Origin of the sequence: Tessaracoccus antarcticus (assembly GCF_003688855.1) — a bacterium.
In the GTDB taxonomy this organism is placed as follows: Bacteria; Actinomycetota; Actinomycetes; order Propionibacteriales; family Propionibacteriaceae; genus Arachnia; species Arachnia antarctica.
This window is the reverse complement of the sequence record NZ_REFW01000003.1, coordinates 285,865-341,804: the sequence shown is the minus strand read 5'-3', so window position 1 is coordinate 341,804 and position 55,940 is coordinate 285,865. Positions and strand designations below refer to the sequence as shown.

At 66.8% G+C, this 55,940-nt stretch carries 53 protein-coding genes and 2 tRNA genes (2 of these 55 only partly in view); 39 read left to right on the top strand and 16 right to left on the bottom strand.

All coding sequences use genetic code 11. From position 1 onward, the window contains the following. From EAX62_RS12820 to EAX62_RS12810, 3 genes are all read right to left on the bottom strand, one after another. A protein-coding gene (locus EAX62_RS12820; protein ID WP_121902091.1) for a glycoside hydrolase family 28 protein crosses the window boundary here: on the bottom strand, nt 1-984 show its 5' portion. 384 nt of this gene lie to the left of the window's left edge; only the first 984 of its 1,368 coding nucleotides appear in the window; it begins with the start codon at nt 982-984; the stop codon falls past the left edge of the window. Beyond that, entirely contained in the window at nt 981-2,012 is a 1,032-nt protein-coding gene (locus EAX62_RS12815; protein WP_199711281.1) for a glycoside hydrolase family 113, read from the bottom strand. The genes EAX62_RS12820 and EAX62_RS12815 overlap by 4 nt, the downstream gene beginning before the upstream one ends. Before the next feature lie 167 nt (nt 2,013-2,179). Then, nucleotides 2,180-3,436, bottom strand: coding sequence for an ROK family transcriptional regulator (locus EAX62_RS12810; RefSeq protein WP_121902090.1), 1,257 nt, complete (start codon nt 3,434-3,436; stop codon nt 2,180-2,182). A gap of 221 nt (nt 3,437-3,657) precedes the next feature. Here EAX62_RS12810 and EAX62_RS12805 point away from each other — a divergent pair, with 221 nt between their 5' ends. From EAX62_RS12805 to EAX62_RS12740, 13 genes are all read left to right on the top strand, one after another. Beyond that, nucleotides 3,658-4,968 carry an ABC transporter substrate-binding protein gene (locus EAX62_RS12805; protein ID WP_121902089.1) on the top strand — a complete coding sequence of 437 codons (1,311 nt, stop codon included), beginning with the start codon at nt 3,658-3,660 and terminating at the stop codon, nt 4,966-4,968. A 364-nt stretch (nt 4,969-5,332) separates the two neighbouring features. After that, nucleotides 5,333-6,187: a carbohydrate ABC transporter permease gene (locus tag EAX62_RS12800; RefSeq protein WP_233557941.1), complete on the top strand. Its 855-nt coding sequence runs from the start codon at nt 5,333-5,335 to the stop codon at nt 6,185-6,187. Further along, nucleotides 6,184-7,005 (top strand): carbohydrate ABC transporter permease, encoded by an 822-nt coding sequence (locus EAX62_RS12795; RefSeq protein WP_121902087.1) that lies wholly within the window; start codon nt 6,184-6,186, stop codon nt 7,003-7,005. Before EAX62_RS12800 ends, EAX62_RS12795 begins: the two co-directional genes overlap by 4 nt. 34 nt (nt 7,006-7,039) lie before the next feature. Next, nucleotides 7,040-9,559 carry a glycoside hydrolase family 2 protein gene (locus EAX62_RS12790; RefSeq protein WP_121902086.1) on the top strand — a complete coding sequence of 840 codons (2,520 nt, stop codon included), beginning with the start codon at nt 7,040-7,042 and terminating at the stop codon, nt 9,557-9,559. After that, nucleotides 9,556-12,045: a glycoside hydrolase family 2 protein gene (locus tag EAX62_RS12785; RefSeq protein ID WP_121902085.1), complete on the top strand. Its 2,490-nt coding sequence runs from the start codon at nt 9,556-9,558 to the stop codon at nt 12,043-12,045. Before EAX62_RS12790 ends, EAX62_RS12785 begins: the two co-directional genes overlap by 4 nt. Further along, nucleotides 12,042-14,522 (top strand): glycoside hydrolase family 31 protein, encoded by a 2,481-nt coding sequence (locus EAX62_RS12780; protein WP_199711280.1) that lies wholly within the window; start codon nt 12,042-12,044, stop codon nt 14,520-14,522. Before EAX62_RS12785 ends, EAX62_RS12780 begins: the two co-directional genes overlap by 4 nt. A gap of 13 nt (nt 14,523-14,535) precedes the next feature. Continuing rightward, nucleotides 14,536-15,429 (top strand): LacI family DNA-binding transcriptional regulator, encoded by an 894-nt coding sequence (locus tag EAX62_RS12775; RefSeq protein WP_121902175.1) that lies wholly within the window; start codon nt 14,536-14,538, stop codon nt 15,427-15,429. After that, on the top strand, nt 15,426-16,670 hold the full coding sequence (locus EAX62_RS12770) for an AGE family epimerase/isomerase (protein WP_233557940.1): 1,245 nt from the start codon (nt 15,426-15,428) through the stop codon (nt 16,668-16,670). The genes EAX62_RS12775 and EAX62_RS12770 overlap by 4 nt, the downstream gene beginning before the upstream one ends. 611 nt (nt 16,671-17,281) lie before the next feature. After that, the gene (locus EAX62_RS12760) at nt 17,282-17,755 is read left to right on the top strand and encodes a DUF3592 domain-containing protein (RefSeq protein ID WP_121902083.1); all 474 of its coding nucleotides are present in this window, start codon (nt 17,282-17,284) and stop codon (nt 17,753-17,755) included. A 73-nt stretch (nt 17,756-17,828) separates the two neighbouring features. Continuing rightward, nucleotides 17,829-18,053: a hypothetical protein gene (locus EAX62_RS12755; protein WP_147454104.1), complete on the top strand. Its 225-nt coding sequence runs from the start codon at nt 17,829-17,831 to the stop codon at nt 18,051-18,053. 112 nt (nt 18,054-18,165) lie between these two features. Further along, nucleotides 18,166-18,690 (top strand): NfeD family protein, encoded by a 525-nt coding sequence (locus tag EAX62_RS12750; protein ID WP_121902081.1) that lies wholly within the window; start codon nt 18,166-18,168, stop codon nt 18,688-18,690. Between the two features lie 35 nt (nt 18,691-18,725). Further along, nucleotides 18,726-20,249: a flotillin family protein gene (locus EAX62_RS12745; RefSeq protein WP_121902080.1), complete on the top strand. Its 1,524-nt coding sequence runs from the start codon at nt 18,726-18,728 to the stop codon at nt 20,247-20,249. Between the two features lie 149 nt (nt 20,250-20,398). Continuing rightward, nucleotides 20,399-21,553, top strand: a complete 1,155-nt coding sequence (locus EAX62_RS12740; protein WP_121902079.1) for a N(5)-(carboxyethyl)ornithine synthase — start codon at nt 20,399-20,401, stop codon at nt 21,551-21,553. 128 nt (nt 21,554-21,681) lie between these two features. On the opposite strand, the gene EAX62_RS12735 is transcribed toward EAX62_RS12740, so the two are convergent. After that, a complete protein-coding gene (locus EAX62_RS12735; protein ID WP_121902078.1) occupies nt 21,682-22,743 on the bottom strand; it encodes a 3-isopropylmalate dehydrogenase in 1,062 nt (353 codons plus the stop codon). Nucleotides 22,744-22,859: 116 nt separating this feature from the next. On the opposite strand from EAX62_RS12735, the gene cimA reads away from it, so the two are divergent. The 3 genes from cimA to EAX62_RS12720 are packed head-to-tail and all read left to right on the top strand — an operon-like array spanning nt 22,860 to nt 26,233. After that, nucleotides 22,860-24,446 carry a citramalate synthase gene (gene cimA / locus EAX62_RS12730; protein WP_121902077.1) on the top strand — a complete coding sequence of 529 codons (1,587 nt, stop codon included), beginning with the start codon at nt 22,860-22,862 and terminating at the stop codon, nt 24,444-24,446. A gap of 57 nt (nt 24,447-24,503) precedes the next feature. Continuing rightward, complete coding sequence (locus EAX62_RS12725; RefSeq protein WP_121902076.1) at nt 24,504-25,310, top strand: fumarylacetoacetate hydrolase family protein; 807 nt, start codon at nt 24,504-24,506, stop codon at nt 25,308-25,310. Continuing rightward, the gene (locus tag EAX62_RS12720) at nt 25,307-26,233 is read left to right on the top strand and encodes a CPBP family intramembrane glutamic endopeptidase (protein ID WP_147454103.1); all 927 of its coding nucleotides are present in this window, start codon (nt 25,307-25,309) and stop codon (nt 26,231-26,233) included. Before EAX62_RS12725 ends, EAX62_RS12720 begins: the two co-directional genes overlap by 4 nt. 206 nt (nt 26,234-26,439) lie before the next feature. On the opposite strand, the gene EAX62_RS12715 is transcribed toward EAX62_RS12720, so the two are convergent. Continuing rightward, nucleotides 26,440-26,904: a hypothetical protein gene (locus EAX62_RS12715; protein WP_121902074.1), complete on the bottom strand. Its 465-nt coding sequence runs from the start codon at nt 26,902-26,904 to the stop codon at nt 26,440-26,442. 432 nt (nt 26,905-27,336) lie between these two features. Between EAX62_RS12715 and EAX62_RS12710 the strand changes: the two genes are divergently transcribed. Beyond that, nucleotides 27,337-27,408 (top strand) — tRNA-Gln (locus tag EAX62_RS12710). Nucleotides 27,409-27,456: 48 nt separating this feature from the next. Next, a tRNA-Glu gene (locus tag EAX62_RS12705) sits at nt 27,457-27,532 on the top strand. 56 nt (nt 27,533-27,588) lie between these two features. On the opposite strand, the gene EAX62_RS12700 is transcribed toward EAX62_RS12705, so the two are convergent. Both EAX62_RS12700 and EAX62_RS12695 read right to left on the bottom strand, forming a co-directional pair. Beyond that, nucleotides 27,589-28,473: an NAD(+)/NADH kinase gene (locus tag EAX62_RS12700; protein ID WP_121902073.1), complete on the bottom strand. Its 885-nt coding sequence runs from the start codon at nt 28,471-28,473 to the stop codon at nt 27,589-27,591. Then, entirely contained in the window at nt 28,473-29,483 is a 1,011-nt protein-coding gene (locus EAX62_RS12695) for an SPFH domain-containing protein (RefSeq protein ID WP_121902072.1), read from the bottom strand. The genes EAX62_RS12700 and EAX62_RS12695 overlap by 1 nt, the downstream gene beginning before the upstream one ends. Before the next feature lie 90 nt (nt 29,484-29,573). Between EAX62_RS12695 and EAX62_RS12690 the strand changes: the two genes are divergently transcribed. Then, complete coding sequence (locus tag EAX62_RS12690) at nt 29,574-30,251, top strand: NUDIX hydrolase (protein WP_121902071.1); 678 nt, start codon at nt 29,574-29,576, stop codon at nt 30,249-30,251. A 16-nt stretch (nt 30,252-30,267) separates the two neighbouring features. Here EAX62_RS12690 and EAX62_RS12685 read toward each other — a convergent pair whose 3' ends face one another. Then, entirely contained in the window at nt 30,268-30,993 is a 726-nt protein-coding gene (locus EAX62_RS12685) for an IclR family transcriptional regulator (RefSeq protein WP_121902070.1), read from the bottom strand. Nucleotides 30,994-31,093: 100 nt separating this feature from the next. Here EAX62_RS12685 and leuC point away from each other — a divergent pair, with 100 nt between their 5' ends. The 3 genes from leuC to EAX62_RS12670 all read left to right on the top strand — a co-directional run bounded on the left by leuC (nt 31,094) and on the right by EAX62_RS12670 (nt 33,850). After that, nucleotides 31,094-32,500 carry a 3-isopropylmalate dehydratase large subunit gene (gene leuC / locus EAX62_RS12680; protein ID WP_121902069.1) on the top strand — a complete coding sequence of 469 codons (1,407 nt, stop codon included), beginning with the start codon at nt 31,094-31,096 and terminating at the stop codon, nt 32,498-32,500. Nucleotides 32,501-32,504: 4 nt separating this feature from the next. Continuing rightward, nucleotides 32,505-33,110, top strand: coding sequence for a 3-isopropylmalate dehydratase small subunit (gene leuD / locus EAX62_RS12675; protein ID WP_121902068.1), 606 nt, complete (start codon nt 32,505-32,507; stop codon nt 33,108-33,110). A 182-nt stretch (nt 33,111-33,292) separates the two neighbouring features. Further along, complete coding sequence (locus EAX62_RS12670; protein WP_121902067.1) at nt 33,293-33,850, top strand: hypothetical protein; 558 nt, start codon at nt 33,293-33,295, stop codon at nt 33,848-33,850. Here the strand turns inward: EAX62_RS12670 and EAX62_RS12665 are convergent. From EAX62_RS12665 to EAX62_RS12655, 3 genes are read right to left on the bottom strand one after another with little or no spacing between them, the layout of a single operon-like run. Then, on the bottom strand, nt 33,805-34,401 hold the full coding sequence (locus tag EAX62_RS12665) for a maleylpyruvate isomerase family mycothiol-dependent enzyme (protein ID WP_121902066.1): 597 nt from the start codon (nt 34,399-34,401) through the stop codon (nt 33,805-33,807). The genes EAX62_RS12670 and EAX62_RS12665 overlap by 46 nt on opposite strands. Nucleotides 34,402-34,411: 10 nt before the next feature. Then, on the bottom strand, nt 34,412-35,638 hold the full coding sequence (locus tag EAX62_RS12660) for an ABC transporter permease (RefSeq protein WP_121902065.1): 1,227 nt from the start codon (nt 35,636-35,638) through the stop codon (nt 34,412-34,414). A 2-nt stretch (nt 35,639-35,640) separates the two neighbouring features. Beyond that, entirely contained in the window at nt 35,641-36,516 is an 876-nt protein-coding gene (locus EAX62_RS12655) for an ABC transporter ATP-binding protein (protein WP_121902064.1), read from the bottom strand. A 380-nt stretch (nt 36,517-36,896) separates the two neighbouring features. Here EAX62_RS12655 and EAX62_RS12650 point away from each other — a divergent pair, with 380 nt between their 5' ends. Continuing rightward, entirely contained in the window at nt 36,897-37,613 is a 717-nt protein-coding gene (locus EAX62_RS12650; RefSeq protein WP_199711279.1) for a polysaccharide deacetylase family protein, read from the top strand. Nucleotides 37,614-37,623: 10 nt separating this feature from the next. Here the strand turns inward: EAX62_RS12650 and EAX62_RS12645 are convergent, their stop codons facing one another. Next, the gene (locus EAX62_RS12645) at nt 37,624-38,547 is read right to left on the bottom strand and encodes a ketopantoate reductase family protein (RefSeq protein ID WP_121902063.1); all 924 of its coding nucleotides are present in this window, start codon (nt 38,545-38,547) and stop codon (nt 37,624-37,626) included. Between the two features lie 223 nt (nt 38,548-38,770). Here EAX62_RS12645 and EAX62_RS12640 point away from each other — a divergent pair, with 223 nt between their 5' ends. From EAX62_RS12640 to EAX62_RS12630, 3 genes are read left to right on the top strand one after another with little or no spacing between them, the layout of a single operon-like run. Next, complete coding sequence (locus tag EAX62_RS12640) at nt 38,771-39,355, top strand: dihydrofolate reductase family protein (RefSeq protein ID WP_121902062.1); 585 nt, start codon at nt 38,771-38,773, stop codon at nt 39,353-39,355. 10 nt (nt 39,356-39,365) lie between these two features. After that, complete coding sequence (locus EAX62_RS12635; RefSeq protein WP_121902061.1) at nt 39,366-39,695, top strand: YciI family protein; 330 nt, start codon at nt 39,366-39,368, stop codon at nt 39,693-39,695. After that, nucleotides 39,692-40,888 (top strand): RNA polymerase sigma factor, encoded by a 1,197-nt coding sequence (locus EAX62_RS12630; protein WP_121902060.1) that lies wholly within the window; start codon nt 39,692-39,694, stop codon nt 40,886-40,888. The genes EAX62_RS12635 and EAX62_RS12630 overlap by 4 nt, the downstream gene beginning before the upstream one ends. A 39-nt stretch (nt 40,889-40,927) precedes the next feature. On the opposite strand, the gene EAX62_RS12625 is transcribed toward EAX62_RS12630, so the two are convergent. After that, nucleotides 40,928-41,602, bottom strand: coding sequence for a response regulator transcription factor (locus tag EAX62_RS12625; protein WP_233557939.1), 675 nt, complete (start codon nt 41,600-41,602; stop codon nt 40,928-40,930). After that, entirely contained in the window at nt 41,581-42,804 is a 1,224-nt protein-coding gene (locus EAX62_RS12620; protein ID WP_121902059.1) for a sensor histidine kinase, read from the bottom strand. The genes EAX62_RS12625 and EAX62_RS12620 overlap by 22 nt, the downstream gene beginning before the upstream one ends. Before the next feature lie 131 nt (nt 42,805-42,935). Here EAX62_RS12620 and EAX62_RS12615 point away from each other — a divergent pair, with 131 nt between their 5' ends. Next, nucleotides 42,936-44,006: a CPBP family intramembrane glutamic endopeptidase gene (locus EAX62_RS12615; RefSeq protein ID WP_158600672.1), complete on the top strand. Its 1,071-nt coding sequence runs from the start codon at nt 42,936-42,938 to the stop codon at nt 44,004-44,006. Here the strand turns inward: EAX62_RS12615 and EAX62_RS12610 are convergent. Next, a complete protein-coding gene (locus EAX62_RS12610; RefSeq protein WP_121902057.1) occupies nt 43,927-44,274 on the bottom strand; it encodes a hypothetical protein in 348 nt (115 codons plus the stop codon). The two genes, EAX62_RS12615 and EAX62_RS12610, sit on opposite strands and share 80 nt — an antisense overlap. A 112-nt stretch (nt 44,275-44,386) precedes the next feature. On the opposite strand from EAX62_RS12610, the gene EAX62_RS12605 reads away from it, so the two are divergent. The 11 genes from EAX62_RS12605 to EAX62_RS12555 all read left to right on the top strand — a co-directional run bounded on the left by EAX62_RS12605 (nt 44,387) and on the right by EAX62_RS12555 (nt 55,006). Next, nucleotides 44,387-44,743 (top strand): PadR family transcriptional regulator, encoded by a 357-nt coding sequence (locus EAX62_RS12605; protein WP_121902171.1) that lies wholly within the window; start codon nt 44,387-44,389, stop codon nt 44,741-44,743. Continuing rightward, nucleotides 44,740-45,408, top strand: coding sequence for a hypothetical protein (locus EAX62_RS12600; RefSeq protein ID WP_121902056.1), 669 nt, complete (start codon nt 44,740-44,742; stop codon nt 45,406-45,408). The genes EAX62_RS12605 and EAX62_RS12600 overlap by 4 nt, the downstream gene beginning before the upstream one ends. Before the next feature lie 172 nt (nt 45,409-45,580). Beyond that, nucleotides 45,581-46,450 (top strand): lysylphosphatidylglycerol synthase domain-containing protein, encoded by an 870-nt coding sequence (locus EAX62_RS12595; RefSeq protein ID WP_121902055.1) that lies wholly within the window; start codon nt 45,581-45,583, stop codon nt 46,448-46,450. A gap of 17 nt (nt 46,451-46,467) precedes the next feature. After that, nucleotides 46,468-47,265, top strand: a complete 798-nt coding sequence (locus EAX62_RS12590) for a lysophospholipid acyltransferase family protein (protein ID WP_121902054.1) — start codon at nt 46,468-46,470, stop codon at nt 47,263-47,265. A 63-nt stretch (nt 47,266-47,328) separates the two neighbouring features. Next, complete coding sequence (locus tag EAX62_RS12585) at nt 47,329-48,462, top strand: D-alanine--D-alanine ligase family protein (RefSeq protein ID WP_121902053.1); 1,134 nt, start codon at nt 47,329-47,331, stop codon at nt 48,460-48,462. A gap of 20 nt (nt 48,463-48,482) precedes the next feature. After that, nucleotides 48,483-49,391 (top strand): thiamine-phosphate kinase, encoded by a 909-nt coding sequence (locus EAX62_RS12580; RefSeq protein ID WP_233557938.1) that lies wholly within the window; start codon nt 48,483-48,485, stop codon nt 49,389-49,391. A 62-nt stretch (nt 49,392-49,453) separates the two neighbouring features. Then, a complete protein-coding gene (locus tag EAX62_RS12575) occupies nt 49,454-52,054 on the top strand; it encodes an FtsK/SpoIIIE family DNA translocase (RefSeq protein ID WP_121902051.1) in 2,601 nt (866 codons plus the stop codon). Nucleotides 52,055-52,093: 39 nt separating this feature from the next. After that, nucleotides 52,094-53,500: a 30S ribosomal protein S12 methylthiotransferase RimO gene (rimO, locus tag EAX62_RS12570; RefSeq protein WP_121902170.1), complete on the top strand. Its 1,407-nt coding sequence runs from the start codon at nt 52,094-52,096 to the stop codon at nt 53,498-53,500. Then, nucleotides 53,497-54,090 (top strand): CDP-diacylglycerol--glycerol-3-phosphate 3-phosphatidyltransferase, encoded by a 594-nt coding sequence (pgsA, locus tag EAX62_RS12565; protein WP_121902050.1) that lies wholly within the window; start codon nt 53,497-53,499, stop codon nt 54,088-54,090. Before rimO ends, pgsA begins: the two co-directional genes overlap by 4 nt. 54 nt (nt 54,091-54,144) lie before the next feature. After that, on the top strand, nt 54,145-54,630 hold the full coding sequence (locus EAX62_RS12560; RefSeq protein ID WP_121902049.1) for a CinA family protein: 486 nt from the start codon (nt 54,145-54,147) through the stop codon (nt 54,628-54,630). A gap of 91 nt (nt 54,631-54,721) precedes the next feature. Further along, nucleotides 54,722-55,006, top strand: coding sequence for a helix-turn-helix domain-containing protein (locus EAX62_RS12555; RefSeq protein WP_233557937.1), 285 nt, complete (start codon nt 54,722-54,724; stop codon nt 55,004-55,006). 7 nt (nt 55,007-55,013) lie between these two features. Here the strand turns inward: EAX62_RS12555 and EAX62_RS12550 are convergent, their stop codons facing one another. Continuing rightward, nucleotides 55,014-55,778 carry a DeoR/GlpR family DNA-binding transcription regulator gene (locus EAX62_RS12550; RefSeq protein WP_121902168.1) on the bottom strand — a complete coding sequence of 255 codons (765 nt, stop codon included), beginning with the start codon at nt 55,776-55,778 and terminating at the stop codon, nt 55,014-55,016. A 159-nt stretch (nt 55,779-55,937) separates the two neighbouring features. Between EAX62_RS12550 and EAX62_RS12545 the strand changes: the two genes are divergently transcribed. Continuing rightward, nucleotides 55,938-55,940: the 5' portion of a DUF3046 domain-containing protein gene (locus EAX62_RS12545; protein WP_199711278.1), read on the top strand. The gene runs 192 nt beyond the window's last position; the window shows 3 of its 195 coding nt (coding positions 1-3); its start codon is at nt 55,938-55,940; its stop codon lies beyond the right edge, outside the window.

Here is a 55,940-nt window from a genome sequence, read left to right as displayed (position 1 = left end):
GTTCCGGAAACGGATGTTGCGCACCGTGCCGCTGGCCGCCCTGAACGGGGCCACCGACACGTGGATGGGCTCGCCCTGACCCCACCAGACGCGGTCGAAGAACCGGGTTTCGACCACGATGTCGCTGAACAGGACGTTGCTGACGTCGGTGCCATCCACCATCTGGACGGTGATGCCGCGGTTGGTGCCGGAGATCACGCAGGAACTGAACACCACTTTGCGGATGGGTGACGCCGTCTCGGAGCCGATGCACAGGGCACTGGAGGTGCTGACGATCGTGCAGTTGGTCACCACCACGTCCTCGCAGTTGCCGTACCGGGTGGATTCCCGGCACGTCTTGAGGCAGATGCCGTCGTCGCCCGTCACGATGTCGCAGCCGCTGATGTTGACCCGCTGGCAGGAGTCGATGTCGATGCCGTCAGAGTTCGGCAGCAACGTGTCGTTGCGGATGCTGATGTCGTGGATCTGCACACCCCGGCAGCCGGAGGCCCGGACGGTCCAGTAGGCGCCGTCGCGGATGACCACGTCGCGGATGACGACGCGCTCGCAGTCGATGAGGTAGATCGTGTAGGGACGCACCTTCTCCATCTCATAGGAGTGGCCGTTGTCCTTGATGACGAAGTGCCGGCCGCCGCCGTCGATGGTGCCCCCACCCGTGATGGAGACGTTCTTCTCGCCCTTTGCGGTGATCAGCATGGTGCTGAGGTCGGTGTCCTGCCCCGGCAGTCCCGCCAGCCCCGAGGTCTGGCGCCGCAGCGTGTAGGCCTCGTCGTGGGGGCTGGCGGCCAGTGTCGCGCCCGACTCGATGTGGAGGTCGACGAAGGACCGCAGCAGGATGGTGCCGCTGAGGTAGGTCCTGCCGGCGGGGAGGGTCACCCGCCCGCCACCGTTGTCGGCGCAGGCGTCGATGGCGCGCTGAATGGCCGGTGCATCGTCGGTGACACCGTCTCCGGTGGCTCCGTAGTGCGTGATGTCGAAGATCATGACGCGTCGTCCTGGATGGTCAGCAGTCGTGGGGACGGTGCCGCCGGCCCGGGCGATAGGAACGGGGTGAGCATCCGGGTGTAGTGGGCGGCCACCACAGTGGCGCCCTCCTTGCCGTAGAGGGCGTAGTCGTCGTTGAGCGGAGCCTCGTCGATCGGGTACAGGTCGGGCTGCCAGTCCCACAGCATGAAGCCGCCGACCCAGGGGCGACGAGCGCAGGCGGTGAACATCTCGTCGAGCCAGGAGGCCTGGGCCTTCTCGCTCGGTGCTCCCTGCAGCGTCCAGTCGTTGGGACGCGCGGGCGAACCCTCCCGGCTGGGGCACCCGGTCTCCATGAACAGGAACGGCTTGCCATGGTGGCGCACCACCGCCTCGATGCGGTCGAGGTGTTCGTCCCAGGTGCCGGTGGGGTAGTACCCGCTGGAGGAGATGACGTCGACGGCGTCCCACCAGGTCACCCGACCCTCCTGGTACTTGTCGCAGTTGTAGGTGATCAGTCCGTCATAGACGGCGCGGACGTCGTCGATGAGGGAACGCCAGTGCGCATCCTGCGCATCGGCCCTCACCATCTCGCACCCGATGCAGAGCATCTCGGCGTCGAGTTCGGCCGCCAGGTGCGCGTGGTGGAGGATGAAGTCGCGGTAGCTGGCGAACCACTGCGACCATGTCGGCTCGCCGGGTACGTCCACGTCGAAGAAACCGATGTGGGCGCGCCAGGTGCCGTCGGCCACGTTGACCACAGGCTTGAGGCAGACCTTCAGCGCCAACGTGCGTGCCATGGCGGCGGCTGCGCGGATCTCGTCGTCAGTGACAGTCGGCTCATCGCGGAACGGGATTTCCGTGGACTGTGCGGTGGCCTGAACGGCGGCGAACGCCAGGGTAACCCAGTTCACGTTGAGTTCGGCCATCGCGGTCATCGACTGCCGGGCGGCCACGGTGTCCCAGGTGCCTCGTTCACCCACCCATCCCCACGTCATCCCACCCACGGGCGCGTCCCAGCCCTCTGCTCTGATGATTGGTGTTGTCATGGTGTGATTCCCTTCTCAGATGGTGTGACAAGGTGGTGCACCTCGTCTCATTTCACGATGTGTTGCGGGCAGGGCAGCCATCTCGTTCCCATGCGCGGGCGCGCCGATCACCGCGTCGATGCGGGTTTCTCGTCGTCCCCGGGCGCAAGCGGGGAGCAGTGGGTGGGTCAGTGAATGGCGTGAGCAGGGAGGCGCAGAACCCTCGACGATGTGGGTGAACGCAGTGCGCGCGTGGACGAGGCGCGGGGCGCCAGCTCGCTCTGCAGGACCAGTGCGGCGCCACCGATGGCAGCGGCCTCGGCTGCGTGCAGGGAGATGTCCACCTCGATGGGGTGCGTGGTTCGCGCGAAGAAGGAACGATCCAGCTGATCACGGATGGCGGGCACGTACAGTGACCCGGCCTGGGCGAACGCGGGACCCGTCAGCACGATCCTGTCGAGGTCCATGAGGTTGGCCAGCGCCTGGGCGGCCAGCGCCACGTAGCGGGCGGACCGGTGGAGGATCTCCTTGGCCCGGTCGTCGTCGGCGAGGGCGAGCCGTGTGAGGGCGGCGAAGTCCTTGTCGTGTCCGGTGCCGGGCAGGTCGACACCCGCTGCCCTGGCCTGCGCCACGACCACCTCGGGGCCGGCCAGTGCCTCCACGCAGCCGCGTCCGCCGCACCAACACTGGGGACCGTCAAGCTCGACGCAGATGTGGCCCACTTCTCCGGTGTTGCTGCTGGCGCCACGATAGAGATCGCCGCGGACCATGAGTCCCGAGCCCAGGCCCACCCCCATGTAGAGCGCAGCGAAGCAGGTGCTGCTGCCACGGGTCCCGGCCCAGTATTCGCCCACGGCAGCCGCGGTCGCGTCGTTCTCGAGCATGACGGGGAGGCCGGTGGCGCGCTGGAGGGCCTCCGCCAACGGGAAATCTGTCCAGGCGTTCATGGTGGGGCGAGTCAGCGCCATGCCGACCGAGCCCGTGAGCGGGCCCGGGGAGACCACCCCCAGCCCCACGATCAGATCCGGCTCCACGCCCACGGATTCGATGAGGGCGGTGAGGTCGAGGGAGATGCGCTCCACCACGCGGGAGGGATCCCCCGTCTCGGCACCGGTGTGGCGCCAACGGCCCACCACTGCGCCGCCGAGGTTCGAGAGTACGTATGTGATGCCCGACTGCTCAAGGTGCACGCCGATGGCGAAGCGCGCGTCAGGGTCCAGTTCCAGCAGCACGGCCGGCTTGCCCCCCGTCGACTCGGCGCGGCCGGCCTCCACCACCATGCCCTCGTCGATGAGCTTCCGGACCACGATGGACACCGTGGCGCCCGTCAGGCCAGTTCGACGGGCGAGGTCCACGCGGCTGATCCTGCCCGCACCCCTGATGACGTCGAGGAGTGCCGCCTGTGTGGACAGGTGCGAGACCCTTGGTCCTACGGCAGTGCTCATTTTTCCTCCAGAGTCCCGTGGGATCGCCACATGGTAACAGTTTGGCAACGGTCACTGAGTTGGGTGCGTCGCGCTCTTGACTTACTTTAGTCGATGATCTAAGAATGTTCCAGAGGGCAAATCGTCCGTGGTGGACGATGCATCCTTCCACAAGGCAGCCAACGACGGATGCCCCGCACACCGCATCACGACACATTCATATTCGCTGAGAGGAAACACAGATGTCCCACTCACCACGCATACGGCTCGCTGCCGTAGCTGCATCGGTCGCCCTGCTGGCCATGGCCGGCTGTTCAGGCGGAGACGCCACCCCGGAGCCCGGCTCTTCCACCACGGGCGCGGAGACCCCGTCGGGAGAGATTCTCGTCCTCACGAACCGCACCGACATCGTCGACACGACCTTCCAGGACTACAAGAAGACCTTCGAGGCGAAGTACCCCGACGTCAAGGTCAAGTTCGAGGCCCTCACCGACTACGAGGGCGAGGTGAAGACCCGCATGAACACCAAGGAGTACGGCGACGTCCTCCTCATCCCCAGCACGGTGCAGCAGGCGGACTACCCCGACTTCTTCGAGCCGCTCGGCACCACCGACGAGCTCGGGAAGACGTACCGCTTCATCAACGAGGCGGCCGTCGACGGCACCGTCTACGGCATCGCCACGTTCGGCAACGCCAATGGCATGGTCTACAACAAGGACGTCTTCAAGGCTGCGGGGATCACGGAGATGCCCAAGACCAGCGAGGAGTTCATGGCAGACCTCCAGGCCGTCAAGGACAAGACCGACGCCATCCCGTTGTACACCAACTACAAGGACGGCTGGCCTCTGGGTTGGCCCCAGAGCCTCATGGGCTCGGTGTCCGGCGATGCCGAAGCGCTCGTGAAGATGGCCGATGACAAGTCCCCCTGGGATGACGGCAAGGAGAAGGCCACCCTCGACTCCATGCTGTTCGACGTCGTCAAGGCGGGTCTCACCGAGCAGGATCCCACCACCACCAACTGGGAGAACTCCAAGAACCTGATCGGTACGGGCAAGATCGCGGTCATGCCGCTGGGCACGTGGGCGCTGGCACAGATGCAGGAAGCGGCCACGAAGGCGGGCGCGGATCCGAAGTCGATCGGTTACATGCCTCCCCCCGTCCAGGTGGATGGCACGTTCGTCTCGCCCATCGGGGGGGACTTCAAGATGGCCATCAACATCAACTCCGAGCACAAGGCTGCGGCCAGGGCGTGGATCGACTGGATGGGCAACGAGTCGGGCTACAGCGACGAGGTCGGGGGACTCTCCCCGCTCATCGATCACCCGGCTCCGACGGCGCTGAAGGAGTTCGAGGCCACTGGGGTCAAGTACCTCGAGATGACGCCGGCACCCAAGCTGTCCACGGTGGACAACAAGGCCGAGATCGGCCTCAGCAGCCCCGACTACTACCGGGAGCTCGTTGACGCCGCCCGCGGCGCCTCCGGCAAGTCCAAGGAGGACATCTTCAAGTCCCTCAACGAGAAGTGGGGCGCAGCCGTCGAATCCGTCGGCTGAGCAGGACCTGCGGTGGTACGGGCCCCATCCGGGCCCGTGCCACCCATGGTGGGGCCCCTTAACCACTGCGAGCCTGCAGGGGCGCGCACGGCAAGGAGCCCACAGATGTCACATGGCGCGGGTCAACGCGATGACCCCCGCCCCGGGGGCGACGGCGGCAGTGACGCCATCGTTGCCACCCCCACACATTCCACCTCGGTCAGCGCAAAGACGTGGCGACCGTGCGACCTCATCAAAGGAGTGAATGATGAGCAGTGATACCGCAACCGGTGAAGAAATAGTCCTGTCCACAGCTGATCGACCGGCGCCACGCCCACGGAAGCGGCGATCGGCCACGTCCACCGCCCCAGCGCGCGGATGGCCAGTGACCCCATGGATCTTCCTGCTCGTCCCGCTGGCGTTGTTGATCACCTTCGGCTACGTCCCGGTCGCCAACATGTTCTGGTACTCGGTGACCGACTGGAACGGCGTCAGCAAGGTGAAGAATTTTGTCGGGATGGACAACTACGTCGAGTTCTTCACACGGCCGGAGTTGTTCGGTGTGTTCCGCGTCAGCCTGTACTACCTGGCTGCCTCGATCATCCAGATGTCGTTGGCGTTGTACTTCGCCACCATCTTGTCCTTCAGCACCAGGTTCAAGAACCTGTTCAAGGGAATTCTTTTCTTCCCCTACCTGATCAACGGCGTCGCCATTTCATTCATCTTCCTGTTCTTCTTCCAGCCGGCAGGAACGCTCGACAGCGTGTTGGGACTCCTCGGTATCTCGCAGGATTCCCTCCCGTTGTGGCTCGGTGACCCCGCCATCATCAACTTCTCCCTGGCCGGAACGTCCGTGTGGCGCTACACAGGTCTGAACTTCGTCCTGTTCCTCGGTGCAATCCAGTCCATTCCCGGGCAGATCTATGAGGCCGCCGACCTGGACGGTGCCAGCCGCTGGAACCAGTTCCGCTACATCATTGCGCCCAGCATCAAACCCATCATCAGCCTCTCGTTCATCCTGGCGGTGTCCGGAAGCCTCTCGGTGTTCGAGATCCCCTTCATCATGACCGACGGCGCCAACGGTTCGGCGACCTTCGTCATCCAGACGGTCAAGACGGCCTTCAACAACAACAAGGTGGGTCTCGCCTCGGCCATGGCAGTCGTGCTGCTGGTCATCGTGCTCGTGGTGACGTGGATCCAGCGAATGCTGGTCCCTGACGAAAAGGTGGATATCGCATGACACGGGTCCTGGTTGTCATCGGCAAGTACGCCTCCCTGGTGCTCGCCTGCCTCTTCACGCTCGTCCCGCTGGTCGTGCTGCTCTTCACAGGGCTCAAGAGCACCGCTGAATATGCCACCAGCGGAGTCCTCGACCCGCCCAAGAACCCGACGTTGGCCAACTTTGTGCGGGCATTCACCGAAGCCAAGATGGCCAGCGCCTTCCTCAACACCACCATCATCCTCGCGGTGTCCGTGGTCGGCACCATTCTGCTGGGAACCATGGCCGCCTATGCACTGGACCGGTTCGAGTTCCGCTTCAAGAAGACGGTGTTCCTGCTGTTCCTCCTGGCCACGCTCATTCCCGGCGTCACCACCCAGGTGGCGACATTCCAGGTGGTCAACGCCTTCGGCCTCTACAACACGCGACTGGCGCCCATCATCCTGTTCATGGGTACCGACATCATCTCGATCTACATCTTCATCCAGTTCATGCGGTCCATCCCGGTGTCACTGGACGAGGCCGCCACCGTCGACGGGGCCAACCACTGGACGATCTACTCGAAAATAATCCTGCCGCTTCTCACACCTGCCATCGCCACCGTCGTCATCATCAAGGGCATCGGCATCTACAACGAGTTCTACATCCCGTTCCTGTACATGCCCTCGCGTGATCTTGGCGTGATTTCCACGTCGCTGCAGCGCTTCAAAGGTCCCATGGGAACCCAGTGGGAAGTGCTGTCCGCCGGAGCGTTGATCGTCATCATTCCGACCCTCATTGTCTTCCTGGCGCTGCAGAAGTACATCTACAACGGCCTGTCGGCCGGCGCCGTCAAATAACACACCTCGTCATCATTCCAAGGAGCAATCCATCATGAAGCGTCTCTCCCTCCACGACGGTTGGACCCTGAGCGCCACCGGCGGCCCCGTCCCGGAGTCCGTCGCAGCCGGCCCAGTGCCCGCACACGTCCCGGGCACCGCCCACACGGACCTGCTGACCGCGGGTCTCATCAGCGATCCCTACCTCGACGCCAACGAGACGGATCTGGTGTGGGCGCACCGGGCGTCGTGGAGCTACACGACGAATGTGCGCATCGCGCCGCCAGCGGAGGGAGAACGCGTTGACCTCGTCTGCGAGGGTCTGGACACCATCGCCGAGATCACGCTCGGGGACACGGTGGTGGGCAGCACCCGGAACCAGCACCGCACCCACCGCTTCAACATCACGGAGGCGGCGTCGGCGCTCGGGGGAGAAGCGTCGCCGTTGACCGTGGCGTTCCGCTCGGCCCTGGAGGCGGCGGAGGAGGAGGCGGCGCGGATCGGTGGCCGTCCCGGAGCCTACGACCACCCCGTGAACATGGTGCGCAAGATGGCGTGCAGCTTCGGCTGGGACTGGGGGCCCGACCTGCAGACAGCCGGCATCTGGCGTCCCATCGGCCTCGAGCGCTGGAGGACTGCCCGCATCCGGGCAGTCCGCCCGCTCGTCACCATCGATGGCGACGGCACCGCCCACGTGGCCGTACATGTCGACGTCGAACGCTCAGGCCTCGAGGAGGCATCCGACGTGGCGGTGACAACCCGGCTCGGGGACACCGAGGTGACCGGGGTCGTCATCGCGGCGGAGACGTCGATGGTTCTCGAGATTGCCGTGGAGGATCCCCAGCTGTGGTGGCCCAGGGGCTACGGTGCTCAGCCGTTGCACGACCTGACCGTGGAGCTGGGCGCAGCGGGGGAGCTGGACTCCTGGCATCGTCGCATAGGGCTCCGCACGGTCGCGTTGGACACCTCCGACGACGAGGTGGGAACGGCATTCACCATCGTCATCAATGGCGTGCCCGTGTTCGTAAAGGGTGCGAACTGGATACCCGACGACCACCTCCTGACGCGCATCACCCGCGACCGTCTGGCCCGCCGTATCGACCAGGCGGCCGGCGCCAACCTCAACCTTCTGCGGGTATGGGGCGGCGGCATCTACGAGAGCGAGGACTTCTACGAGCTGTGCGACGAGCGCGGACTGCTGGTGTGGCAGGACTTCCTGCTGGCGTGCTTCGCCTATCCGGAGGAGGAACCCCACCGCAGCGAGTTCGAGGCCGAGGCGCGTGAACACGTCACCCGCCTGACCGCTCACCCCTCGCTGGTGCTGTGGAATGGCGGCAACGAGAACATCTGGGGCCATGAGGACTGGGGCTGGAAGGAACCGCTGGAGGGGCGCACGTGGGGAAGTCACTACTACTACGACCTCTTCCCCGGGATCGTCTCCGAGCTGGCACCCACAACGCCCTATTCCGCTGGGAGCCCCTTCTCGCCGGGCAGGACGCCCGAGGAGGTGCACCCCAACGACCCGGACCACGGCACACACCACCAGTGGGAGGTGTGGAACCGCATCGACTACACGCGGTACCGCGACGACATCCCCCGCTTCTGCTCCGAGTTCGGGTTTCAGGGACCGGCGACGTGGGCAACGATCGAACGCGCCATCCGCAATCCCGACGGTTCGCTCCCATCGAAGGAGGACGACGTCTGGCTCGTCCACCAGAAGGCCGAGGACGGCAACGGCAAGCTCGACAGGGGACTGGCTCCCCACATCGGCGTCCCCGAGGACTTCACGGACTGGCACTGGGCCACGCAGCTGAACCAGGCCCGCGCAGTGGCACATGCCATTACGCACTACCGGTCGTGGTGGCCGCGCTCAGCCGGTTCCATCGTCTGGCAGCTCAACGACTGCTGGCCCGTGACCTCCTGGGCCGCCGTGGACGGCGACGAGCGACCGAAGCCTCTGTGGTGGTCGCTGCGTGCCGCCTACGCCGACCGACTCCTCACGGTCCAGCCCCGTGGCGAGGGTGAGGATCGGCGCGACGTGCTCGCCGTGGTCAACGACACCGGCGAGACATGGAGAGGCACCGTTGCAGCACGACGTGAACGCCTGGACGGGGGTGTCCTGGCCTCGGCGGAACTGTCGGTGAACGTGGCGCCACGCTCGGTCACACTCGTGGACATCCCCGACAACCTGCGACTGCCCGACGACCCGGCCGAGGAGACCCTCGTGGCGGAACTCGACGGGGAACGCACGGTGCACTGCTTCGTGGAGGACATCCACCTCCACCTGGATCCCTCACCGCTCGAGGTGAAGGTGGAGGCCGTCGACGGGGGGTACCTCGTCCATGTTCGCGCCCGATCGCTCGCGAAGGACGTGGCCGTCTTCGCGGATCGCCTGGACGCGCGCGCTGAAGTGGATGACTGCCTCGTGACGATCCCCGCCGGGTCCACGGCCACCATTCGTGTGCGCACGGACGTGCCGGGACTCGAGGAACACCTCGCCTCCAGCCCCGTCCTGCGCACCGCCAACGACCTGTCCGGCACACGGGCCAACACCTTTGAAGGACACACTGCATGACCCACCTCACCCTGCACGACGGCTGGACGCTCACCCTGGCAGGGGACCTCGTCCCGGCCGGCCTGGATGCTCCGGTGCCCGCAACCGTTCCCGGCGTTGTCCACACCGACCTCATGGCTGCGGGCCTCATCCCCGACCCCTACCTCGGCACGAATGAGGAGTCCGTGCAGTGGATCGCCGAGGCGGACGCCACTTACCGCACGGTCTTCGACTGGGTCGACACCGGCGACGACAGGGTTGACCTCGTGGCCGAGGGACTCGACACCGTTGCCACCATCACCCTGAACGGGACGGAGGTTGCGAGGACCCGCAACCAGCACCGGTCCTACCGCTTCGACGTCCGGGCTCTCCTCAAGCCGACGGGGAACCAGTTGGAGATTGGCTTCGACGCACCACTGCGGGCCGCCCGGGAGGCGCAGGAGCGCATGGGCGCCAAGCCGCTGGTCGGCGAGGCCCTGCCCTACAACGCGCTACGCAAGATGGCCTGCAACTTCGGTTGGGACTGGGGGCCGACACTCACCACCTCGGGCATCTGGCGTCCCATCGGCCTGCACGCCTGGTCCAGCGCTCGGATCGCCGGGGTGGTTCCCCGTGTCCTCGTGGACGGTGCGGGTGATGGCATCCTCGACGTTCACGTCGAGGTGGAACATGCAACCGGCTCGGGTCTGCACCTTGCCCTGCGTGTCCTTGCACCCGACGGGGCCGTCGTGGCAAGCGGGGACCCCGTCGCCCTGGAGGGCGGGTCCGTGGCGCTGCACGCCGCCGTCGCCCAGCCGGAGCTGTGGTGGCCCCGCGGGCACGGCGAGCAGCCCCTGTACCGCACGGAGGTGCGCCTCCTGGACGATGGGCGCGAGATCGACTCATGGCACCGGGACGTGGGGTTCCGCACCGTCGAACTGCGGATGGAAGCCGACCGGTTCGGCACCGGCTTCGAGTTCCGCATCAACGGGGAAGCCGTCTGGGTGCGGGGGGCGAACTGGATCCCCGCCGACTGCTTCCCGTCCCGCCTCACACGAGACGACTACGCCCGCGGTGTCAGTGACGTCGTCGACGGCGGCATGAACATGATCCGCGTGTGGGGCGGGGGGCTCTTCGAGAGCGACGACCTGTACGACGCCTGCGACCGAGAAGGCATCCTGGTGTGGCAGGATTTCCTGTTTGCCTGCGCCATGTACTCCGAGGAGCCAGAGCTGTGGGACGAGGTGGAGGCGGAGGCACGTGAGAACGTGGCACGTCTGGCATCGCATCCGTCGCTGGTGGTGTGGAACGGCAGCAACGAAAACATCGAGGGCTACCACAACTGGGGTTTCAAGGAACGTCTGGAACCCGGCGAGGCCTGGGGGCGTGGCTACTACGAGGACTTGTTGCCGCGCGTGCTGGCGGAGGTGGACCCCACTCGCCCCTATATCCCCTCAAGCCCCTGGAACCCGACCAACGACGCCCTGCCCACCGATCCGGACCACGGGCCTGTCCACAGCTGGAAGGTGTGGTTCACGAAGGACTACCTCACGTACCGCGACGCCATCCCGCGTTTCGTGGCCGAATTCGGGTTCCAGGCACCCGCAGCGTTCTCCACCCTCGTCCCGGCCGTTCAGGACGAGGTGCTGGCACCGGAGGCGCCGGGGATGGCCGTGCACCAGAAGTCCATCGACGGCAACCACAAGCTGAGCCTGGGCTGGACGGGCCATCTGCCGGAACCCGCCACCTTCGACGACTGGTACTTCACCACGCAGCTCGCGCAGGTGCGGGCCATCACTACCGGTGTGTCGCACTGGCGCTCGCACGCGCCCCGCAATTCGGGCTACATCATCTGGCAGCTCAACGACTGCTGGCCCGCCATCAGCTGGGCGCTGGTCGACCACCTCGGGAAGCGCAAGCCCCTGTGGTTTGCGCTGCGCAGACTCAACGCTCCGCGTGTTCTCCTGCTGCAGCCGCGCGGTGACCGGGTCGCGCTGATCGTCAGCAACGACACCGACGCCTCATGGGAGGAATCGATCACGGTGCGCCGGTTGTCGGTCGACGGCTCCGAACTCGCGGTACACACCGTCGACATCAACCTTGACCGCCGCTGCAGCGCCACCATCGAACTCGCGGAATCCGTCACCCGGCCGGGTGACCCCACTCGGGAGTTCGTCGTGGCTGGTGGCACGGACGGTTCAGTGGACCGCGCGTGGTGGTGGTTCGCGGAGGACGTGGACACCCACTTCCCTGCACCGCTGCTCCGCAGTGAGGTGTCGCGAACCGGAGACGGGTATGTCGTCACCGTCACCGCCGACACGCTCGTGAAAGAGGTGGCGTTGTTCCCCGACCGGCTGAGCCCCGACGCGGTCGTGGATGACCTGTTGGTGACCCTGTTGCCGGGTGAGAGCCACACCTTCCGCGTCACCACCACCGCAGACCTTGACGCCATCGCGCTGGTGCAGGCACCCGTGTTGCGGAGCACCAGTGAGCTGTGCGCCAACAGCCGCCCACAGGAGAACCAGTGAACATCCTCGAATCGCTTGTACAACCCGATGGCGTCGTCCTCAAGACATCGACCGGCCAGCTGAAAGTCCAGGCCGTGGGGGAGCGGGTGATGCGAGTGGTGCTCACGGGGAAGGAGGAGTTCCCGGAGGACGACAGCCTCATGCTGGTGGCTGACCTCGTCCGCACAGCACCGCAGCTCACCCAGACCGACGGCGTCGTCACGCTCTCGACGTCAAGGTTGCAGTTGCACATTGACAAGGTCGGCGGCGCCTTCACCTGGAGGGACGCCGACGGTGGCCTCCTCGTGCGGGAACCGCGCGACGGTGCTGCCACGAAGGAACTCAGCGTCGTCGACGTCCTGCACACGGTGCTGGATGATGACGCCGAGATCACGACGGTGCGGGGCGCGGACGGGGAGCGCTCGGTTGTGAGGGGAACCCACACGGTCGTCGACCGGCAGGCGTACGCCACCAAGGTGCGGCTGGAGTTCTCCGACGGTGAGGTCATCCATGGGCTGGGCCAGCATGAGGACGGCGTCTTCAACCACCGCGGGCACCACCAGTACCTCTACCAGCAGAACATGAAGATCGTGGCGCCCATGCTGGTCTCCAGCCGTGGCTGGGGGATGCTGTGGGACAGCCAGTCGCTGATGGCGTTCCACGACGACCAGCACGGCACCCACATGTGGACCGCAGTCGACGACGCGCTGGACTTCCTCATGATTGTGGGTCCCGAAATCGACGACATCGTGGGCGAGGTCCGACGCCTCACTGGGCAGGCGCCCATGCTGCCCCGCTGGGCAATGGGCTACGTCCAGTCGAAGGACAGATACAGCTCGTCCGAGGAACTGCTGGAGGTGACCCGCGAGTTCCGCCGCCGCAACCTACCGCTGGACTGCATCGTGCAGGACTGGCAGACCTGGCCGGAGGGGCAGTGGGGACAGAAGTGTTTCGACGAGGACCGCTACCCGGACCCCGCCGCACTCGTGGGTGAGCTCCACGATCTGGATGTGAAGCTGATGGTGTCCATCTGGCCCAACATGCACGGTGACGGGGAGAACCGGCGCGACTTCGACGAGCACCATCAACTCCTCGGGGACGGCTCCACGTACGACGCCTTCAACCCGGAGGCCCGGCGTCGCTACTGGGAGCAGACCCGGGACGGCTACGCGCAGTTCGGCGTCGACGCCTACTGGGCCGACTGCACTGAACCCTTCGAGGCGGACTGGAAGGGCGCCGTCGAACCCGAGCCGTGGCAGCGCCTCGAGATCAACACCCGGGAGCTCAACCGCTACATCGACCCGGAGCAGATGAACGCCTACTCACTGCTGCATTCACGGGGACTCTACGAGGGGCATCGCGCCGATGTGCCCGACAAGCGTGCCCTGCTGCTGACACGCTCCGGCTTCGTGGGGCAGCAGCGCTACTCCGCCATCACATGGTCGGGTGACCACTCCGCCACGTGGCTGACACTGCGTCGCCAGATCGCCGACGGACTCAACCTGTGCATCACTGGCACGCCCTACTGGACATTCGACATCGGGGCCTACTTCGTCACCCCTGCACCCAATCCGCTGTGGTTCTGGCGTGGGCACTTCCCCGAGGGGGTCGATGACCTCGGCTACCGGGAGCTGTACGTCCGCTGGTTGCAGATGGGTGCCTTCATCCCGCTGTTCCGGTCCCACGGTCGGTGCACACCGCGGGAGCCGTGGCGTTTCGGGGACGTGGGCGACATCTGGTACGACACGATCGCCGCCTTTCTGAGACTTCGGACGCGACTTCTGCCCTACCTCTACTCGCTGACGGGATGGACCACGCAGCGTGGCTACACCCCGATGCGCGCGCTGGTGTTCGACTTCCGTCATGACCCCGTGGCGCTGGGCGTGGACGACCAGTTCATGCTGGGCCCCGCACTGCTCGTGTGCCCCGTCACCCACCCCATCCACCACGGGCCCGGCTCGGAGCCGCTCGTCGATGCCCCCGCGAGCCGATCCGTGTACCTGCCCGCCGGTGCCGACTGGTACGACTTCTGGACCGGCGAACGGCACGTCGGCGGACAGCGGATCCAGGCTGAGGCACCGCTGGAGAGGATCCCGCTGTTCGTCCGTTCCGGCACGGTGCTGCCGCTGGGCCCGGAGACGAGCCACATGGAGGAGGACCCGCACGGCGCGCTGGAGGTGCGCGTCTACCCGGGGGCGGACGGTTCCTTCGACCTGTACGAGGACGACGGCGACGGCTACGCCTACGAGCGGGGCGAGTTCGCCACCACGACCCTGGCCTGGGACGACGCCACCTCCACGCTACGGGTTGCGCAACGGGAGGGCACCTTTCCCGGGCAGGCCCCCACGCGCAGGATCAGCGTCGTCCGGGTGGGCGAGGGCGTCGGGGTGGGTGGCGGTGTCGCCGAGGCCGCTGGCACCCTCCACTGGCGGGGAGACTGCATGGAGATGCAGGCGCCGGTACGGGCAACGGACCCCCCACCGGCGAGCCGTCGATAAGGTGTCGGGTGTGATGTCCACCTCCGCCGCCGTCGGCCTTGTCCTGGCGCGTCCCCCACGTCTGCTGGGGCACGAGCCCTTCTTCGGCGAGCTCATCGCCGGTATCGAGGAGATCCTTGGCGCGGAGGACCAATCACTCCTGCTGCACGTCGTGCCCGACCACGCGGCGGAGATCGCCGCCTACCACCGGTGGACGGCCGGGAACATGGTGGACGCCGTGGTGGTGGTGAACATGATCGAGAACGATCCCCGCATCGCCGTCCTGCAGGAATTGGGCATGCCCGCCGTCGTGGTGGGTGGTCCGAGCACCGGCATGCCGTTCACCAACATCTGGATCGACGACGCGCAGGGGATGCGCGACGCCGTGGCCTACCTCGCGGGCCTCGGACACAGGACGCTTGCCCGCGTGAGCGGCCCCCATGTGCTGGCGCACACCAGAGCGCGCAGCGACGCCTTCTCTGAAGAGTGCAGGAGCAGGTCTCTTGAGGGCACCATCCTCGAGGGCGACTACACCGAGGAGAAGGGACGGCACGCAGCACGCTCGCTGCTGGGCCGCCCCGACGCGCCCACGGCCATCATCTTCGACAACGACATCATGGCCCTGGCGGCGCTGTCCGTTGCGGGGGAGATGGGTGTCCGGGTCCCGGAGCAGTTGTCGCTCCTGGCCTGGGATGACTCGGCCATGTGCCGCCTCGCCAACCCCGCCCTGTCCGCCATGGTCATCGACGTCCACGGCATGGGCCAGTTGGTGGGGACCTGCGTCCTCAACACTTTGGCAGGGGGGCCGGTCCGGGCCCATGCGGCACCGCTGCCCCGTCTCACGGCACGCGGCTCCACGGGGAGCCCCATCCTCGAATCCTCCGCGCCTGCATCAGCGAACGACCCGACCCCAGAGGTGACGCCGTGATCGCCGGAAGCACTGACCACCGCGCAGCCCAGCGCGCCGACCTGCTCCGCTTCGCCCAGGGTTCAGCCTGCCAGGGCGGATTCGGCTACCTCGACGACGCCGGCAGACTGGACCCGTCCGAGCCGATGCCGCTGTACGTGGCATGCCGGATGACGCACGTCTTCAGCTTGGGCTTGCTCGCAGGCGAACCCCCCGCCGAGGGCGGACCGGACCGCACTGAGCTGGCGCGGTTGGCGCAGCACGGTGTCCAAGCACTTTCGCAGGGGCCGCTGCACGATGCCCGCTCCGGTGGCTGGTTCGCCGCCATGGAGCCCGGTGGCAGTCCGGAGGGCGCCAAGGCGGCCTACGCGCATGCCTTTGTGGTGCTGGCAGCCACCAGTGCCCTGGCCGCGGGAGTGCCCGGCGCGCAGCTTCTGCTGGACATGGCCCTGGACGTGATGGAGTCGCACTTCTGGGACGAGGAAACAGGCACCGTCGTGGAGCAGTGGGACAGCGCGTGGACAACGCTGGACGACTATCGGGGCGTCAACGCCAACATGCACACGGTCGAGGCCTTCCTGGCGGCCGGTGACGTGACGGGTGACTCCACGTGGCACACGCGGGCCGGCCGGATCGCCGAGCGCGTCGTCGCGCTGGCCCGAGGGAACCAGTGGCGGATCCCGGAGCACTTCACTGCAGACTGGAGGTCCCTGCTGGATTACAACCGCGAGATGCCCGCGGACGCATTCCGGCCCTTCGGTGCCACTGTGGGCCACGGCATGGAGTGGGCGCGACTCCTCATCGCCGTCGACGAGACACTGGGGGAGGACGCGCCGGAAGGGCTCGTCGAGGCGGCCGTCGCGCTCAACGACAGGGCCATCGCCGACGGTTGGGCAGCCGACGGGGAAGACGGCTTCATCTACACCACAGACTGGGACGGCACCCCCGTGGTGCGCGCCCGGATGCACTGGGTGGTGGCGGAGGCCATCTGCACCGCCACGGTCCTGCACCGCCTCACCGGCGAACAGCGCTACGCCACTGACCTGCAGCGATGGTGGGACTACGCCGACACCTTCCTCATCGATCACGCCCTGGGCTCCTGGCACCACGAGCTGGACCCGGAGAACAGGCCCGCATCCGGGACCTGGTCAGGCAAGCCGGATGTCTACCACGCCTACCAGGCGGCACTCATGGCCGACGTGCCCACCACCCCGTCGTTCGCGACAGCTCTGGCGGCGGGCCGAGAACAACCGACGTCATGACGGCGCACACCCGCACGGGGCAACGCTGACGCATCTCGATTCCTCGGCGGCGGTCCCTGTGCGCCGTCCCGGGCCGTGATCACGATGTGATGCGGTTTGTGGGATCACGGTGTGTCAGTGGCGCCGGAACACTGGTCGGTATGGACGTTGTTGGGGATCTCGGCTCACCCGGTCGTCGCCCGGGCCCGGCTGGACGGAGCGGTCTCGGCGGAGCGGGCCCGATCTTCCGCACCATCTTGTCCCAACCGGATAGGAACCTGGTCCTGGCGCAGTGGGACAAAGCCCGAGACGAGCTCGCCGCCCGCTACCCGACGGCCCCAGCCTTGATGGATGCCGCGAAAGCTGAGGTGGCGATGCAGACGTCGCATACGCTGGGCCTGTACCCGCCGACCCCAGCAATCGCCACCCAGAATTACCCTGCACTGTCCGTGGTCATGGGTGGAGCACCGTGAGCGGAATCAAAATCATGATGGAGGTTCAGCAATTCGACACAGTACTCGCAGGGGCTGGAAGTATGAGCGACCCTCGCTTTGTGAGCTCGACCCCACGTTTCGCGTCACGGTGGTGAGGCCAGCCCCTCATCGTGGCGACCACGGTCTTCGGGGTGAGGAATGTTCACGCTGATCGCTCTTCTCGCCGTTGTCGCTTCCGTTGCAACGGGTTCCCTCGTACTGGCGCGAGGGCGTCGTAGTCGCGACAGCGCTCAGGACTTTGTCCGCACCGGCATCCACACCCAGGCTCGGGTGCTTGAGTTGCGCGACCACGAGTGGGATCTGGCTCGACGCGGATCGCTGACCGACCAACGAGCATGGTTTCCCTACGTCGAGTTCAACCTGCCAGATGGACGATCCATCCGCGGCGAATCCATGACTGGTGCCCGTCCTGCCCCTGCCCGGGTGGGTGAGTTGGTGTCGGTGGTGTACGACCCGGCGTCTCCGGAGCGGTTGATGGTTATGCAGGGTCTTGCCAAGCCAGGGATCGCCGGCGCCTTCAGTGGGGTGCTGGGCTTCTTCATGGTCGGGTTCGGCATCGTCATCTTCGGATTCTGGGTGCTACTCAAGCTCGTCCTGAAAGTTCCCTTCTGAGACAAGCTTTTGTGCCGGTGGGGCCACGTGCCTGTCGAATGGGGTGCTGCTGTGTCCGCATCACCATCGCCTCGTGGAGCCGGATCCCGGTGTGTCGGAGCGGGTGCAGTGGCAGATCCTCATGGATCCGGACACGGGCCTGCCCTGGTTCACGCCGCCGCGCCAGGTCGACCCGGAGCGCAGGCCACGGTTGCATCACCGTTTCGTGCGTGGGGGGACGAGTCAGCCGACACCGACCCGCGTCCGGGAGTGCGCCACGCCGGCTGACCTCCAGTCCTCAGCGAAGTGGCACGGCTGACGTCGTGGCCAGGCACGTGAACCTGTGCAAGCACGCTCGACGGATCCCACCCGTTTTCGTGGCCCGTCCGCGACCCCGCTACCATCGATGGAGTAGTGGAAGGCAGGTCGGCGTGACGTTCTTCGTAATCATCGGAGTCATCGGACTCCTGACCGTCCTGCTGTCGATCCTTCTCGGAGACATCCTCGAGGGCATCTTCAACCTCGACGCGCTCGGCGGTGACCTGTTCTCCATCGCTGGCCTCGCTGCCTTTTTGGGGGCCTTTGGTTTCGGTGGGGTGATCTCACTGGCCGTCGTCGACGTCACTTGGGTTGCCGTCGCCGTCGGCATTGTGGCTGGCATCGCCGCCGCCTCGGGAGCCACCGCGCTCACCCGGTGGCTGAAGCGCAGTGAGTCCACCTCCACCTTCAGCTCGCACTCCATGGTGGGGTCCACCGCGAGGGTGATCACCGATATTCCCGCCGGAGGTTTCGGAGAGGTGCGCATCCTCGGGGCAGGCCAGTCGCGCAAGCGCGCCGCCCGCAGCGCCCTCCCCATCCTGGCGGGCACCGAGGTGTGGGTCTCCGGCATCGTGTCGCCCACGGCCGTCGAGGTCACACCCACCCATGCATTGCCCGAGTCCCCCGAGGACCTCTGAATCTTGCCCCCCATCGTCGAAACAGGAAGTCAGCCATGTTTGATTTGCCACCGCTCCTAGTGGGGATTGGCGGAGCTGTACTGCTCGTCATCCTCCTCATCTGGCTCATCGCCAGCCGCTACAAGGTCTCCCGCCCCAATGAGGCCTACATCATCACCGGCCAGAAGGGGAAGGCCGTCACCAACCCGGAGACCGGTCAGATCTCCACTGACCTGAGTGCGCAGAAGGTCATCATGGGCGGCGGCGTGTTCGTCGTGCCGTTCATCCAACGCCTCCACATCCTGGACCTGTCCAGCCGTCGCATCATGGTGCAGATCCGTGGCGCCGTCTCCGGGCAGGGCGTCAAGCTCAACCTCGACGGTGTCGCCATCGTGAAGGTGGGTGGCAACGAGGACTCCATTCGCGCCGCCGCGCAGCGCTTCCTCACACAGCAGGACGAGGTGGAGACCTTCACGCAGGAGACCCTCGCCGGTTCCCTGCGCTCCATCGTCGGTTCGCTGTCCGTGGAACAGATCATCCGTGACCGCGCCGCCTTCGCGCAGCGCGTGGCCGACGAGGCCGAATCCTCCCTCACCGGTCAGGGCCTTGTCCTCGACACGTTCCAGATCCAGGACATCAGCGACGACGGCAGCTACCTGTCCGACCTGGGGCGTCCGGAGTCGGCGAAGCTGAACCGCACCGCCGCCGTGGCCGAGGCCCTGGCACGCCGGGAGGCGGAGCAGGCACGCCTGGCCGCCGAGCAGGAGATCGCCATCGCCCAGCGTTCGCTGGTGCTGAAGGAAGCCGAGATCAAGGCGGAGACCGACGCCGCACGTGCGCAGGCAGCCGCCGCCGGTCCGTTGGCGCAGGCCGACCGCGACCAGGCCATCCTCGCCGAGCAGGAGAAGGTTGCCGTGCGTCAGGCAGCCCTGAAGGATCGTCAGCTCGACACCGAGGTCCGCAAGCCGGCCGACGCACGTCGGTACCAGGCAGAGACCGAGGCGCAGGGTCGTCGTAACTCGGAGATCTTCGAGGCGGAGGCACGCAAGGCGTCCTCCATCGCAGACGCCGAGGCCGAGGCCGAGAAGGCACGCCTCACCGGTGTCGGTGAGCAGTCCCGACGCTCCGCGCTCGCAGAGGCCGAGGCCATCGAGGGTGCCAAGCGCGGTGAGGCCGAGAAGGCCCGTCGTATCGCTGAAGCTGACGCCGTGCGTGCCGAGGGTGAGGCGCAGGCTGCCGCCGTTGCCGCCATCGGTGCCGCCGAGGCCGAGGCCATGAACAAGCGCGCAGCAGCGTTCAAGAACTACAACGACGCTGCTGTCCTGCAGATGCTCATCGAGGTTCTGCCACAGGTGGCGGAGAAGGTGGCTGCCCCCATGGGCAACATCGACAAGCTCACCATCGTCTCCACCGACGGCGCGTCCGCGCTGCCGCGGGCGGTCAACGACAACGTGGTGCAGACGGTCGAGATGATCAAGAACACCACGGGCATCGACCTCATGGAGATCATCTCCAGCAGGTCGTCCAAGGCCACGAGCAGCGACACGGTGAGGGGCACCGTCGTCAACGACGACGAGTGACCTGACCCAACAACATCGGCGAGGCCCCGGACCACGGTCCGGGGCCTCGCTGTGTGTGCACGCCTTCCGGGGTGGGCATGCGGCCCCCTGGACGAGAGCGGTGCCGTGGGTGGGCAATACTGGGGGACATCCGGCACATGGAGGTGGGGATGGACAGGCTGACTCTCGGCGTTCTGGGAACATCGAGCAAGAAGAATGAGTTGCGGCTGGCAATCCACCCGGAGCATTTCAAGAACATCGACGAGGACCTGCGGGAACGGATGGTCCTGGAGCGGGGATACGGGCTGCGGTTCGGGGTCTCGGATGAACACCTGTCCTCCTACGTCGGCGCCATTTCGTCGAAGGAGGAGATCTTCGCGAGCGCAGATATCATCCTGCAACCGAAACCGATCCTTGCGGACCTGCAGTCGATGCGGACCGGGCAGGTCCTGTGGGGTTGGCCGCACGCTGTGCAGGATGCGGAACTCACGCAGGTCGCCATCGACAAGGGGCTCACCCTCATCGCGTGGGAGGCCATGAACCACTGGAACAGCGATGGCGAGTTCCAGATGCATGTCTTCGCCCGCAACAACGAACTTGCCGGGTACTGCTCCGTGTTGCACGCCCTGATCCTCAGGGGGTCCACAGGGCACTACGGCCAGCGTCTGCGTGCGGTGGTCATCGGGTTCGGCAGCACAGCACGCGGGGCCGTCACGGCGCTGCAGTCGCTCGGAATCTCCGAGGTGATCGTCCTGACCTCACGGGTGGTGACGGCGGTGGCCGATCCCATGTCCGGAATGGTTCTGGAGCGGATGGAACGCTCAACGGGGGATTCGGGCCGCACCGTGGTGCGATCGATGACCGGAACAGTCGACACCCACGAGGTACTCGCAGGGTTCGACGTCGTCGTGAACTGTGTCCTGCAGGATCCGAACAACCCCATGATGTTCGTCACCCACGAGGACCTGCCGCAGTTCACCCCGGGAACACTGCTGGTGGACGTGTCCTGCGACGAGGGCATGGGTTTCGAGTTCGCCCGGCCCACGTCGTTCACCGATCCCACCTTCACAGTCGGCGATGGTGTCACCTACTACGGCGTCGACCACAGTCCTACGTACCTGTGGAACAGCGCCACGTGGGACATCAGCGAGGCGCTCATTCCCCACCTGCGCAGCGTGATGAGCGGGGACTGGGACGCGAATCCGACCATTGCGCGCGCCATCGAGATCCGCGATGGAGTCGTGCAGAACCCGAGCATCCTGTCGTTCCAGGACCGGTCTCGGCAGCACCCGCACCCTCGCCTCGCGGAAGGGAATCACCACTGAGGGCTCCAAGGATCCTGAGCAGCCCCGGGACAAAGGAGCAAACCAGTTTGTTTCCTGATTTGCCCCGCGGGGAAGAAGCTGGGCGTGCCGAAGGACCTCAGGGCCGTTCAACACATCGTGGATCGGTGTCAGGCCAGCCGGGCGGCTATGCGGTCGCCGACCTCGGTGGTGCGGACCGGGCCGGCGGCGCGTTCAGTGATGTCGGCGGCGACGGCGGCGTCGATGCGGCTGGCCTGTTCGGGCATGCCGAGGTGGGACAGCAGCAGGGCCATCGAGGAGATGGCCGCTGTGGGATCGGCGATGCCCTGCCCGGCGATGTCGGGGGCCGAGCCGTGGACCGGCTCGAACATTGACGGGAACTCGCCGCTGGGATTGATGTTGGCGCTGGCCGCCAGGCCGATGCCACCGGTGACGGCGGCGGCAAGGTCGGTGATGATGTCGCCGAACAGGTTGTCGGTGACGATGACGTCGAACTGGGCGGGGTTGACCACCATGGCGATCATGGCAGCGTCGATGTGCAGGTAGGTGCGCTCGACGTCCGGGTACTCGGCGCCCACCTCGTTGAAGACGCGGTTCCAGAGCGTTCCGGCATTCACCAGCACGTTGTGCTTGTGCAGCAGGGTCAGCTTGCCGCGGCGGGCACCTGCGCGGATGAAGGCGTCGCGGACGACGCGCTCCACGCCGTAGGCGGTGTTGACGGACACCTCGGTGGCAAGTTCGTGCGGGGTGCCGACGCGCACGGCGCCGCCGTTGCCGCAGTACAGACCCTCGGTTCCCTCGCGGACGACGACGAAGTCGATGTCACCCTGTGAGACAACAGCCTCCGACAGGGGAGTGGAGACACCCGGGTAGAGACGGGAGGGGCGCAGGTTCACGGCATGGTCGAAAGCGAAGCGCAGCTTCAACAGCAGGCCACGCTCCAGGAGTCCGCTGGGGATGGCCTTGGAACCCGGTGCCGCACCGACGGCGCCCAGGACGATGGCGTCGACACCCTTGAGTTCCTGCAGGACGGTGTCCGGCAGCACCTCGCCCGTGCGCTGCCAGCGCTCGGCGCCGAGGTCGTAGTGCGTGTAGGCGAAGGTGCCCTCGCCGACGGTGGCCTCCAGCACCTTCAACGCTTCAGCGGTCACCTCGGGGCCAATGCCGTCGCCGCCGATGACTGCCAGGGTCTTGCCGGGTTGTGTCGTCATGGACGCAAACCCTAGGCCACAGCGGCGGATCGTCTCACCATGTGGTGGACGCCGTCCCACCACGCGAGACAGCCGGGGTAGCTTTGTCCGCGACCTCGAGCCGCTGGAGAAGATCAATGACCGCCATACCCACGTGCCCCGAAGAGTTCCACATCTTCGACACCAGCCTGCGCGACGGCGCGCAGCAGGAGGGACTGCGCCTGACCGTCGCCGACAAACTGAAGATTGCCGTCTACCTCGACGAGCTCGGCGTCACCTTCATCGAGGGTGGCTGGCCCGGCGCCAGCCCCAGCGACACGCAGTTCTTCGCGGAGGCGGCGCAGGTCCTGGACCTGAGGACCTCCAAGCTGGTGGCGTTCGGCGCCACCCGCAGGCCCGGTGGGTCCGCCTCCACGGACGTCCTCACCCGGGCACTGGTGGACGCCGGCACCGACTACGTGTGCATCGTCGCCAAGAGCCACGACGAACATGTCATCCGGGCCCTGCGCACGACGCTCGAGGAGAACCTCGAGATGATCCGCGACACGGTCACGTTCCTGATCAACGAGGGCAAGCACGTCTTCGTGGACTGCGAGCACTTCTTCGACGGCTACCGCGCAAACCCTGCGTACGCCCTGTCGGTGGTGCGTACAGCTTCCGAGGCCGGCGCCGAGGTGGTGGTGCTGTGTGACACCAACGGTGGCATGCTCCCCAGCTGGATGGGCGACATCGTCAGCGCCGCGGCCCAGACGGGGGCCAACCTCGGTGTGCACTGCCACAACGACACCGCCTGCGCCGTCGCCAACACCATGGCGGCCGTCGAGGCGGGGGTGATGCACGTGCAGGGCACGTTCAACGGCTACGGCGAGCGGACCGGCAACGCCGACCTGTCCGCACTGATCCCCAACCTGCAGCTCAAGTTCGGGTGGGAGTTGCTGCCTCCTGAACGCCTCTCGGAGATCACCAGGGTGGCGCATGCCATCGCCCTGGTGGCTCACCAGCCGCTGCTGGGGCGCCAGCCCTACGTCGGTCAGTCGAGCTTCGCGCACAAGGCGGGCCTGCACGCCAGTGCCATCAAGGTGGACCCCAACCTCTACCAGCACATCGACCCCGCCCTGGTGGGCAACGACCTGCGGATGCTGATCTCCGACATGGCGGGACGCGCCAACATCCAGATCAAGGGTGAACAGTTGGGCATTGACCTCAGCGACCGCGAACTGGCCGCCCGCATCACCGACAAGGTGAAGGCGAAGGAGGCCGAGGGCTACAGCTACGAGTCCAGCGATGCCAGCTTCGAAATGTTGCTGCGCCAGGAACTGGGCATCCTCGACTACCCCATCCAGGTGCACTCCTGGCGGGTCCTGTCCGAGGAGCGCGACGGCGACACCATCACGGAGGCCACCGTGAAACTCACCGCCAAGGGCGAACGCCAGATGGTGGTGGGGGAGGGCAACGGCCCCGTCAACGCTCTCGACATGGCGCTGCGCAAGGCGGTGGCCACTGCCTATCCCGAGGTGGCCGAGTTCGAGCTCACCGATTACCGCGTCCGGATCCTCGACGAGGGCCACGGCACGGACGCCACCGTGCGGACCCTCATCGACACTTCGTGGCGGGGGGAGACCTGGACCACCGTCGGGGTTGGCACCAACGTCATCGAGGCCTCGTGGGAGGCACTGCTGGACGCCATCGTCTACGGCATCTTCACCCACATCGCTTCCGACTGAGACCGGGCCGTTTGTCGTGGCGGGGCTGGGAGGCCCCACCCCGGTAGGCTGCGGGGCATGCGCATTGCACGTTTCGCCGCCGCCGGCAAGGACCCGGCCTACGGCATCATCGAACTCGCCGTCGACGCCGGGGAGCACCCCGACACCATCGCGGTCCTCAGTAACGACCCCCTCGCGGGCGTCCCGGTCAACTACACCGGGGAGCGCCACCACCTGAAGGATGTGCGCCTCCTGGCGCCCGTGATCCCGCGCAGCAAGATTGTCGCCGTGGGACGCAACTACGAGGACCACGCTGCCGAAATGGGCAACGAGGTCCCCGTCGGGGCTCCATTGCTGTTCCTGAAGCCCAACACCAGCGTCATCGGCCCCAACGAGGCCATCGTGGTGCCCGAGGGCGTCACCAACCTCAACTTCGAGGGCGAGCTCGCCATCATCATCGGACGCATCTGCAAGCAGGTGCCGCCGGAGCGCGTCCCCGAGGTGATCTTCGGCTACACCATCGCCAATGACGTCACCCAACGGGACTGGCAGGCCAGTGACAACCAGTGGACGCGCGCCAAAGGGTCCGACACGTTCTGCCCTCTCGGCCCATGGATCAACACGCACCTCAGCATCGAGGAGGCCTCGAAGCTGTCCATCCGGACCAGTGTGAGCGGCGACCTCCGCCAGGACGGCAACACCTCCAACATGGTGCGTGGCATCGTCGAGCTGGTCAGCTTCATCTCCTCCTTCACCACCCTGCTCCCGGGCGACGTCATCCTCACGGGCACCCCCTCGGGCGTCGGGGACATGCGCGACGGTGACACGGTGGACATCGAGATCGACGGACTGGGAACTCTCAGCAACCCCATCACGGCAGCGTGAGACCTCCCACCCCCACCCGGTCCGCCCCGCCACCGGACCTGACGTATCCGACGTCGCTGCAGGGGCCCGGGCAGGACCCGGCCCGACTGGGCTTCGGGGCCGTGCTCGCCGTGTCGGCGTTCGTTCTCGTCGTCCCCCTGGCCGCGCAGGCGTTCCTGGGGCTGGCCTGGCTGGTGTTCGGCCAGGGGCGAGCGTTCGGGCAGTACTCCGCGTCCGCGTCGGCCTACGACCTCCCCGAGGGCGTTGCCGCCACGCATCTCGCCCTGTCGACGCTCCTGTTGATCGCGTGGCTGCTCCACCGGTACGTGCACGGACGCGACGCTGAGTGGCTCGTGTCCGTGCAACCCGGGTGGCGCATGCGCTACCTGGTGGTCTGTCTGGGCCTTGCCGCCGTGGTGCTCAATGCGGCGCTGTGGGCGTCGTTCGTGCTGGGGGCTCCCGACTTCGGCCCCCCGCAGCCGGGTTGGCTCACGTTCCTGCTGGTCCTGCTCATCACCTCCCCGCTGCAGGCTGTGGCCGAGGAGGTCTTCTTCAGGGGATACCTTCTGCAGGCCATAGGGTCGGCCTCGGGCCGCGCCTGGGTGGGGATCGTTGCAACAGCCCTCCTGTTCGCCTTCTTCCACGGCTCACAGAGCCCGGCCCTTTTCGCCCACCGTTTCGTGTTCGGGCTACTGGCGGGATGGTTGGTGTTGCGCACCGGAGGGTTGGAGGCGGGCATCGCCGCACACATCATCAACAACCTGTTCGCCTTCGGCTACGCGTTGTTCACCGGTGGCCTGGCCGCCACCAAGGCAGTCTCCGAGATCACCTGGGCCAAGGCGGCCTTCGACATTGCGGGCTTTGCCCTGTTCGCGCTCGTCGCCGTGTGGATGGGTCGCAAATTCAACCTCGCCACCACCACACCACAGCTAGCGCAAAAGTGACCACACCAAAGCTCTCGACGAAGGTCAGAGGCCCGATTGATGCCCGCAGTGTGTGCTTACCTGTTCCGCAGCGAGCGCTCAAGCCTCAGTAGGGTGGAGCGACGAGTCAGCGTGCAACTGAGGCGAATCCTCAGCTGCACTGGCAATGGCCTGGAACAAAGCAGCCATGACCATGGCATCGAACGGTTACCCGGCTGTGCATCGGATCAACTACTGGTCTCCCAGTAGTACCAACCCTCTGAAGCTGCTGGAAACTTGATGGTTCCCGTGGCTTTGGTGGAGGTGTTGCACTTAGCATCGATGTAGTATTTCTTCCAGTTCACCGTCCGACCCCAACTCACGTACTGCGCGTTGCCATACTTGCCCTTGGTGATGGCATGGGAGTAGTTGTTCGTCACTGTTGACGAATTGGTCAGTGTCAACGACGCACTCACTTCGATTTTGGCCTTGGCGAGAACGGCACCCACTTCGGTGGAGGCGCCAGCGGTCACTTGGTAGCTTGCGCTGCCGGAATAGTCCTTCGTGACCGACATTGTGCCGCCGGGACCGTTCTTGAAAGTGGGTATGTTCTTGAACGGAATCCGCACCGCCGATGAGGAAGTGATCGAGTAGTAGGTTCCCATGTCGGAGCAGGCCGCCTGCGCGGTCGGTGTCGTCAGCGCCAAACTCATGGGTAGCGTCACTACGAGCGCGCCCAACGTCCGCGCAATCCTATTAACCATTATTGTGTCCTCCCGGTGGGTTGGTGTATAGGGAGCGTAGTGGACCGAGGTGAATCATGCGTCGATGACAAAAAGTTGCGCTGCTCGTGCGTGAACGGACCCCCAATCGCCCTCGGCCCACACTGCCGTCGCCTTGATCGAGCCGGGGTGAAGGCGCTCAGCCCTGACGTTGACCTCGGGTGGGTCTGATCATCTTCGAGAGGAGGCTTCCCTCCGACGTGGTCTCGCCGGGGTTGTGCCCCAGGTTCTCGTCACCCTCCGTCCGGGAGTGCCGTGTAGGTCATGGTTGTAGGCACGTGCATTCAGTGGATGGCACCCAATTTGTGCGCCGTCAAAGGGGTCGTGTAGAGTCACTTCTCGTGCCCGATACCTCGGACACGAAGGGGTATAGGGTAATTGGCAGCCCGACTGATTCTGGTTCAGTTAGTCTAGGTTCGAGTCCTAGTACCCCTGCGAAATGCGACAACATCCTCGGATGTGTGACCGTTTCATCCATCGCCTGGCCCCGTTGTGTAGCGGCCTAGCACACCGCCCTCTCAAGGCGGCAGCGCGGGTTCGAATCCCGTCGGGGCTACCAGGTAGAACACCCCGCGACCTTCACAGGTCGCGGGGTGTTTTCGTGATTTCCCGGGCTCAGCAAACCGTCTTCAGTGTGCCCTCGGCAACGTCGACGGTGAGACCCTGACCCCAGGCCAGTGTGAGGCGGTCGGCCTCCATGCCATCCCCGAACGCGACGAGGGTGTCGGACTCGATGACCAGCCGCAGCCTGCTGCCGGTGATGATGCCGTGAGTCATGGATGTGCCAGTGGAGGCGGAGGGCCAGGCTTCGCGCACGAACCACGCCAGGGTCGCGTCGGCGGGGGAGGGCAGTGACAGCTCGGGCGCCTGCGCCTGCTGCAGTGAGGCACACCAACCGGTGGCCCCGGTCCCGCTGCCGATGATGATGCCGGAGGACGACTGCCGCTCCACGCTCTCGGCCACGTGCAGCGTGTAGCGCGAGGACTGATGGGTGGGCTGCCCGACGTAGATCTCGTTGAGTGCCGTCAGGCTCTGGCCGTCGTCGGAGGTGGCGCGCACCATCGTCCGCTCCAGTGTTTGCGCGGTGCCGGCGACGACACCTTTCAGCAATCCCCTGAGCGCGTGCGGCCGGTGCGGCACAAGCACTCCGGCGGTGCCATCGGACAGCGGATCGATCCCGATAACGGGCTGGTCGTCGACATACTTGGCAAGGTTGGCCACCAGTCCGTCCTGTCCGACCACGACGATGATGTCCTCGGGCCGGAACACGAACCTCGACAGGTCACCTCGTTCCACCTCCGCGCGTGCCCACTCGCCGGGGATGCCGGAGCTGACGACGGTCAGAGCCTCCCGTGTGCGGCCGTGACGGTTCTCGACCGCACCCAGGTCCCGCCCGCGGGTGGTGAGGAAGAACTCGGCCTGGCCGCGGGTGCCGTGACGTGCGATGAGCTCGTCGTACTCGGTGTGCCGATGGACCACCACGACGCGGGGGGTGGGCATCAGCCTGCCCGGCCCGTAGCCGAGCCCAGGCGGCTGAGCAGGCCCGTGACCATGTCGGGGGTGACCACGAGTTGCTCGACTGCGGGCAGGTTGCCGGCCAGTTCGCGCAACGCCAGGGCCAGGAGGAGATCGTGCGAGGCCCCGTCGTAGGCGGCAAGCCTGGCGCGTTCGGTGTCGGCAGCAGCCTGGCCCAGGATCCTCTCGGCATCGGCCTGGGCGGCCGACAGTGCTGTGGTGCGCGCGGCCTCCGCTGCCGCGGCGATGGCGTCGGCAGCGGCGGCGTCCTCGGCGCTCCGCTGGGCATTGGCACCCTTCTGGGCGATCAGTTGCTGCTGGCGCCGGGCCAGTTCGATCTGGTTGGCCAGTTCGTTCTCCCCGATGGCGGCCTCGCGTTCGACGGCCCGGGCGCGGCGTTCGTAGGTGGCCTTGTCCGCCTCCTGTTGGATCGCCTCACGGGCGGGGGTCTGCAGAGCCCGTTCGACGTCGGAGTCGGGCCTCAACATGCTGAAGCGGACCCCCACCACTTCGATCCCCACGGAGAGCAGTCGATCGTCGGTGGACAGGTGCTCCGTGACCGTGCGGCCCAGTTCGGCCGGGTCGGCGGTCAGGGTTCCCACCAGGTCCAGTGTCGCGAGCGCGGACTTCACTGCGCTGGCCGTGGCTCCATGGATGGTGGCACCCACCCGCTCGAGGGGGCGTTCCAGCCATGCGCCGGTGGCAAGATCGATGGAGAAGTCGATGCGGGTGGCGGAGACCTCGGGGCGTGCGAAGCGGTAGGTCACGGTCCCCGGGACTGCGACCTCCTGCAGGTCGGTGGTGCGCACCCGCACCAGCACCTCCTGCTCCCGGTCGTCCACGGGTACCTCACTGATGGCGGCGATCAGTGGCCGGAACCAGAAGGAGGCCCCCAGTGCGCTGTGTGCCACCACCCCTGCGGCGAGGTGGTGCACGTGCGTGGTGCCCGACGAGCGCAGGTGCCGCAGGAGCGGGAACGTTGTGATGGTGGCCATGGGGCCCTCCTTCATCTGGTTGTCGTATGTATGACGATAACCAGGGAGGGGGTACTCGTCAAGTTGACGACAACGGGTTAGTGTGGGGGGATGCCCTACATGCAGGTGGCCCTGGCCGTGGACCTCGTGGTGCTCACCATTCGGGAGCATCGCCTCTGTGTTCTGCTGGTGGAGCGCGGCATCGAGCCGTATGAAGGCCTCGCGGCCCTGCCCGGCGGATTCGTCCTTCCCGGTGAGGACCTGGCCGATGCCGCGTACCGCGAACTGGCGGAGGAGACGGGGATCGGGGACGGCATCCACCTGGAGCAGCTCGCTACCTATGGTGCACCCGGCAGGGATCCGCGAGGACGGACCGTCTCCGTGGCCTGGCTGGCTCTGGCCCCACAGATGGCAGAGCCCGTGGCCGGTAGCGATGCCTCCGGTGCCCACTGGATTCCCGTCGACGACGTCAACGGGGAAGCATTGGCGTTCGACCACGGTCTCATCCTGAAGGACGGGGTGGAGCGGGCCCGGGCAAAGCTGGAGTACACCCCGCTGGGCGCCGCCTTCTGCCCGCCGGAGTTCACCGTGGCCCACCTGCGGGCCGTCTACGAGGCCGTGTGGGGGCACCCGCTGGACCCTCGCAACTTTCATCGCAAGGTCACCCGCGCCCCCGGCTTCCTGTGCCCCACCGGTCGTGTGACCACCACGGCCGACGGCGGACGCCCCGCGCAACTCTTCACCCGCGGGGACATGGATGTCCTCAACCCGCCGATCGTCCGGGGGTGACGGGCTCAGGGTGTTGTCAGGCCGGACTGCCCGATCGTCGCAGTACCTCGCTGAGGCGCTCCGCGGCAGCCATGACGGCGGGGGCGTGAAGCCGGCCCGGCTGGCGGGTGAGACGCTCGATGGGGCCCGAGACGGACACGGCCGCCAGGATCCGGCCGGAGGGTGCCAGCACGGGGGCCGACACGGATGCGACGCCGGGCTCACGCTCACCCACGGACTGGGCCCAGCCGCGTCGCCGGACGGTCTGCAGGCCGGCGGCCGTGAAGGCGGCCGTCTCGAGGAGTTTGGGGAGACGGTCCGGCTCCTCCCACGCCATGAGGACCTGTGCGGCTGAGCCGGCGCTCATGGGGAGCTGAGCACCCACGGGCACCGTGTCCCGCAGACCGGAGGGGCGCTCCACCGCAGCGGAGCAGACGCGCACGTCGCCCTGCCGACGGAACAGCTGTGCGGACTCGCCCGTGATGTCGCGCAGGCGCGTCAGGATGGGGGCAGCCGTCGCGATGAGTGGGTCCTCACTGGCGGAGTCCGCCAGTTCCAGCAGGCGCGGGCCCAGCACGAACCGGCCCTGCAGATCGCGCCCCACGAAGCGGTGGTGTTCGAGGGCCACGGCCAGGCGGTGCGCCGTCGGTCGGGCAAGGCCCGTGGCTGTCACGAGGCCTGCAAGGGTCAAGGGGTGCTGTTCGAGAGCTGACAGGACCGCTGCGGCCTTGTCGAGCACTCCCACGCCACTGGTTTCGTCCATATGGCGAGATTATCATCTCGCATGCTGGACACGCAAGAGGCGATTGAGCGCAACGGGGTTAGCGTGAAGACCAGACAAACCACTTTAGGGGTGAAGACACATGGGGAAGACCCTCGCTGAGAAGGTCTGGGACGCACACGTGGTGCGCACTGCCGAAGGGGAGCCGGACCTGCTCTACATCGACCTGCACCTGGTGCATGAGGTCACGAGTCCGCAGGCCTTCGAGGGCCTCAGGTTGAACGGCCGCCCGGTGCGCCGCCCTGACCTCACGCTCGCCACTGAGGACCACAACACCCCGACGCTGAACATCGACCGGCCCATTGCCGACCCGGTGTCGCGCATCCAGGTGGACACGCTCCGCAAGAACGCCGCCGACTTCGGCGTGCGCATCCACTCGCTGGGTGACCGCGACCAGGGCGTCGTCCACATCATCGGCCCGCAACTGGGCGTCACCCAGCCTGGCATGACGATCGTGTGCGGCGACTCCCACACCTCCACGCACGGCGCCTTCGGCGCCATCGCTTTCGGCATCGGTACCAGTGAGGTGGAGCACGTGCTCGCCACGCAGACGCTGCCCCAGCACAAGCCGAAGATGATGGCCGTCAACATCAACGGCGAGCTGCCCGAGGGTGTCACGGCCAAAGACGCTGTCCTCACGCTCATCGCCCAGGTCGGCACCGGTGGGGGGCAGGGCTACATCGTGGAGTACCGCGGCACCACCATCGAGTCCCTCTCCATGGAGGGCCGCATGACGATCTGCAACATGTCGATCGAGTGGGGCGCCAAGGCCGGCATGATGGCGCCCGACCAGAAGACCTTCGACTACCTGAAGGGGCGCCCGCACGCGCCCGAGGGTGAGGAGTGGGACGCCGCCGTCGAGTACTGGAGCACGTTGGTCTCCGATGACGACGCCCACTTCGACGTCGAGGTGGACCTTGACGCCACCCAGATGACCCCCTTCGTCACGTGGGGCACCAACCCCGCCCACGGCGTCCCGCTGGGTGGCGTGGTCCCCGCGCCCAGCGACTTCTCCTCCGACGTGGAGCAGGCCACCGCGGCCCGCGCCCTGGAGTACATGGCGCTGACGCCCGGAACCCCGATGCGCGACATCACGGTCGACACGGTCTTCCTGGGCTCCTGCACCAACGGGCGCATCGAGGACCTCCGGCTGGCCGCATCCGTCATCGAGGGCAAGCACATCGCGGACACGCTGCGCATGCTGGTGGTCCCGGGCTCCGCCCGAGTCCGGCTGCAGGCCGAAATCGAGGGTCTGGACAAGGTCTTCCTCGACGCCGGCGCCGAATGGCGTGCGGCCGGCTGCTCCATGTGTCTCGGTATGAACCCGGACCAGTTGAAGCCCGGCGAGCGTGCAGCATCCACGTCCAACCGCAACTTTGAGGGTCGCCAGGGCAAGGGTGGCCGCACCCACCTGGTCTCGCCCGCCGTCGCTGCCGCCACGGCACTGACCGGCCACCTGAGCGCCCCCGCCGACCTGATTGGAGCCTGAGTCCATGGAAGCCTTCACCACGCACACCGGCATCGGCGTGCCCCTGCGTCGCTCGAACGTCGACACCGACCAGATCATCCCCGCCGTCTACCTGAAGCGGATCACGCGCACCGGGTTCGAGGACGGGCTGTTCTCGGCCTGGCGCAACGACCCCGAGTTCGTCCTCAACCGCGAGCCGTACAACCGCGGCAGCATCCTCATCCCGGGCCCCGACTTCGGCACCGGCTCCTCCCGGGAGCACGCGGTGTGGGCGCTGCAGAACTACGGGTTCAAGGTGGTCATCGGCACACGGTTCGGCGACATCTTCCGCTCCAACTCCGGCAAGGCGGGCCTGCTCGTGGCCGTCGTCGAGCCCGACGTGGTGGATGCGCTGTGGGAGTCCGTTGAGAACGACCCCGAGAACCAGCTGCGGGTGGACCTCGAGTCCCGCACCATCACGGTGGGGGACACCACGTACCCCTTCGAGATCGACGAGCACACCCGTCACCGCCTGCTGAACGGGCTGGACGACATCTCCTCCACATTGCAGCACGCAGGCGACATCGACGCCTTCGAGCTGACGCGACCCGATTTCAAGCCGAAGACGCTCCCGGTCCGCACCGCCGACTGAGCCAGCTTTCCAGGCCACGAGGAAGCCCCGTCACCCAAGGTGGCGGGGCTTCGTCGCGGCATGTGATGCTTGCGTCGAGTCGGCTCCTGACCTGATCAGCGGCGGCCATGCGTGGGCGGGACTACCATGAATGTTTCTCCCTGATACTGCGATCAACGCCGTGCTGGCCACTGGGGGTGGGCATGAAGGTATTCGTGGCCGGCGGCACGGGGGCCGTCGGTGTCCCGCTCGTCCGGCGACTGCTCGCCCATGGGGACGCGGTCACCGGTTTGACCAGGTCCCACACCGGCGCCGAACTCCTGCGCGGACTCGGCGCCGAGGCGGTGCATGCTCACGTACCGACCGCTCCCTGGTGGGCCCGTTGCGAGGTTCTTGGGCCGTGGTCCCTCTGCACCAGCAGGGCATTCTGGGAGGGTTTCGCTCCCGCCGCCCTCAACCCCCGTGGCGACGAGGGCCGCCTTCGCACCGTGTTCTGCGTGGAGGGCGACTGGCAGCGCGCCGAGGCCACCGTCAGCCAGAGCGGCACCACCGGGTGGATCGAGGTGGTGGGGGAGGGCGACCTGGATGCCGCGGCCACGCAGGTGTGCCGGTTCCTGTCCCTCGATGTCGATGCACGCGGATGGCCGGAGGTGGGGCGCAGGGTCGATGCGGAAATCACGCAACGCTACGGGCCGGCTGACCTCGCCACCTTGTGTCAGCGCGGTGTGACCACCACGTCGGCTGCGTCGCAGCGGCCGTAGATCCACAGGATGATCTCCGACGGCAACCCGGTCACCTGCGCAGTGACAGCACCGCGGCCGAGGGTGAACGGGTCTCGGCCCGGGGCAGCCACCGAGACGGTGTCGCGGCCCCGCAGCCACAACTGTCGCCCGGCCCTCCGGGCGCGGAGCCACAGCGCGTCCTCGGTTTCCGCCGTCTGGGCGCGGCGGGGGAGATCGTTGGCGCGTCGGACGTCCTGTGTGTGGATGTAGTACTCCCCGAGGGCGTGGCCGTGTGCAACCCACCTGTCCAGCGGCATGCACGGGAGGGATCCCCCTTGCTGCCGCAACTCGGCGATGAGGTGCTCGTAGTCCCACCGCCGCCTGACCTGCTCGGCTCGTCGCCGGGTCGCGTCGGCGAATGCGGGGATGGCGACGCCGGGCCAGCTCAGGGGGTCGCGCTTGAGGGCCCAGAGGTGCACGGCCAGGTCGTGGGCATCCCACTCCTGACACAACGTCGGGGCGGTCGCAGCGACGGACGCCAGTGCGTCGCAGAGCACGTTGCGGTGGTGGTCGCGGAGACGGGTGCTCATGCGTGCGACCCTACGGTGTGGCGCGCCGATGGAAGACGTCGCGCAGGTTGACCTTCCGCGAGTACTCGATGGATCCGTACTGGAAGATTTTCACGGCGATGCGAAGAACGACCGCAGAAATCCCGAACAGCATCACGATGATGATGATGGCCTGCCAGAGCGGCAACGTTCCGAACGCATTGCGCAGCAGTGCGGTGATGGGAGCGGAGTAGGGGAAGTAGCTGAATATCTGCACGATGACGGCGCCCGGGTCGCTGATGATCAGGCTGATGATGTAGAAGGGGATGAAGATCAGGAGCATCATCGCCCCGAAAACAGGTCCGGCGTCCTTCGCGGTGGGCATCGCCGCACCCAACGCCACGAGGGTGGTGGTGAAGAGCGCAAATCCGCCGATCAGGACCAAAGTGCCCACAATCATGGTCTGCGGATCAAAAACCAGGGCGGAAAGATCCAGGTCCGGAAGGCTGAGTTGATTGCGGAAGAAGACGTGCGCGAGTACGACGGGTACGGCGAACACGAGCATCTGGACGATGCCGATGATGAAGAGGGAGATCACTTTCCCAAGAATCAGGCTGGTGGGTCTGATGGTGGTGAGGATCATTTCGGTGACCCTGTTCTCCTTCTCCTCCAAAGTGGAGTTCAGCATCTGCCCGCCGAGCAGAAGGATGACCACGTAGAAGATGACCACGAACAACATGGCGGGAATGACAGCGTTCATGCCGCCGGCGACCGCGCCGTCCTTGAAGGTTGTCGTGTCGATGGTGATATTGCCCTGAATGATCCCGGTCAACTGCGGGGCATTGACTTTCGCCAGAGCGCTCTGCTGCAGTATCGACTCGGCCACGGAGGCGTACTGCCCGTTCGCGAAGAGGCCCTTGTCCACTCCGTAGACCTTGATCGTGTCCGTGGCAGGGTCTTTCGGGTAGAGGAAGAATGCAGCCACCGTCGCATCCTTGACCGCCGCTATCCCTGCGGCGGGATCGGAGATTTCCTTCCCACCCAAACGCTTCACCATGGCTGGCTCCACGAGTCCCGAAGCATCGGTGTAGTCAAACGAGAACTGGGCATCCTTCTGCGCGCCCTCGGTCTCGTCCGTCGCGGTGTTGGAGAGGAACACCAGGAGGAACACGACAATCAGGAGGACCGGAACCAGCAGAGTCGCGACCCAGAAGCGACGTTTGCTGAGGGTGCGGACCACCTCGAACCTGATCACCGTGCCGAGATTGTGCTGAGCCATGACTACTCCGCCCTCGCCGCTTCGTCGCCGTAGACTTCCAGGAAGATCTCGTCCAGGGACTTGCGCTGCGGGGTGAAGGCCCGTACCACGAGGCCAGCGGCCACCAGTTCCTGCAGCACTCGTGCCGGGTCTGTCACGGGGTCAATCTCCAACGTCGCGTGCCCGCCCTGATCGTGTGCGATCGTGTACGACGCGGACGCCGGCACCGCGCCGTCGTGATCGACGTGGATGATCGTGCCACCGAATGACTCCTGCACTTCCCTCACCGTCCCGTATGCCCGTGACACACCGTCCTTGAGGAGAATCACCCGGTCGCACAGGCGCTCGACCTCCTCCATCTGGTGGGTGACCATCATCACGGTGGCGCCAGCCTTCTTGGTCTCGTCGATGATCTGCATCACCAACCGCCGATTGACGGGGTCAAAGCCCTTCGTCGGCTCGTCCAGAATCAGCAGTTCAGGGTCGTTCATGATCGTGACCCCCAACTGGATCTTCTGCTGCTGACCCCCGGAGAGTTTGTCGAGCCGTGCCTTCTCCTTGTCTGCGAGGTCCACCCGCTGCAGAAACTTGAGCGACCAGGATTTCGCCTGTTGTCGGCCCAGTCCCTTCAGGGTGCCGAAGTAGGTCATCACGTCGATCACGGACTCCTTCTTGTAGAGTCCGCGCTCCTCCGGTAGATACCCGAGTCGATCACCTTTGGCTGGGCGGAACGGGCGCCCATCGATGTGGAGGATTCCCGAGGTTGGCTGGTAGATACCGAGCAATGCCCTGATCGTGGTGGTTTTGCCCGAGCCATTGCTGCCCAGGAACCCAAATGTTTCACCGCGCGCGACATCGAACGACAGCTCTTTGATTACCGTTGTGGGACCAAAATCCATCCGAAAATGATCCACGTGCACAAGCGCTTGTGCGGTCGAAATGCTCACCTGGACAAGAGTACGCCCACATATCCGACGCAGATATTCACGTCGCGTGCTCCGGTCCTCGGGATGCGTTGGCGCCCGTGAAGAGCACAGGTCGTGGAGCGACCCGGGGTGATGCTGGTCCACTTGTCGAAAGAGGTTGCGCAGAGCATCCTGCCGGATCCGGCAGCCGTGGAGTGGCCTGCATCGGCCAGCACCTTGAACGTGGAGAGAATCGCTTGGGTCCCACGGAACTCGTCCCCATTCGACTGGGCCCCTTCGGGAAGGGGTGTCCCGCCGTGTCCGCACGGCGCACTGGAGACCAGTGCACGGTCGTGGGTGCGAGACTAGTGATCATGAGTCGTCGGGTTCGGTTGATCAGCGGGTGGGTGGCCATCGCGCTCGGTGTTGCACTGCTGCTAGGCGTGGGCGTGTACAAGCTGAGCAACTCCCGCCGGATCCAGGTGGTCGGGGAGCTCATCCAACGGGTGGCGACCACTGACAAGGTGGTCGCACTGACCTTCGACGACGGGCCGACGCCGGGTGACACCGAGGCCGTCCTGCAGACACTTGCCGAGCGGAAGGTGATGGCGACGTTCTTCCTCTGCGGCGCCTCCATGCATGACCACCCGGCGCAAACGAAGGAGATCGTCGCTGCCGGTCACCAGGTGGGCAACCACTCGTGGTCGCATCGCCGGATGTGGTTCATGACGCCGACCGAGGTGCGACGGGAACTGGATGACACTGACGAGATGATCAGGGACAGCGGATACCAGGGGCGGATCGACTTCCGACCCCCGTACGGCAAGAAATTGTTGGTCCTCCCGTGGATTCTCCGGGAGCGGGGCACGCGCACGATCACCTGGGACGTGTCGCCCGAGGACTTCTCCGGCGTGGAACAGACCCCGGAACAGCTGCGGGACATCGTCCTGGACACTGTCCGGCCGGGATCGATCATTCTCCTGCACCCCATGAACGGCCGCACCAGGACCCAAGAGGCGACGGCGCTCATCATTGACTCTCTCACGCAGGAGGGCTACCGGTTCGTCACGGTGGCCGAGCTGACGAACTGACGGCGGTGCCTCAGGACATGTCACCCGCCCAGGGTGTGAGCAGTGGGGTCAGGGTGGGTGTGCGGTCGGGGTCCCCCACTCGGGCGAGCACGTCGCTGCAGAGGTCGGCGAACTCGTCGTCGCGGCTTGCCCGGACGTGCGGTGCGATCGCAACGGTCCCGACGGGCCCACGCAGTGCGCGACGCCAGTAGGCAGCAGCGAACCAGCGGGGCATGCGGGAGAACAGCACGCGCAGTGCCTTCGGGGTGACGGTGGTGCCCGAGGACGAAAGTGAGACGAACCCCTCGCGGACGGACTGGACGACGCCCAGCAACCGGGCATGGTTTGCCGCGAGCGTTGGCGCATCACCGCCGCTGTTGAGGATCCCGGCACCCAGGCACGCCACGAAGACCTCGTGCGTGGCGAGCCAGCCCGGCATGTCGGGCTCCATGGCCGTGCGCATGCCGGTGGAGGCGATCGCGGACCGCAGGACTATGGCCCGCTCAGCGGTGGCATCGATGGTGGTGGGTTGTGCGGCGACGTCCACGTACTCCACCGACCCGTCCGCAGAGACGAGCCCGCCGACACCGGGGAAGGCAAACACCGTGCGGTTGCTGCCGAGGACCCGGCGCACCCGATCGGCGTGAGGGCCGAGGTGTTGGAGGAATGCGACTGTCGGGCTGTCGTTGGCCCGCAGGAGGTCGAGGATGGCGTCGAGTTGGGTGGTGCGCACGGCCACGACCGTCAGGTCGAAGGCCCCGCCGGCATCCTCGGCACCGACGATTCTCGGGTGCGTGTGGAGGGTTCTGCCACCGGCACGCACCGTCACACCGTCCGCCTCGAACGCTGACCGCCGTGCGCCACGGGCCAGGAGGCTGACGTCGTGCCCCGCCTCCGCGAACCGCGCGGCGTAGACCGCTCCGATGACACCCGCTCCGACGACGAGGACTCTCATCGCGTCAGCGTAGCGACCGCTGCCATCGGCGCCACTGGCGTGCCCACAGGTCCGCCTGGCATGTCGTCATGGACCCGAGGCCGCAGAGGTTCAGGTGAGCCGACACCTCCGGAAAGTGCATGGCTCCATCACGCATCTCGGCGCTGTCGATTTCGACGGCGTCCGTTCGTGTAGAGGGTGACGGACGTGCACCAGAGACGTCCGCGCGACGAAAGGACAGTCAATGCGCTCGATCAGCACAACGATGAGCATGACGCTCGACGGCGTGGTCCAGGGCCTGGGCCGCGAGGACGAGGACACGCGCGGTGGCTTCACCCACGGCGGCTGGGGCGGCTCGTACCAGGATGAGGTGCTCGGGCGGGAGATGAGCAGGGGAATGGCCGAGGCCGGCGACATGCTGTTCGGCCGGCGCACCTGGCAGGACTTCCTGTCCGTGTGGGGTCACGCGACCGACGGCAACCCGTTCACGGCCCACATGAACTCCGTCACGAAATACGTCGCGTCGACGACCCTTGAGAACACCGACGCCTGGCAGAACTCGGTGCTGTTGCGCGGCGACGCCGTGGAGAACGTCACCGCGCTGAAGTCGCAGCAGGGCCCCAACCTGGCGATCATCGGCAGTGCTTCACTGGCGCGCGCACTGCACGCAGCCGGGTTGATCAACTCGTACACGCTGCTGATACACCCCCTGGTGATGGGCTCCGGCACGCGGTTCTTCGAGGGCCCGTCCCCGTTGACGCAGCTTGAGCTCACCAGTAGCGTCACCACCACCACGGGCGTGATCATCGCCCACTACTCCCGCCGCTGAGGTGGTCCCCATGCCCCACTACCTGATGTCCATCCAGCAACCGGATGGCCCCATGCCTGACGCCGACACGATGGCGCGCATCGGGGCAGACCTTCACAGGGTGAATGAGGATCTCCGGACCAGCGGATCCTGGGTGTTCACCGGAGCCCTCGACGCGCCCACCCGTGCCACGGTTGTCCGCCCGGATGGCATGTCCACGGACGGGCCCTACGTGGAGGGAAAGGAACACATCGGAGGCATATGGATCATCAATGCCCCGGACTTCAACGCCGCCCTCGCCTGGGGGCGCAGGGCCTCCGAGGCCACCACCCTGCCCATCGAGGTGCGCGCGTTCCGATGACCCCGGAGCACATCGCTGAAGTCTTCCGGGCCGAGTACGGCCGCGCCGTTGCCGTCCTGGCGCGGATGATGGGGGACATTGACCTGGCTGAGGACGCCGTGGCGGAGGCCTTCACCACCGCCCTTGCCCGGTGGCCGGAGGAGGGTGCACCGCCCAGCCCCGCTGGCTGGATCATCACCACCGCCCGGAACAGGGCCATCGACCATCTGCGACGGGAGTCCCGCCGCCGACAGAAGTCTGCCGAGGCCGCGATCCTGTGTGCACCCTCTGCGCGCCGAGAGGAGGGAGCAGTGCCCGATGACCTGTTGCGCCTCATCTTCACGTGCTGCCATCCGGCACTGTCCAGGCCAGCCCAAGTGGCGCTCACGCTGCGCTTGGTGGGGGGACTGGCCACGCCCGAGATCGCCCACGCCTTCCTTGTCCCGGAGGCGACCATGGCGCAGCGCATCGTTCGCGCCAAGGCGAAGATCCGCGACGCCCACATCCCGTGCCGCGTCCCGAACGCCGAGGACCTCCCCGCACGCCTTGACGCCGTGCTCACTGTCGTCCTCCTGATTTTCAACGAGGGCTACGTGGCCACGTCCGGGCCGGAGCTGGCACGCGCGGACCTGGCCGCCGAGGCGATCCGGTTAACGCGGCAGATCGTCCTGCTGATGCCCGATGAACCGGAGGCGGTGGGTCTGCTCGCGCTAATGCTGCTCACCGAGTCGAGGCGTGGTGCGCGCACAGACCGCACGGGTGCGCTGGTGCGGCTCAGGGACCAGGACCACGCCCAGTGGGACGGGCGAATGATTGCGGAGGGGCGTGCTCTCGTGCGTGAATGCCTCCGCCGCAACCGGCCGGGCCGCTACCAGTTGCTCGCGGCGATCAACGCCGTCCACACCGACGCCATCACGGACTGGCGTCAGGTGCTCGGGCTCTACGATCTCCTGGTGCAACTCGACCCCGGGCCTGTGGCGGCGCTCAACCGGGCGGTCGCCGTCGGGGAGGTCGACGGCCCGGAAACGGCTCTGCTGCTGGTCGAAGGCCTCGACCTGAATGGGTACCACCTCTTCCACGCCATCCGCGGGGACCTGCTCGCCCGTCTAGGGCGCGCGTCCGAGGCCCGCTCCGCGTTCGAGGCCGCCGCCGCACTCACTGACAACGAGCGTGAACGCACATACCTGCTTGCCCGTCGCGGCGAGCTGCGCTGACTGGGAAAGGGCAATCCTCTGCGTTCATCACATGAGGCGTCACCGCGCGTCGCGTTGGACGCAGGCGGCGATCTGCACGCGGTTCACGACACCGAGCTTCCCCAGGATCCGGCTGACGTGGGTCTTGACCGTTGTCACGCTGACGAAGAGTTCGGTGGCGATCTGGGCGTTGGAGAGGCCACGGCTGATGGCGCGGGCGACGCTGAGTTCCCGCTCCGTGAGGGCATCGGCCAGGCGCGTGGCATCCGGTCCGCCCGCGCCTGGCGCCTGTCGGGTGACGGCGTCCACCAGGTGCCCTATGGCTGACTGGGACAACATGGTGTCGCCGTCGGCGATCCTGTGCACCGCCTCCACCAACTCCTGTGGCGGGGTGTCCTTCAGGAAGTATCCGGTCGCGCCCAGCCGGAGTGCTCGGGGGACGAGGTCGTCGACGTCGTAGGAGGTCAGGACGACGACCTTGGTGGAGGGGTGGGCGCGAAGCATCTGCTCGGTTGCCGCGAGGCCGTCCATCTGTGGCATCCGGATGTCCATGAGAACGACATCGGGGTGGGTGTCATCCACCACAGCCAGCGCGGCGACGCCATCGCCCGCCTCACCCACGATCTCGATGGTCGCATCCCCTTCGAGGATCATCCGCAGGCCGGCCCGCACCAGGGCTTCGTCGTCCACGAGGACCACACGGATGGTGGACCTCACCTGCACCATGGGAACCATGCCTCCAGGGTGAAGCAGTCATCCGTCCTTCTGGTCCTCAGTGCGCCACCAGCGATGCGCACCCGCTCGTGCAGACCCGTCAGACCGAATCCGGAGGGGGCCGCGGGTCCAGATGAAGGGTCCGGGGGAAGCCGGTTGGTGACGCGGATGAACAAGCGTTGTCCCGGGGCACCGCCCAGATCGACTTCTGTGGGTTCCCCGGGTGCGTGTTTCCTCGTGTTCGTCAATGCCTCCTGGACCACTCGCTGCAGGTGCGCCCTGGTGGGAGGCGTCAGCGTGTCGATGGCTGATGCCACGGAGTCGCCGATGGTGAGCGTCGTGGGGTTCCCCGCTCCGTGGCTGTCCTGCACGAGGAGGTGGAGGGCCTCGAGCACCGACGGGGGTGGCCTCGTGGTGCTGTTGTCATCCGCAGTGTCGACGTCGCGGAGCACTCCCAGGACATCCCGGAGATCGCTGGCAGCCAGGCGGGCGTTCTCCCGCACCACACCAGCCGTTGCCCTGGCATCCTCCGGCGACAGGTTGGTGCGGTATTCCAGTGCGCCGGCGTGCAGGGAGACCAGTGAGAGACGGTGGGCCAAGGTGTCGTGCATCTCCCGTGCGATGCGGGTGCGTTCAGTCATGCGTGCACGCTCGATGTCGCCCGTACGCGTGCGCTCGGCGTGTTCCGCACGCTCCTGCAACACCTGGAGGAGCTGGCGACGTCCACCGATGTAGAGACCGGTGACGACCAAAGCGGCGCACACGAGGATGGCGAGGAGCGCTGCTGCCCACCACGGTGGGGCGTCGGGGAACGGGAGGACCAGCAGGTTTGCGAAGCCCGCGGCGAGGAAGACGACGGAGATGGCGATGATCTCCCCGCGTTGTCGCCGCGTCGACAGAGAAATGATGGCGAGGGCGGCCGCCGGAGCCGCCAGTGATGAGAGGGCGGAGAGGCCCACGATGATGCCGACGGTGAGCAGTGGCCGTCGGTGCCGCAGCGGGTAGAGCGCGAACGACGCCAGACCGAGAAGCACGTCGAGAACCATGAAGCCGCCGAGGTCATCCAGCGATCCACCCGCGGCGACGAGGGAGGCCTCGGTGTCCAACCAGACGAAGACGAACACCACGAGGCCGAGTACCACCATCAGCATCATTCGCCACAGCGTTCCCCACAGGCGCGATGCGCGCACATGGTGCCGGGCTGCCGGCGTTGGGGGAGACATGTCGTCGATCGTAGTGCGGTGATCGGCGGCGCGGATCCTCCCTGGGGACGACCCGGGGTCATCCTTCTGGTCCGTGATCAGGGCGCCCAGCGGCGATGTGGATACGGGGTGCGGCGCGCCAGAGTCATGACATGACGATCACAAGAAGCATGACGAAACCTCCGACCACGATGGCGGGAGCTGATCCGGAGGGTCTTGGCGGAGTGGAGTTCCACCGAGTGACCCGGGTTCTCAGCAACCACCGATGGTGGAGGCCCATCCTGGTGGCCGCCGTCGCCGCGACGATCTACGCCGCGGCGTTTCTTCTCGCGATGGTGCTTCTCGCGATCGCGGGCATCGTGTTCCCGGGGGTGGAGCGCGTGATGGACACGTTCCTGCGGGAGGCGGACGTCATGGATCTCAGCGACCCCTTCATGTTCGCCTTCGCCATGGGGATGCTCATCTTGTTGCTGCCCGCACTGCTACTGGCCACCAGAATGGTGGGTGCCGGGCCAGTGGGGCTGTTGTCCTCGGTGGTCGGACGGATTCGCCTGCGATGGTTGGCGCTGTGTGGCCTCGCCGCGATCACGATCTACGCGGTGGCCTACGTCACCCAGTTCCTGGTGGCCGTGGCCCAGGGCCAATCCCTTGCCCCCACGTTGGACATGCCGCGAGCGGCGGTCGCCGTCGTGCTCACACTGGCTCTCGTGCCGCTACAAGCCGCCGCAGAGGAGTACGTCTTCCGCGGCTACCTCATGCAGACGATCGGAGGCTGGCTGCGCCATCCCGCGTTTGCCATCCTGCTTCCCGTCCCCCTGTTCGTCCTCGGGCATGACTACGGGCTGCTCGGGATGACCGACGTCGCCGCGTTTGCCATTGCCGCCGGCTGGCTCACCTGGCGCACCGGCGGACTGGAAGCCGCTGTGGCACTGCACGTCGTCGGCAACGTGAGCGGATTCGCACTGGCTGCTGTGGGTCTCATGGACATCAACGCCACGGAGTTCGGCGCGGGATCCCTGGTGATCTCCCTGCTCCTGACACTGTCCTTCACGGTCGTGGTCGTGCGACTGTCCACGGGCTGTTGCATCCAGCGAACTGCGCCGTTGACCACCGATCCGGCCGGGATCACACCGGCGACAGCGGCTAGGACTTCACGACGAAAGGAACTGCTGGCACGGCGGCTCGAAGGACGCGTTCGAACTGGTCGGGACGCTCAGGGGTGATGAACGGCATGATCGAGGCACCGATGTCCACGGTGAAGGCGGTGTCCTTGCGGGTACGACGGACGTCGAGGTTCGCCCAGTACTGGAGCGTCGTCGATCCCCAGATCCGCCAACGACCACCCCAGGTGGTGAGCGGGAGCCTCGTCACGATGCGGATGCTGGACAACGGTACGCGTTTGGCGCCGAACCAGGGGAAGTAGTAGCCCCGGATCGTCAACGTGTCCGCGTTCACGGACAGCGTGCTGTCCTCGTACTGGTCCTCTGTCATGTCAATCACCCTTTCGACGGCGCAGACGCTTCCAGCGTATCTCCGCACCTGCCATCGGAATTGCGTCGCACACTAGATTGCATTGCAACCTAGTGTGCGTTACCGTTTCCTCATGGAGACAACAGATTCCTGGCCACCGCAGTGGCTTCGCGGACCTCTGCCGCTCTGCGTCCTGCGGGCCGTGGAACGCGAGGCTGCCCATGGCTATGCGATCGCGACCCGGCTCGAGGAAATGGGGCTCGGGACAGTGGGGGGCGGAACCCTCTACCCCATCCTCAACCGACTCCAGCGCGACGGGTTCCTCACCGCTGAATGGATGGCGGGGGAGGGCGGCCCCGGCCGCAAGGTCTACGCGCTCACCGAGGGTGGAGCCGTGGAATTGGCAGAGCAATCAGAGAATTGGCGACGATTCGCCACCATGACGGGTCAGGCGCTCGCGCCTGACGCAGCGAAAGGAAGCACCCTATGAGCAAAGCTGATGATCTTGACGTCCTCGCGCCCAGTGTCGAGGCGAACTGGCGCGACGCCTTCGTGGTGGAACTGCGACTGCAGGGGGCGGGTGGCCCCACCATCGCCGATGCACTGCTGGAGGTTGAGGCGCACTGCAGCGAAAGCGGCCAGAGCGCCATGGACGCGTTCGGGCCGGCCGTTGACTATGCCAAGGCGCTGCAACTACCGGATGAGTCTCGCTGGACCGGCCGCCAGTTGGCGAGGACCTGGGTGCAACTGCTGTTGGTCGTCGGGGGCGCGTGGTTCATCCTCGAGGGTGGGATGGCGATGGTGCTGGGAGAGGAGGCGCAGATCAATCTCGCGTCGCTCGTCAGCGCACTCGCGTCTGTGGTCGCCATGGTCCTGGTCTTCGTCTTCGGTGACCGCCTCCTGAGGTTTGTGATGGATCACATGGTGCTCGCCGCCGTGGGATTCGCAGTGGTCATCGCCGCACTGGTGGCAGTCGGGTTGCCTTTCGACGGCGTCGTAGTCGGCTCGGCGCCTGCCGCGTGGGTGCTGGGTGCCGGTATCACGTCGCTCGTGGCTTTCGCTGCCTACAGCATCATGCTCCGGCGCTCCGGGAAGTCCCTGGACGACCCACTCGTGCCGCCCAACGTGTCGTCGGCGCCAGGACGCAGCAGTTGAGCCCATCGCTACCCTGCGACCTGTCTCGGCGACCCCAGCCCTACCCGTCGCTACGCTGGGAACATGGCCGTGCACACGACGTGATCGGAGAGTGCCCTTGTCCCACCAGCGATGGAGCCGCTTCCCGCGCGCCGTTGCCGGGTGGATTCATGCAGGGCGTGATCATGGCTGGGTGCGGCGCCTCGTCATGCTCGCCATCAGCTGTTTCCTCGTGGCCGCCGTGGCAGCGCTGGTCGGGTCGCAGGCACTGCTGGCGGGATGGGGTGCCCTGACACCCACGACGATCGGGGCGGCGCTGCTGCTCGGGCTGTCCGCCACAGCGGCGCAAGCGCTGCGATGGCGGACCCTTGGCCGTCACCGTGGCATCGCACTGACCTTCCGGCGGGCCCTGGCCGACTGCTACGCCTCCAGTTTCGGGAACATGGTGCTCCCCGGGGGGCTGGCCGGCGACGCGGCGCGCGTCGCGGTGTACCGCAACCGCGGGATCCGGCCCTGGAGATCCCCCCTGGTCGCACTGGGTGCCGAACGACTCTCGGCAACCACCGTGCTCTTCACTGCAGCCGCCCTGACGCTCCCGCCGCAATCGGTGCCGCTGGCGGGTGCGGCGGCCATGGTCGCGCTGGCCTGTCTGGTCACGTCGCTCTGGTGCATGCGTGGGCTGGGGCCCGGCAGATCGGCTCTGGTCTGGGCGTCCTCGGTGGTGGGCGTCGGATCGTTGATAGCGCTGTACCTGGTGGCGACGGCGGCCCTCGGCGGACCCATCGTGCCGGCGCTGGCAGTCGTGGGCCTGGCCTCGATGAGCATTCCCCTGGGCGTCGGGGGGTGGGGCGTGCGTGAGCTGAGCGTCGCAGCGTTGGCATCGACGCTCGCAGTGACGTCCGACCACGCCGTCGCCACGTCGACTGCCTACGGTCTCCTGGCCACGATCTCGTGCCTGCCGGGCATGGCCGTAGCCCTGGTCGCGTGGTGGGGGCGTCGCGCCACCTCCGTCGACGGCACGCCCACGAAGGAGCTGGGGGCTGCGGCGGGCAGTGGGGTGTGACCCTCTAGGCTGTCGCCATGCACGAGATGAGCCGGCCCGACGCCGACAAGCCATGGCGGCTGCCGCTGCGCAAGGTCAACACCGAGAAGGCGCCCTGGGTGTACCGCGCACTCGTTCGCGCCGTGCGCCTCGTGGCGCCACTGCTCACCAGGCGTCACTGGTCGCGGCAGGACCTGATCCCCCCTGACGGCGGCGTCCTCGTGGTGGCCAACCACATCAGCAACTACGACGTTCTGGTGCTGGGGGAGTTCCTCATCTGGTCTGGCCGGTGGCCACGCTTCCTCGGGAAGTCGGAGATTTTCAGCGCACCCGTCCTGGGATGGGTGGCGCACCAGTGCGGCCAGATCCCCGTCCTGCGCAATACCAAGGACGCCAAGCAGTCGCTGGTGTTCGCGAAGAAGGCACTCCAGGACGGGCAGATGGTGGCCATGTACCCCGAGGGCACCATCACGAAGGACCCGGACGGTTGGCCCATGTCCGGCCGGCGCGGCGCGGCCATGCTGGCGCTCAGCACCGGTGTGCCGGTGGTCCCCGTCGGTCAGATCGGTGCCGAGGAGGTGCTGGGCGGACCCACGATCCAGTGGGGCAAGCTCTTCAGCCTGCGTCGACGGCCCGTTCACGTGCTGGCGGGGGAGCCGGTGGACCTCGACAGGTTCCGCCGCGAGGGTCAGGACCCGTCACCGGAGACGCTGGAACTCGCCACGGTGGCCATCATGGACGCCGTCGCGGCGCTCGTCGAGCAGTTGAGGGACGAGCAGGCGCCCCGCGGCCGGTGGGACATGCGCGTCGGCGCCCGGGTGCCCCAGAAGCGTTGATTGTGGGGGCCTGACAGTAGGCTGACGTCGATCATCAGTACGGCAGGCCAAGGGGACGAATCAGTGGAAGAAACGACGGCCGAGCAGGCCCGGATCAGGGTCGCACTCATCTTCGGTGGCCAGTCTCCCGAGCATGGCGTGTCCTGTCTCACCGCCGCCAGCGTGCTGAAGGCAGTCGACCAGGAACGCTTCGACGTCGTCGCCGTGGGTATCACGCGTGAGGGCAGGTGGACCCAGGTTCCACTGGATGTCGTCGCGGACTACAGCGTCATCAACGGCCGGGTGCCGGAAGTCGCCGGCGGGGAGTATGACGCCGTGTGGATGGTGGGCGCCTCCGGCTGTGAGGTGGCCTCCCGCAACGGCGCTGAGTTGTTGGACATCCGCGGCGTGGATGTCGCCTTCGCGCTCCTCCACGGCCCGTACGGCGAGGACGGCACCATTCAGGGCCTCTTCGAGATGATGGGCATCCGCTACGTGGGCTCCGGGGTGGCCGCCAGCGCCATCGGTATGGACAAGCACCACATGAAGGTGGCCTTCGAAGCGGCCGGACTGCCCGTCTGGCCCTACGTCGTCGCCACAGCCCAGCAGTGGCTCGACCATCCCGACCGGGTGCTGGCGGAGGTTTCCGCACTGCAGTACCCCGTGTTCGTGAAGCCGTCCCGCGGTGGCTCCTCGCTGGGCATCACCCGGGTCACCGATCCCGCCCAGCTGCCCGCCGCCATCGCCGCCGCACAGGCCCATGACCCGAAAGTCATCATTGAGCAGGGCTTCGTGGGGGCCCGGGAGCTGGAGTGCGCCGTTCTGGCGAATCCTCAGGTGGACGGCGGCTGCGACGCCTCGGTCGTCGGGGAGGTCAGGGTGCTCGCCAAGGACGGGTTCTACGACTTCGAGGCGAAGTACATCGCCGATGACCAGGCGGCCCTCGACATTCCCGCCGACATCAGCCACGAGCTCTCCCGTGAGATCCAGATCGTCGCGAAGCGGGCCTTCAACGCGGTCGGGGCAGAGGGTCTGGCACGCGTCGACGTCTTCGCCGCTGCCGACGGTGGGGTGTGGATCAACGAGATCAACACCATGCCGGGGTTCACGGAGATCTCCATGTACCCGAAGCTGGTGCAGCACAGCGGCATGACGTACCCCGACCTCGTCGGCCGCCTCATCGAACTGGCGCTGCTGCGGCCGGTGGGGCTGCGCTGATGGCCGGCGGGGAGTTCGACATGATTCGCCGGATCACCGCGGACCTGGAGCAGTCCCCGACCACGATTCTCGGGCCCGGCGACGACGCCGCCGTCCTGCGGCTCGACGGGGACGCGGCCGTCACCACCGACATGCTCGTGGAGGGTGTCCACTTCCGCCGCAACTGGACCACGCCCTTCCAGTTGGGACGCAAGGCCATAGCCGTCAACGTCTCCGACGTTGAGGCCATGGGCGCAGTCCCGGTGAGCGTCGTGGTGGCACTGGCACTGCCCATCGGGCTCGAGGAGACGTGGGTCGACCAGTTCTCCGCAGGGGTACGCGAGGAGTGCGCCAGATCCGGCGTGTCGCTCGTGGGCGGTGATCTGTCCCGCTCCGAGAGCATCACCGTCTGCGTGACCGCCATCGGTGAATTCCGGGGGAGTACGCCGGTGACCCGTGGAGGAGCGGCCCCTGGTGAGCAGGTGGCGGTGTGCGGCCGGTTGGGCTGGTCGTCCGCAGGTTTGACGGTGCTGCAGCGCGGATTCGGGTCGCCGAAGGAGTTGGTGGTGGAGCACCAGTGCCCCACGGTCCCCTACGGACAGGGGCGCGTGGCTGCTGCCGCCGGTGCGACCGCCATGATGGACGTCTCGGACGGGCTGCTGGCTGACCTGGGGCATCTGGCCGAGGCGTCCCGCGTCGCCGTGGACCTGGAGACTGACGCCTTTGCCGTCACCGACGCCATCGCCCGGGTCTGCGCCGCCACCGGAAAATCGCCGTGGGGCTTCATCCTGGCAGGCGGGGAGGACCACGCACTCGTGGCCACCTTCCCGGCCGATGTGGCGCTGCCGGAGGGGTGGCTGCGCGTGGGCTCCGTGCTGGAGGGTGAAGGACTCACCGTCAACGCTCTGCCCTGGCAGGGTGCCGCCGGCTGGGACCATTTCGCCCGCTGAGCTGTCGTTTCGGCGGTGTGGGGTCCGGGGGTTCACCGCCCGCGTGGGTTAAGGTGCCAAGCATGGCGTCCCGCGGAACTTCCCCAACGCGGAACTCCAGTACCTCGACGCGCTCGTCGGGGGCTGTCAGTTCCACGACCACCAAGAAACCCCCGAGCAAGCAGGGGGCATCGAGTCGTGCCGCCTCCTCGGCGAGGAAACCCGCTCCGGCCAAGAAGCCTGCGGCGGCCAAGAAATCCACGCCGGCGAAGAAGCCCACGCCGGCCAGGAAGCCGGCCACCGCCAGCAAGCCTGCGGCCAAAAAGTCGCCGCCCCGCACGCCGGCCCCACCGCCCCGGCAGGGTCCCGGAGCGCTCGTGATCTTCGGTCGCGGACTGGCCACGATCTGGAACGGGATCGCCCGCGGTATCGGACATGTGGCCCGCGGCTTCGGCGGAGGTCAGGCCGACGTCGATCCGGAACAGCGACGCGACGGCGTCGCCCTGTTCATGCTGCTGCTCGGCGTGATCGTGTCCCTGCGCCTGTGGTTTGCGCTGCCCGGCGCCATCGGATCGGCCATCGGCATCGCCACCACCACGGTGTTCGGGTCCCTGTCGGTGGCCGTCCCGGCGGTCCTGCTGTTCGGCGCCTGGCGCGTGATGCGTCACCCGGGGGAGGTCGACGTCGCCCCCCGCACCTCGATGGGCTGGATCCTGATCCTCTTCGGCGTGTTGGGCCTCATCAACGTGGGCAACGGCCTGCCGCAGGCCGACGACATGACTGCTCTCCGCGCAGCCGGCGGCATCCTGGGGATGTTGTCCTCCACCCTGCTGACACAACTGGTGCCCAACTGGGCTGCCATCGCGCTGCTGGTGCTCGTGGCACTCGGTGGCGTGCTGCTCGTCGTCGGGCGACCCCTGCGGGAGATCGGCGAGGGGATCCGGCGCGCGCTGGGCACTCTCGTGGAGAAGCCTGCGCCGCGACAGGACAAACTGACACTGGGCGTGGACGTGCCCTACGACACACCCCTGGTGGAGGATTCCGGGGACCAACGCGACGTCTGGGAGCACGAGACCGAGGTGGTGCATGCGCCCGAGCCGTCCACCCCGGCCCGCAAGGCACCCGCCGGGCGCCGGCTGGAGGCGGAGGAACCCGCAGCCCTGGCCCCGCCCGCCCACTCGAGCGCGCCGCATCGCGGTGAGCAGATGCAGCTCACCGGCGACATCGTCTACGAACTGCCCTCCGACGCCATGCTGGCGGCCGGCACCAAGCCCAAGAGCCGCACGGAGGCCTCCGACAAGGTGGTGCGCCAGCTCGCCGACACGCTCAACGAGTTCGAGATCGACGCCCGCGTCACCGGCTACTCGCGTGGCCCGACGGTGACGCGCTACGAGGTGGAGCTCGGCTCCGCCATCAAGGTCAGCAAGGTCACGGGCCTCGCCGACAACATCGCCTACGCCGTGGGCAGCAACGAGATCCGCATTCTGACGCCCATCCCCGGCAAGTCGGCCATCGGCATCGAGATCCCCAACACCGACAAGGAGGTGGTGAGCCTCGGGGACGTGCTGCGTTCCAACCGGGCACTCAATGACCACCACCCGCTGACGGTCGGGCTCGGCAAGGACGTCGAAGGCGGCTTCGTCGTGGCCAACATGGCCAAGATGCCGCACCTGCTCGTGGCTGGCGCCACCGGCTCCGGCAAGTCCAGCTTCATCAACTCGCTCATCACCTCGATCATCGTGCGCGCCACGCCCGATGAGGTGCGGATGCTGCTGGTGGACCCCAAACGCGTCGAGCTGAACATCTACGAGGGCATCCCGCACCTCGTCACACCCATCATCACGAGCCCCAAGAAGGCCGCGGAGGCCCTGGCGTGGGTGGTGCGCGAGATGGACATGCGCTACGACGACCTGGCCGCGTTCGGCTTCCGCCACGTCGACGACTTCAACAAGGCCGTGCGCGCCGGGCAGGTGAAGCTGCCCGAGGGTTCCGAGCGGGTGCTGAGCCCGTATCCCTATCTCCTGGTGGTGGTGGACGAGCTCGCCGACCTCATGATGGTGGCGCCGCGCGACGTCGAGGAGTCGGTGGTGCGGATCACGCAGCTGGCGCGTGCCGCCGGCATCCACCTGGTGCTCGCCACCCAACGCCCCTCCACCGACGTGGTCACGGGACTCATCAAGGCCAACGTGCCGTCGCGCCTGTCGTTCGCCACCTCGTCCATGACCGACTCCCGCGTCATCCTGGACCAGCCCGGCGCCGAGAAGCTGGTGGGCAAGGGTGACGCACTGTTCCTGCCCATCGGCACCGGCAAGGCGGTCCGCGTGCAGGGTGCCTGGGTCAACGAGTCGGAGATCCGCGACATCGTGGCGCACGTGTCGCAGCAGATGCAGCCCTCGTACCGTGAGGATGTCACCGTGGTGGTCGCGGAGAAGAAGGTGATCGACGACATCGGCGACGACCTGGAGCTGGTTCTGGACGCAGCCCGCCTCGTGGTCGAGCTGCAGCTGGGCTCCACCTCCATGCTGCAGCGCAAGCTGCGGGTGGGCTTCGCGAAGGCCGGCCGTCTCATGGACATCATGGAGAGCCGCGGCATCGTTGGACCCTCTGAGGGGTCGAAAGCGCGCGAAGTGCTCGTCAAACCGGACGACCTCGATGAGGTGTTGTCGAACCTTGCCGCCGGATAACGGATACTGGTGAACACGATGACTGCCACACAACACGCGATCAAGGTCCACATCTCCACTCTGGGGTGCGCCCGCAACGACGTCGACTCCGAGGAGTTGGCCGCCCGCCTCGAGCAGGGCGGCTTCGAACTGGTCGACGAGGCGGCGGAAGCGGAGACGGTGGTGGTCAACACCTGCGGCTTCGTGGAGCAGGCCAAGAAGGACTCCATTGACACCCTGCTGGCCGCTGCCGACCTGAAGGCGTCCGGACGCACGCGCGCTGTCGTCGCGGTCGGTTGCATGGCCGAGCGGTACGGGGTGCAGTTGGCCGAGGAACTGCCGGAGGCCGACGCGGTGCTCGGGTTCGACGACTACGCCGACATCGCCGACAAGCTGCGAGGCATCCTGGCGGGGCAGAAGCCCGAATCCCACATTCCCCGCGACCGGCGCAAGCTGCTGCCGTTGTCCCCGTCGGCCCGCCCTGCGGCCGCCGCCAGCGTCGCCGTCCCCGGACACGCCATGCCTGAGGGCGTGGCGCCCGCCAGTGGTCCGCGCGCGTGGCGTCGTCGCATGGCCTCTGGTCCCAGCTCGCCGCTGAAGATCGCGTCCGGCTGCGATCGCCGCTGCTCCTTCTGCGCCATCCCCATGTTTCGGGGCAGCTACCTGTCCCGACCCATGGACGACGTTGTGGCCGAGGCCCGCTGGCTCGTGGAGGAGGGTGTCAAGGAGGTGTTCCTCGTCTCCGAGAACACTTCCAGCTACGGCAAGGACCTTGCAGGCCAGGCCAGCCTGGAAGCGCTGCTGCCCAAGTTGGCTGCCATTGACGGCCTGGAATGGCTGCGCGTGTCCTACCTTCAGCCCGCCGAGATCCGGCCCTCCATGCTGGAGGCCATGCTCCACACACCCAAGGTGGTGCCCTACTTCGACCTGTCCTTCCAGCACGCAGCCCCCGCCGTGCTGCGCCGGATGCGCCGCTTCGGCGACCCCGACTCGTTCCTGTCAATCATTGAGAAGATTCGTGGCGTGGCACCGGACGCCGGGATCCGCAGCAACGTCATCGCCGGCTTCCCCGGTGAGACGGACGCGGACGTCGCCATCCTGCGGCAGTTCATCATCGACGCCAACCTGGACGTGCTCGGCGTGTTCGCCTACTCCGACGAGGACGGCACCGAGGGCGAGAACCTTCCCCACCACGTCGCCCCCGACGAGATCGAGGAACGGCGCGCCATGCTCGCCGACGTCTCCGTCGAGGTGTGTGAGTCCAGGGCCGCCGAGCGCATTGGCGACGCAGCCGTGGTGCTCGTGGAGGACAACGTCGACGGCGCGGCCGTGGCACGAGGACCACACCAGGGCCCCGAGACCGACGGCCTCGTGACCATCCCGGGCGCAACGCTCTCGATAGGGGAACTGGTGCCGGTCACCTACGTTGACGCCATCGGCATTGACCTCGTGGGGGAAATCCGATGACTGCGGAAGCCAGGCCGAGCAATCTGAACGTGCCCAACGCACTGACGGTCCTGCGCATCATCCTGGTGCCGGTGTTCCTGGTGGTGCTGTTCACGCATCCCGAGAACCCCGGGTGGCGCGTCGCCGCCACTGCTGTGTTCGTGGTGGCGATCCTCACGGACCTCGCCGACGGTCATATCGCCCGCAAGTACAACCTCGTCACCGACTTCGGAAAGCTCTGGGACCCGGTCGCGGACAAGGCGCTCACCGGTGCCGCGTTCGTGAGCCTCGGCATTCTGGGGGAGCTCAACTGGGTCATCATCGTGCTGATCCTGGTGCGGGAGTGGGGCATCACGTGGCTGCGGGCCGCCATCGCCAAGTACGGCATCATGGCCGCCAACCGCGGGGGCAAGCTCAAGACCGTCACCCAGTCCGTGGCGCTGGCGATCTACCTCCTGGGGCTGGAGAACCTGCCGGTGTGGCTGCAGGTGATTGCCCAGGTGATCATGTGGGCCGCTCTGGTGTTGACGCTGCTGACGGGGGCGGACTACATCCGATCGGCGCTGAAGATCCGCCGCGACGCCATCGCCGCCGGCACACGCCGCAAGTGATGGCCCACCGGGGTTAGAGTCTCCTCACACGTCGTTGAGAAGGAGTTGAGGGCCATGGCCTTGGAACTGGCAGAAGAACTGGTCAAGGTGATGACCAGGCGCTCGGTGACACTCGCCACCTGCGAGTCACTCACGGGTGGGGGACTCGGTGCCGCCATCACAGCCGTACCGGGCGCCTCAGCGGTGTTCAGGGGTGCACTCGTCACGTACGCGCGTGACCTGAAGACCTCCCTGGCGGGCGTCGACGAGGAACTCGTGGACACCGAAGGCGTTGTCAACGAACTGACTGCCATCCAGATGGCTCTGGGCGCCCAGAACCGGTGTGACGCCGACTGGGCCGTCTCAACCACGGGCGTTGCAGGGCCCACCGAGACCGACGGGCAGAAGGTGGGCACGGTGTGGTTCTGCGTGGTGGGTCCCGGCGTGGGCATGTCCTCGCGGCCCCAGTACACGGAGCTGAAACACTTCGAGGGCGACAGGGAGAGCATCCGCGAGCAGGCCATCGAACACGCGCTGGTGATGTGCCTGCGCGTGCAGTGACACCCCTGCGACCGCTTCGGGGAATACTTGGGGCCACGCCAACGTTGCATCAGGTGGAGTGGGCACCGGGCCCGCGGACTGGCGGTACGAAGTGACGACGATCCTGATTCGCAAGGCCATGGGGCAGACCCTTCGCACCCTGCGCCTGGAAGCCGGCATGACACTGCGCGAGGTGTCGGTGGCCAGCATGGTCAGCCTCGGCTACCTCAGCGAAATCGAGCGTGGCTGCAAGGAAGCCTCGAGTGAGGTGCTGTATTCCATCACCCGCGCACTCGGCGTGAGCCTCTCGCATGTTCTCGAGATGGTGAGTCAGCGCGTCGCAGAGATGGAGACTGAAGCCGCTCCACAGCCGCGGAGGATCGCCCTGGCCGCCTGAGTGGCTCTCAGGGCCCCTCGGGGACCGTCGGCAGGACGTGCACCTCGACCCCCGCTTCCCGAATCCGGGCAATCTCGTCCGCCGGGGCGCCGGCATCGGTGATGAGGACGTCGATCTCGCTGAGGTCGCCCATCTTGGACAGCGTGACGTGCCCGATCTTGCTCGAGTCGGCCACGCAGATCACGCGCTGCGCGCGTTCGATCATCGTGTGGTTCGTGCGTGCCTCGATGTCGTCATGAGTGGTGAGGCCGCCCACCGAGCTGATGCCATCGGCCCCCACGATGGCGGTCCCGACGTTGACGAGTCGCAGCGTCGCCTCCGCCAGAGACCCCACCAGTTCCAGGGAGTTTGACCGGAGAACACCTCCCGCGATCAGCACGCGCGCCTGCCCCTGCGCCGCCGCCTCCATCCCAATGGTCAACGAATTCGTGATGATCGTGAGGTCGTCTCTGTGCGCCAACGCGCGCAGCACCGATGCTGCAGTGGTGCCGCCCGTGAGACCGATGGCGTGCTTCCCCTCGGGAATCATGCGGGCAGCGGCGATGGCGATGCGGGTCTTCGCGTCAGGGTTGCGGCTGCCCCGCAGCCTTTCGGGGAGCTCATGCCTCCCCTTGGCCGGGCGAGCGCCCCCGTGGGTGCGATCAAGGAGACCCTGGGAGGCCAGCACGGCCACGTCCCTGCGGATCGTTGCCTCCGACGCATTGAGTTCTGTGGCGAGGAAGGACAGCGGGAGTTGGCCGCGGTCATTCAGCAGTGCCAACAGAGCAACCATGCGATCTGATCGCTTGTGTGACGGTGTTGCCGCGGCGTTCAAACGGATGACCCCCTCGAGGCGAGCGTCTGCGCACTCATTGCGCAATTCGTGCACAGTCTAGGGGCCCACCCCGATCATGTGGTCATCGCGTCCATGGATGCGAGCTACCCTTTCCCCGTG

What these genes read in the sequence shown, in the direction of transcription:
- EAX62_RS12815 (WP_199711281.1), bottom strand. Translation starts at nt 2,012, where the DNA reads ATGACAACACCAATCATCAGAGCAGAGGGCTGGGACGCGCCCGTGGGT.
- EAX62_RS12810 (WP_121902090.1), bottom strand. Translation starts at nt 3,436, where the DNA reads ATGAGCACTGCCGTAGGACCAAGGGTCTCGCACCTGTCCACACAGGCG.
- EAX62_RS12805 (WP_121902089.1), top strand. Translation starts at nt 3,658, where the DNA reads ATGTCCCACTCACCACGCATACGGCTCGCTGCCGTAGCTGCATCGGTC.
- EAX62_RS12795 (WP_121902087.1), top strand. Translation starts at nt 6,184, where the DNA reads ATGACACGGGTCCTGGTTGTCATCGGCAAGTACGCCTCCCTGGTGCTC.
- EAX62_RS12790 (WP_121902086.1), top strand. Translation starts at nt 7,040, where the DNA reads ATGAAGCGTCTCTCCCTCCACGACGGTTGGACCCTGAGCGCCACCGGC.
- EAX62_RS12785 (WP_121902085.1), top strand. Translation starts at nt 9,556, where the DNA reads ATGACCCACCTCACCCTGCACGACGGCTGGACGCTCACCCTGGCAGGG.
- EAX62_RS12775 (WP_121902175.1), top strand. Translation starts at nt 14,536, where the DNA reads ATGTCCACCTCCGCCGCCGTCGGCCTTGTCCTGGCGCGTCCCCCACGT.
- EAX62_RS12760 (WP_121902083.1), top strand. Translation starts at nt 17,282, where the DNA reads ATGTTCACGCTGATCGCTCTTCTCGCCGTTGTCGCTTCCGTTGCAACG.
- EAX62_RS12745 (WP_121902080.1), top strand. Translation starts at nt 18,726, where the DNA reads ATGTTTGATTTGCCACCGCTCCTAGTGGGGATTGGCGGAGCTGTACTG.
- EAX62_RS12740 (WP_121902079.1), top strand. Translation starts at nt 20,399, where the DNA reads ATGGACAGGCTGACTCTCGGCGTTCTGGGAACATCGAGCAAGAAGAAT.
- EAX62_RS12735 (WP_121902078.1), bottom strand. Translation starts at nt 22,743, where the DNA reads ATGACGACACAACCCGGCAAGACCCTGGCAGTCATCGGCGGCGACGGC.
- cimA (WP_121902077.1), top strand. Translation starts at nt 22,860, where the DNA reads ATGACCGCCATACCCACGTGCCCCGAAGAGTTCCACATCTTCGACACC.
- EAX62_RS12725 (WP_121902076.1), top strand. Translation starts at nt 24,504, where the DNA reads ATGCGCATTGCACGTTTCGCCGCCGCCGGCAAGGACCCGGCCTACGGC.
- EAX62_RS12715 (WP_121902074.1), bottom strand. Translation starts at nt 26,904, where the DNA reads ATGAGTTTGGCGCTGACGACACCGACCGCGCAGGCGGCCTGCTCCGAC.
- EAX62_RS12700 (WP_121902073.1), bottom strand. Translation starts at nt 28,473, where the DNA reads ATGCCCACCCCCCGCGTCGTGGTGGTCCATCGGCACACCGAGTACGAC.
- EAX62_RS12695 (WP_121902072.1), bottom strand. Translation starts at nt 29,483, where the DNA reads ATGGCCACCATCACAACGTTCCCGCTCCTGCGGCACCTGCGCTCGTCG.
- EAX62_RS12690 (WP_121902071.1), top strand. Translation starts at nt 29,574, where the DNA reads ATGCCCTACATGCAGGTGGCCCTGGCCGTGGACCTCGTGGTGCTCACC.
- EAX62_RS12685 (WP_121902070.1), bottom strand. Translation starts at nt 30,993, where the DNA reads ATGGACGAAACCAGTGGCGTGGGAGTGCTCGACAAGGCCGCAGCGGTC.
- leuC (WP_121902069.1), top strand. Translation starts at nt 31,094, where the DNA reads ATGGGGAAGACCCTCGCTGAGAAGGTCTGGGACGCACACGTGGTGCGC.
- leuD (WP_121902068.1), top strand. Translation starts at nt 32,505, where the DNA reads ATGGAAGCCTTCACCACGCACACCGGCATCGGCGTGCCCCTGCGTCGC.
- EAX62_RS12670 (WP_121902067.1), top strand. Translation starts at nt 33,293, where the DNA reads ATGAAGGTATTCGTGGCCGGCGGCACGGGGGCCGTCGGTGTCCCGCTC.
- EAX62_RS12665 (WP_121902066.1), bottom strand. Translation starts at nt 34,401, where the DNA reads ATGAGCACCCGTCTCCGCGACCACCACCGCAACGTGCTCTGCGACGCA.
- EAX62_RS12660 (WP_121902065.1), bottom strand. Translation starts at nt 35,638, where the DNA reads ATGGCTCAGCACAATCTCGGCACGGTGATCAGGTTCGAGGTGGTCCGC.
- EAX62_RS12655 (WP_121902064.1), bottom strand. Translation starts at nt 36,516, where the DNA reads ATGGATTTTGGTCCCACAACGGTAATCAAAGAGCTGTCGTTCGATGTC.
- EAX62_RS12650 (WP_199711279.1), top strand. Translation starts at nt 36,897, where the DNA reads ATGAGTCGTCGGGTTCGGTTGATCAGCGGGTGGGTGGCCATCGCGCTC.
- EAX62_RS12645 (WP_121902063.1), bottom strand. Translation starts at nt 38,547, where the DNA reads ATGAGAGTCCTCGTCGTCGGAGCGGGTGTCATCGGAGCGGTCTACGCC.
- EAX62_RS12640 (WP_121902062.1), top strand. Translation starts at nt 38,771, where the DNA reads ATGCGCTCGATCAGCACAACGATGAGCATGACGCTCGACGGCGTGGTC.
- EAX62_RS12635 (WP_121902061.1), top strand. Translation starts at nt 39,366, where the DNA reads ATGCCCCACTACCTGATGTCCATCCAGCAACCGGATGGCCCCATGCCT.
- EAX62_RS12630 (WP_121902060.1), top strand. Translation starts at nt 39,692, where the DNA reads ATGACCCCGGAGCACATCGCTGAAGTCTTCCGGGCCGAGTACGGCCGC.
- EAX62_RS12625 (WP_233557939.1), bottom strand. Translation starts at nt 41,602, where the DNA reads ATGGTTCCCATGGTGCAGGTGAGGTCCACCATCCGTGTGGTCCTCGTG.
- EAX62_RS12620 (WP_121902059.1), bottom strand. Translation starts at nt 42,804, where the DNA reads ATGTCTCCCCCAACGCCGGCAGCCCGGCACCATGTGCGCGCATCGCGC.
- EAX62_RS12615 (WP_158600672.1), top strand. Translation starts at nt 42,936, where the DNA reads ATGACGATCACAAGAAGCATGACGAAACCTCCGACCACGATGGCGGGA.
- EAX62_RS12610 (WP_121902057.1), bottom strand. Translation starts at nt 44,274, where the DNA reads ATGACAGAGGACCAGTACGAGGACAGCACGCTGTCCGTGAACGCGGAC.
- EAX62_RS12605 (WP_121902171.1), top strand. Translation starts at nt 44,387, where the DNA reads ATGGAGACAACAGATTCCTGGCCACCGCAGTGGCTTCGCGGACCTCTG.
- EAX62_RS12600 (WP_121902056.1), top strand. Translation starts at nt 44,740, where the DNA reads ATGAGCAAAGCTGATGATCTTGACGTCCTCGCGCCCAGTGTCGAGGCG.
- EAX62_RS12590 (WP_121902054.1), top strand. Translation starts at nt 46,468, where the DNA reads ATGCACGAGATGAGCCGGCCCGACGCCGACAAGCCATGGCGGCTGCCG.
- EAX62_RS12580 (WP_233557938.1), top strand. Translation starts at nt 48,483, where the DNA reads ATGATTCGCCGGATCACCGCGGACCTGGAGCAGTCCCCGACCACGATT.
- EAX62_RS12575 (WP_121902051.1), top strand. Translation starts at nt 49,454, where the DNA reads ATGGCGTCCCGCGGAACTTCCCCAACGCGGAACTCCAGTACCTCGACG.
- pgsA (WP_121902050.1), top strand. Translation starts at nt 53,497, where the DNA reads ATGACTGCGGAAGCCAGGCCGAGCAATCTGAACGTGCCCAACGCACTG.
- EAX62_RS12560 (WP_121902049.1), top strand. Translation starts at nt 54,145, where the DNA reads ATGGCCTTGGAACTGGCAGAAGAACTGGTCAAGGTGATGACCAGGCGC.
- EAX62_RS12550 (WP_121902168.1), bottom strand. Translation starts at nt 55,778, where the DNA reads ATGGTTGCTCTGTTGGCACTGCTGAATGACCGCGGCCAACTCCCGCTG.